The following is a 55,348-nucleotide window of genomic DNA, read 5'->3' as shown; positions in this document are numbered from 1 at the left end:
GGCGGAGGCCGGAAACGTGCTGCGTATAAAAGGCTTCGTGGAAGTCGCGAACAAGCCGATGCGCCTGCAGGTTCAGGCGGTAGGATCGCGCGTGAACCATTATTTCGACCGCGCCTGGGCACCCGGCGAAGCGCGGACAAGCCGCCTTGTCGTGATCGGCGAAAAAGGCATCGACCGCGCCGCGATCGAAAGGATGCTGGCCGCGTAAGAAGGCCCCGAGGGAAGGATGCACATACTCGCCACCACATCGTCGTCGCTTGACGACCTCATCGAACCGGTCGACCTCAATCAGTCGCCGGCCGATGTGGTGGTGCTGTCCTTTTCCGGCAGCGACCTGAACGGCCTTTCCGCCGTCTGGGGTTCGAATCTGCCGAGCCTGCGGCTGACCAGCCTCTCCGATCTCCGCCATCCGATGTCCGTCGATCTCTGGATCGAGAAGACAGCGGCCCATGCCAAGATCATCCTGGTGCGCATTCTCGGCGGTTACGATCGCTGGGCTTATGGCGTCGAGGAACTTTCGCGCATGGCGAAGCGGAAAAAGATCGCGCTGGCGCTGCTGCCCGGCGAATGCAGCATCCGCGACGAACGACTGATCACGGCCTCGACCGTTTCGGAAGACCGGATCGCCGGCATCCTGAGCTGCTTCCGCGAAGGCGGGCCGGCCAACATGCGGCTTCTCGCGAGGTTGCTGACGACGCTGGCCGAGGGCAAAACGGAAACGCTGCCGCAGGCAGCCCCGGTGCCGAAGGCCGGCTATTACGCACCCGGAACAGGCATCGTCGAGGCCAACGACCTGCTGGCCCGTTTTGCGCCGGACGCGCCGCGCTTGCCGATCCTGTTCTATCGCTCCATGCTGCTTGCGAATGACGCGGCGCCGATCGACGCGCTGTTCGAAGCGCTGAAAAAGCGCGGTTTTGCACCTGTGCCGATCTTCGTCGGGGGTCTGAAGGAGCCAGATGCACTGGCCTTCGTCGAACAGGCGGTCTCGGACCTGAAATCCGCGGCCATCCTTTCCGCCACCGCCTTTGCCAGCGGTACGGATGGCAAAGGCGAAACGATTTTCGACCGCACCGGCGTGCCGGTCTTCCAGATCGTTGTCGCCACGACCCACCGCGATGGCTGGGCCGAGAACCGGCGCGGCCTCAACCCTGCCGACCTCGCCATGCACGTCGTCCTGCCGGAGCTCGACGGACGCATCCTGGCCGGCGCGATCTCCTTCAAGGCAGGCGAAAGCTCCGCCAACCTCGTCAACCAGCCGGAACCGGACCGGATCGAACAGGTCGTCGAGCGTATCGCCGCCTTCCTCCGGCTGAAAACCACGCCACGGCCCGAGCGCAAGATCGTCATCCTTATGCCGGACTACCCGAGCGCACCGGGCCGTACCGGTTATGCCGTGGGTCTGGACGTGCCGCAGAGCGTGATCGGGATACTGCACGAACTATCGGTAGCCGGCTACGGTGTTTCAGACATCCCCGAGACTCCGCGTGATCTCCTGGACCGCCTAAGTGCCAAATCCGCCGGCCACGCACGCTCCGCCTACGATCCCCTACCCGTTGCAGAGGCGGCGTGGGGCGAGCCCGAAGCCGATGAAGACCTCAGGGACGGCGCTTTCCGTTTCCGCGCCGCGAGCTTCGGCAATATCACCGTCGCGCTCGCGCCCGATCGCGGCCGCAATGCCGATCGCCGCGCCGACTATCACAGCCCGGACCTCCCCCCGCGCCACGCGCTGATCGCCTTCGGCCAATGGATGCGCGAAACGCTCGGCGCGCATGCGATCGTCCATGTCGGCGCGCATGGGACACTCGAATGGCTGCCAGGCAAGACCGTGGCGCTGTCGAAGGATTGTTTTCCGGAGATCGTTACCCGCGGCCTGCCGGTCATCTATCCCTTCATCGTCTCCAATCCGGGCGAGGCGGCGGTCGCCAAACGGCGGATCGCTGCTGTCACCATCGGCCATCTGCCGCCGGTCCTGGCCGGCGCCGGTCTTTCCGACGAACAGAAGAAGCTGGAACTGCTGGTCGACGAATATGCGCAGGCCGACGGCCTCGATCGCCGCCGCCGCGACCGGCTGGCCAAGCTGATCGTCGAAACCGCCCGCGACACCGGACTGGCCGGCGAGGCCGGCGTTTCGAACAGTGACGATCCGGATGCGGCGCTGACCCGCATCGACGCATTTCTCTGCGATCTCAAGGATTTTTCGATCAAGGACGGCCAGCACGTTTTCGGGCAGGTGGCGCCCGGCGATGACGATACGCTGCGCGTCCAAAGCGCCGAGACCGAACGACAGGCACTTCTCGACGCTCTCGACGGCAAGCACATCCGCCCAGGCCCATCCGGTGCCCCGGCCCGCGGCCGCCGCGACGTGATGCCGACCGGCCGCAACCTGTTCGCCAGCGATCCGCGCACGCTGCCGACGCCGACCGCCTTCGAACTCGGCAAGCGTGCGGCCGACGAAATCCTGCGGCGTTATCTCCAGGATCACGGCGACTGGCCGAAAAGCCTCGTCTTCGACCTCTGGGGCAGCGCGTCCCTGCGCAGTGGCGGCGAGGAAGTCGCCCAGGTTCTGGCGCTGATGGGGGCGAGACCCGTGCAGGATATGGCGACAGGCCGTGTCACCGGTATCGAAGTCCTGCCGCCGGCAGCGCTCGGCCGCCCGCGCATCGACGTGACGCTCAGGATCTCCGGCCTGTTCCGCGACATGTTTCCCGCCCTGATCGCCCTGCTCGACGCCGCGATGCGCGCCATTGCCAGCCGCGAGGAAGCGCCGGGCGACAATCCTCTCGCCGAAGAGACACAAACGCTCGGGCACGTACCGTCCCGCATCTTCGGTTCGGCACCGGGCACCTACGGCTCCGGCATCGAGGAAAAGCTCGCAGGCGGAACCTGGGCGGAACGCGAGGAACTGGGCCGCCTCTATCTCGATGCGACAAGCCATTCCTTCGGCGGCGCAGAGGGCGATGCCAGCCACGTGCCCGGCAAGTTCGCGAACCGCATCGGCACAGCCGATCTGCTGGTCCATACGGGCGACGATCCGGGCCGCGACCTGCTGGACGGCTCGGCCGATGTCGCCTTCATCGGCGGCTTTGCGGCGGCTGTCGCGGCACTCGGCGGTAAGGCGGATGTGATCGCACTCGACACGACCGATCCGCAAAAACCCCGCGCCCGTTCGATTTCCGAAGCGGTAACCCGCGTGGTGCGCGCCCGCGCTGTCAATCCACGCTTCATCACCGGTCAGATGCGCCACGGTCCGCGCGGCGCAGCGGAACTGGTGGAGACGGTCGACCGCCTGATCGGTTTTGCCGAAACCACCCATGCCATTCCGCAATCGCTGATCGAAGCGACCTACGACGCCTATCTTGGCGATGAAAAGGTCCGCGACTTCCTGCTGAGCCAGAATCCCGAAGGCGCCCGCTTCATGGCCAAGCGTTTCCGCTCGGCCCTTCGCCGTGGCCTCTGGCATCCCCGCCGCAACGCGGTGGATGCCGAGCTCGAAATGCTCACCCGGGAGAAGGTCGCATGACGGCGCTCTCCCTCGACCGAAGCACGCTGGATATGCGCCGCGGCGCCTGCCCCGCCCTCTCCGCCCCGATGCAGACCGGCGACGGGCTCCTTGCCCGCGTCGCGTTGATCGATGTCATCACGCCGGGACAACTGGCGGAGCTCTGCCGGCTGGCGCGGCGCCATGGCAACGGCATTCTCGATATTTCCGCCCGCGGCAACCTGCAGGTCCGGGGACTGAGCGAGGCCTCGGCTCCCCTCCTCGATGCCGATGTGCGCGCGCTGAACCTGCCGCTTCGCGAGGGACTTGCTGTCGAAACTCCGCCGCTGGCGGGGATGGACGATACCGAGATCGCCGATCCGCGCGCCATAGCCGAGGCGATCCGGCAAGGTGCGCGCGACATCCTCGGCCTTGCTCCAAAGATGTCGGTGGTGGTTGACGGTAGCGGACGGCTCAGGCTTTCCGATCTCCTGGCCGATATCCGGCTCACCGCCGTTTCCGGCGATGAAGGCATCCACTGGACCCTGCTTTTGGGCGGGACCGAGACAACCGGCCGTGTTTTCAATGTTTTGCGTGAAACAGATGCCGTCTCCGCGACGCTGGCGCTGCTTCGAAAGCTCGGCGAAAAGGGACAGAAGGCGAGGGGACGCGATCTCGCCGCCGGCTTGCCCACGAACGATGTGCCCAGCCGGCCAGCCTCGCCTTTCGGCACCTTCCGCCTCTCCAAAGATCTTTTCGCGGCAGGCATCGGCCCGGCCTTCGGTCAGGCAAACGCCGAGGACCTGATCGCTCTTTGCGACGAATCCGAGCGACTGGGAATACAGTCCCTGAAACCGGCCCTCGACCATTCGCTCCTGTTCTTTGGCCCTCAAACTGCCTGCGAAGCGCTCACCGCTTTTGCCGGCAGCAATGGCTTCGTCACCTCGCCGAGCGATCCGCGTTCGGCGATTGCCGCTTGTCCCGGAGGCCCCGCCTGCAATTCCGCAACCGTCGCCACCCATGAACTCGGCGCCAAAGCGGCGGAAGAGTGCCGCGATCTGCTGGACGGCTCGTTCAAGCTGCACGTGACCGGCTGCCCGAAGGGCTGCGCCCATCCGCAGCCGTCAGCGCTTGCACTCTGCGGGACGGCTGACGGCCTTTCGCTCATCGCCGGAGGAAAAGCGGCTGACGAGCCCTTTGCCTCGGTCGCTTTTGCCGATACCAACAACTCCCTTCGCCGCATCGCCGATCTTGTCCGAGACGAAAGGCGCGCCGGCGAAAATTCCGCCGCCTGCCTCGCCCGTCTGGGACCGCGCCGGCTTGCTGCGGCCGTTACGTCAGGAAGACCATGAACAGTTACGATTACATTCGCGAAGGCGACGCGATCTACGAAAAGTCCTTCGCGATCATCCGCGAGGAAGCGGATCTCTCGCCTTTTTCGTCGGAACAGGCCGAGATCGCGGTGCGCATGATCCATGCCTGCGGGCTGGTCGAGGCGGCTCAGTATTTCCGGTTTTCCAAGGATTTCATCGCCCAGGCACGCGGCGCGCTGCATGCCGGCAAGCCGATCTACTGCGACGCCGAGATGGTGGCGCACGGCATTACCCGCGCCCGCCTGCCGGCCCACAACCAGGTGATCTGCACGCTGCGCGACAGCCGCACGATCGAGCTCGCCAAAACGCTTGGCAATACCCGCTCGGCGGCAGCACTCGACCTGTGGGACGAGATGGAAGGCGCAGTCGTTGCGATCGGCAATGCGCCGACCGCGCTCTTCCGCCTGCTCGAAATGCTCGACGCCGGCGCGCCGCGCCCGGCTGCCATCATCGGCATGCCGGTCGGTTTCGTCGGCGCGGCGGAATCCAAGGAGGCGCTGATGGAAGCGACGCTCGGTATTCCCTATGCGATCGTGCGCGGCCGCATGGGCGGCTCGGCGATGACGGCTGCCTGCATCAACGCACTGGCGAGGGCCGGACTGTGAACGCCGCGCTCATCAAGGGCAGGCTTATCGGCGTCGGCACCGGACCCGGCGACCCCGAACTGCTGACGCTGAAGGCGGTGCGCGCCATCCAGGAAGCGGATGTGATCGCCTTCTTCTGCAAGAAAGGCTCGAGCGGCAACGGCCGCGCCATCGTGGAGGCACATATCCGGCCGGGTACGCTCGAATTGCCGCTCGTCTATCCGGTCACCGTCGAGACCCACAAGGGCGAGGCCGATTATCGCGGCCCGATCGCCGATTTCTTCGACCGCTCCGCGGACGACATCGCCGCGCATCTCGATGCGGGCAGACACGTCGCCGTGCTGAGCGAAGGGGACCCGCTGTTCTACGGATCCTACATGCACCTGCATGTGCGGCTGGCCGGCCGCTACCACGCGGAAGTGATAGCCGGCGTCACCGCCATGTCCGGCTGCTGGTCGATGACCGGCATGCCGCTCGTCCAGGGCGACGATATTCTAAGCGTGCTGCCCGGAACCCTGTCCGAAGAGAAGCTTGCGGAGCGGCTTGAAAACACCGACGGCGCAGTGATCATGAAGGTTGGCCGCAACCTGCCAAAAATCCGCCGGGCGCTGGCCTCCGTCGGCAAGCTGTCTGGAGCGCTCTATGTCGAGCGCGGCACGATGGCCAACGGCGCAGCGCAACGCCTGGAAGAGCGCGACGAGAGCCCCGCCCCCTATTTCTCGATCGTCCTCGTGCCCGGCTGGAAGACACGGCCATGACAACCGGTTCGCTGACCGTCGTCGGCCTTGGCCCCGGCAATCCCGACCAGATGACGCCGGAGGCGGCGGCCGCTGTGACGTCTGCGGAGGATTTTTTCGGCTATTTTCCGTATATCGACCGTTTGAACCTCCGCCCCGACCAGCGCCGTCACGCATCCGATAACCGGGAGGAACTGGCGCGCGCCCGCGCCGCGCTCGAAATGGCAGCGGGCGGAGGCAAGGTCTGCATCGTCTCGGGCGGCGACCCCGGCGTGTTCGCCATGGCCGCCGCAGTCTGCGAGGCGATCGACGAAGGTCCGGCCTTATGGCGCGAGATCGATTTTTCGGTCGTTCCGGGCATCACCGCCATGCTGGCCGTCGCGGCCAAGGCCGGTGCGCCGCTCGGTCATGATTTCTGCGCCATCTCGCTTTCGAACAATCTGAAGCCCTGGGATGTGATCGAGAAACGCCTGGTCGCAGCGGCGACGGCCGGGTTCGTGATGGCTTTCTACAACCCGATCAGCAAGGCGCGCCCGCATCAGCTCGGCGAAGCCTTCGATATCCTGCGCGCCCATCTGCCCGGCACCGTGCCGGTGATCTTCGGCAGAGCAGCCGGCCGGCCGGATGAAGCTATCCGCATCGTGCCGCTCGCCGAGGCGGCAAGCGATATGGCCGACATGGCGACCTGCGTGATCGTCGGCACGGCCGAGACCCGGCTGATCGAGCGCGAGAACCTGCGGCCCATCGTCTATTCGCCGCGTTATTTCAAAGGCGCCGGCGCATGATCGAGCCAGGCGAGCATTTCATCGACAGTTTCGACGGACGGTACATCCGGCAGATCCGGACGGCGGATCAGCACGACGTCGATGCCGAGTTCGCGCGCAGCGGCGATCTTGCCGTAGCTCGCCGGCCCGCCGCTGTTCTTGGCGACGATCGCCTCGATGCCGTGGTCTTGGAGAAGCTGGGCCTCGTCCGCCTGTTCGAAGGGGCCGCGCGCGGTCAGATAGACGGCATTCGGGACGGAAAGCGGCGGCTCGACCGGATCGACGCTGCGGACCAGGTAGTGGTGCTGAGGCGCGGCCTCGAAGGGCAGAAGCTCCTGCCGGCCGAGCGTCAGGAATGCTTTTCGCGGGACCTCTCCCAGGGCATCGACCGCATCGGCGACACCGTCGACTTCGATCCAGCGGTCACCGGGCTGCCTCACCCAGGCCGGCCGTCGCAGGGCCACAAGCGGAACGCCGGAAATCTCGGCGGCTTCGGCTGCATTGCGGGAAATCTGCGCCGCGTAAGGATGCGTCGCCTCGATCAGGATCGAGATGCCTTTTTGCCGGAGATAGGCGGCAAGCCCTTCGGCACCGCCAAAACCGCCGACACGCACCGGCACGGGCTGCGCGGCCGGCGCGCGCGTGCGCCCGGCAAGCGACAGCTCGACGGTAAACCGTGGATCACCAGCGAGCTTTCCGGCCAGCACGCGAGCTTCTGCCGTGCCGCCGAGAATGAGGATGGAGTGTTGCAAGATGCCTCCTGAATCAGCGCAGAAACCTTTAAACCAAAGCCGCTGGCTGTCCATCGTCGGCATTGGCGAGGATGGCGTCCCGGGCCTCGGCGACAATGCCCGCTCGGCAATTGCATCCGCCGTCGTTGTCTTCGGCGGCAGGCGGCATCTGGAACTGGCAGCCTCCGTTATCACCGGCGAAGCCCGCCCATGGCCGACACCGTTTGATGCAACGATGCGCGACGTCGTGGCGCTGCGTGGCCAAAAGGTCTGCGTTCTGGCTTCCGGAGACCCCTTCTTCTTCGGCGTCGGCGCAACGCTGTCCCGCCATGTCGCGCCTGAGGAATATACCACCTATCCTGCCCCCTCAGCCTTTTCTCTGGCCGCCTCAAGACTCGGCTGGCCGCTGCAGGACATCGAAACGGTGTCCTTGCATGGCCGTCCGCTCGAACACATCCGACCGCTGCTGCATCCTGGCCGGCGGATCATCGCGCTGACATCCGATGAGAACGGTCCGGCGGCGTTGGCGGAGCTTTTGTCCCGCACCGGTTTCGGGCCGTCTCGAATGACCGTCCTTGAGTCTCTGGGCGGCGCGGCGGAACGTATCCGTTCGCAGCAGGCGGATGAGTTTGCGCTACCGGATATCCACGTGCTGAATGTCGTCGCCATCGACGTGAAGGCCGATGCTGGAGCCTTTATTCTTCCGCGCGCTTTCGGGTTGGACGATACGCTGTTCGAACATGACGGGCAGATCACCAAGCGTGAAATCCGGGCGCTGACGCTCTCGGCACTGGCTCCGCACCGCGGCGAACTGTTGTGGGATATCGGCGCCGGCTCGGGCTCGATCGGCATCGAGTGGATGCTCGCCGACCCATCCCTGAAGGCGATTGCGATCGAAGCCAACGCCAATCGGTCAGCACGGATCGGGCGGAATGCTTTGGCATTCGGCGTGCCTGGCCTGCGCATCGTCGAAGGTGAGGCGCCGGCGGCTCTGGCCGGCCTGCCGCAGCCCGATGCGATCTTCATCGGCGGCGGCGGCAGCGAGCCCGGCGTTTTCGACCAGGCCCTGGAGGCGTTGAAGCCCGGCGGACGGCTGGTCGCCAATGCCGTGACACTGGAAATGGAAGCGGTTCTCCTGGCAGCGCATGCGAAACTCGGCGGCGAACTGATCCGCATGGAGGTTTCGCGCGCAGCGCCGATCGGCGGCATGTCGGGCTGGAAGCCGGCCATGCCGGTCACCCAATGGAGTTGGACGAAACCCGGAGTGAAGCCATGATTGCCGCGGGTCTCGGTTGTCGCAAGGGGACGTCCGCGGAAGCGCTGCTTTCGGCGCTTTCTGCCGCCTGCGCCGAAGCGGATATTTCACGTGAATCCGTATCCGTTCTGGCGACCGGCGAGATCAAGCGGCATGAGCCGGGGATGATCGCGCTTGCGGAGCGGCTGCGCCTGCCCTTGCAGATTGTCGACGAGGTGGCGCTAAAACAGGCGGAAACCCGCACCAGAACCGTTTCGAAACACAGTCTTGCGCAAACGGCCACGCCAAGCCTTTCCGAAGCCGCGGCACTGGCTGCCGCCGGCGAGGCTTCCGAACTGATTGTCGCGCGGCTGATTGCCGATGGCGCCACCTGTGCGCTGGCACGCTCGAAGGACCATTCATGACCGTGCATTTCATCGGCGCCGGACCGGGCGCCGCCGACCTCATCACCGTGCGCGGCCGCGATATTCTCGCCCGCTCGCCGGTCTGCCTTTATGCCGGCTCGATCATGCCGAAGGAACTGCTCGACTATTGCCCGAAGTATGCGCGGATCGTCGATACCGGGTCGCTGTCGCTGGACGATATCGAGGCGGAATATGTGGCGGCACATCAGGCCGGCCAGGATGTCGCGCGGCTGCATTCCGGCGATCTTTCCGTCTGGAGCGCGGTTGCCGAACAGATCCGCCGGCTGGAGAAGCACGGCATCGACTATACGCTGACGCCGGGCGTGCCCTCCTTTGCCGCCGCCGCCGCGGCTCTGAGGCGGGAGCTGACCATCCCGGAAGTGGCGCAGAGTCTTGTGCTCACCCGGGTTTCCGGCCGCGCTTCGAAAATGCCGGACGGCGAGACGCTCTCTGCCTTTGGTGCGACCGGCGCGACGCTGGCAATCCACCTCGCCATCCACGCGCTCGACCGTATCGTCGCGGAACTGACACCGCTTTATGGCGCCGATTGCCCGGTCGCAATCGTGGTTCGCGCCTCCTGGCCGGAAGAACGGATCATCCGCGGCACGCTTGCCGATATCGAAGCGAAGCTGGCGGCGGAGCCAGCTGAACGGACTGCGCTGATTTTCGTTGGCAAGGGCCTGGGCGCTGCCGATTTCGCCGAGAGCCAGCTTTACAATGCCGATTACGTGCGCCGCTTCCGTCCCGGCTGGCCTCAGGCCGGCGATAAGGATTCCGAATGATCGGACGGGGTAAACGCGGTCTGGCCGACCAACCGGCCCTCGCGATCGTAGACCAGGATTTCCAGCGCAATCTCGGGCTGTTTGAGCGCCTTGGCGGCCGTCTTCCAGGCGAGCGCGGCAATCCGGTCGCCCAGCGCCAGGCCGTTTTCGCCGGCGAGCGCGAACGCTTGGGATACGGTATTGGCGGCCGCTATCTGCGCCGCAAGTTCATCGCTCGCCCCGGCTTCACCGGCGAGTTTCGCCAGAGCTTCGAGATCGGCCAGTCCGCGCTTGGAGTGGACGTCGAGCATGCCCTGCGCGAGCTTGGTCATCTTGGCGACGCCGCCGGCGATCGTCACTTTCGGCACCGGATGATCGCGCAGATATTTCAGCATGCCGCCGACGAAATCGCCCATGTCGATCAGTGCGATCTCGTGCAATCCATGATGCGCCTGCACCGCCTTTTCGGACGTGTTGCCGGTGGCGCCTGCCACATGGTCGAGCCCGGCGGCGCGCGCCACGTCGATGCCGCGCCAGATGGAATGGATCCAGGCCGAACAGGAAAAGGGAATGACGATCCCCGTCGTGCCGAGGATGGATATGCCGCCCAGGATTCCGAGCCGGCCGTTGAGCGTCTTCTCGGCAATTTTTTCCCCATCGGCGACGGAAATCTCGACCTCGAAATCGGCCTCTTCGCCGGCGACCTCGGCGATCGCCTGGGCGATCATCTTGCGCGGCACCGGATTGATGGCGGGTTCGCCAACGGGCAGGGGCAGACCGGCGCGGGTGACGGTGCCGACGCCTTCGCCGGCCTTGAAGGTGATGCCGCTGCCGGTCGCGCCGCGCCGCACGGTGCTCTTGATCAGCGCCCCATGGGTGACGTCGGGGTCGTCGCCGGCATCCTTGATGATCCCGGCTCTCGCAAATCCCTCGCCGGTTTCTTCGGCGGCGAGCGCGAAGGACGGCGTCTGCCCGCCGGGCAAAGTCACCTCGACCAGGTCGGGAAATTTTCCGGAAAGGAGGGCAAGACAAGCCGCCTTGCTCGCCGCCGCCGCACAGGTTCCCGTGGTCCAGCCACGACGAAGGTTCTTGCCATCCACTTCCATGGCCGTTTCTATAGCCCGACCGGGGCCGAGCGTCACCGGTCAAAGGTCCGCATATGAATGAAAGCATCGAAACTATCGTCGCAGCACCCGTCTTCGAGCCTGGCCATGTCTGGCTCGCGGGCGCCGGCCCCGGCCACCCGCGTTACCTGACGCTGGAAGTAGCCGACGCAATCGGCAAGGCGGACGTGATCGTCCATGACGCGCTGGTCTCCGACGGCGTGCTGTCGCTCGCGCCGACCGCCGAGCTTGTCTTCGTCGGAAAACGCGGTGGCAAACCCTCCGTCGCCCAGGATGACATTACCGGCCTGCTGATCGAACTCGCCCGCAAGGGCCGGCGTGTTCTGCGGCTGAAGGGCGGCGATCCCTTCGTGTTCGGGCGCGGCGGCGAGGAGGCGGAAGCACTTGCCCGGGAACACATTCCGTTCCGCGTCCTGCCGGGCATGACCTCCGCGCTGGCGGCTCTCGCTTCCGCCAACATTCCCGCGACGATGCGGGGGATGAGCCGCGCGATCACGCTTGCGACCGGCCATGCGGCCGGCAGTCCCGGCGACCTGGACTGGAAGGCGCTGGCGAAAACCGGAGAGCCGATCGTCGTCTATATGGGCGTCAGCACGATCGGCACCATCGCCCGGCTGCTGATCGAAGGCGGGCTGTCGCCGGAAACGCCGGTCGCGGTGCTGATGGCGGCGACGACGCCGGACGAACGTTCGCTGACCGCAACGCTTGCGACGGTCGAGGCCGAGGTGGCGCGGCAGAAATTCGCCGCTCCTGCCCTGATCGTCATCGGCCGGATCGTCTCCATGCAGGCCGTCCTGTCGGGGGGCAGGCCATGACCGCCCGCGCGCTTATCATCGGTGCGCCGCGTTCCGGCTCCGGCAAGACCAGCGTCACTATCGGCCTGCTGCGCGCCTTTGCCCGCCGCGGCGTCAAGGTCCGCGGCATCAAGACAGGCCCGGATTATATCGATCCGGGTTTCCACGAGGCCGCGACGCATCGGCCGGGCCTCAACCTCGACAGCTGGGCGATGGCGCCGGACCTGCTGCGGCATCTGGCGCGCGGACAGGCGGAAGATGCCGAACTGCTTCTGATCGAAAGCGCCATGGGCCTTTTCGACGGTATCGTCAGCGAAGAGAACCGTTCCGGCGCGGCCTCCGATCTCGCCCGGCTGTTCCGCCTGCCCGTGCTACTGGTGCTGGACGTTTCCGGCCAGTCCCAGACCGCCGGCGTGATCGCCTACGGCTTTGCTCATTACGATCCGACCGTGAAGATTGCAGCCTGCGTGCTCAACCGGGCCGGCAGCGAACGACACAAGAAACTCTGCGGCGATGCCATCCAGGCGGCCGGAATTCCTGTCGTCGGCACCGTCCTGCGTGATCCCTCGCTGGTTCTGCCCGAACGGCATCTCGGCCTCGTGCAGGCGAGCGAACATCCGGAAATGGACGCCCATATCGAGCGGCTGGCCGACGCCATGGAAGCCTCGCTCGACCTCGATGCGATCTATGCCGCCGCAAAACCCTTCAATATTCCCGGCGGTTCGACGGAAAAATCACTACGTCCGCCCGGCCAGCGGATCGCGCTGGCGCAGGATGCCGCCTTTACCTTCCTCTACCCGCATCTGATTCGCGAATGGCGCTCCGCGGGCGCGGAGGTTGTTCCCTTCTCGCCCCTGGCCGATGAAGCGCCGGCTGCTGGCTGCGACGTCTGCTGGTTGCCGGGCGGATATCCCGAACTGCACGCCGGACGGCTTGCGGCAGCCGAGAATTTCAAGACCGGCCTAACGCGATTTGCGGAAACAAAACCCGTTCACGGCGAGTGCGGCGGCTACATGGTACTCGGAGAAACGCTGGAGGATGCCGATGGCGAAACGCACGCCATGACGGGTCTCCTGTCCCATCGCACCAGTTTCGCCAAACGGCGGATGAACCTCGGTTACCGCCAGGCGGAGATCGCCGAGAACAGCCCGCTCGGCGGCAAGGGCGATACGATCCGCGGCCATGAGTTCCACTATGCCAGTGTTGTTTCGCCGGGGACCGACCAGCCGTTTGCAACGATCGCCGATGGTGGCGGCAAGCTGATAGGTCCGACAGGCGGCCGCCGAGGCCTGGTCAGCGGCGCCTTTTTCCACGCGATTGCACGCGGCTAACCGGCAGCGGCTGAAAGCGCCCGAAGCGCCGCAACCGCACGTTCGGCGTCCGCCGCCGGCACGAAGATATGGTCGTGGTAATAGGCCGCGACGACATTCGCGCTGACGCCCTCTTTGGTGAGTGCCGCCGCCATCGCCGCGGTCATGCCGACCGCTTCCAGCGAGGAATGCACCATCATGGTGATGCAGCGAAGCGGCGCGCTCGAGGCAAGCCCCGCGTCGTCGGCAACGCCTTTCGGCAGTATCAGCGTCAAACCTTCCTTCTCGAAAAACAATCCGATCGGCTTCAGCGCCAGATAATCGTGCATTTTCTCGGGCGGCACGGTCGCATAGACGAATTCACCGTCGACAAGAACCGGCTCAAGGCTCGCAAGCAAGGTGGAAAGGTGGGTGATTCCGCTCATGAGGCCTCCAAAGATCGCTCCATAACCGAGGTTAAGACGGCGATTCACGACCCGCAAGACCCGATATCGCTTCCAAAATAATCGCCCGCGCGGCAAATCCTGTCTTGCGCGTCCCTCGCCAGCTTTTAGTCTGCGCTGCTACGAGGCTAAGCCCCTCGAACGATTGGTTTCGAACAGCAAGGTGTTCCGGTGACGGATTTTGAAAAGACCCGCTCGCTCTTCTATCTGCCGGAAGGCGTGATCTATCTCGACGGCAATTCGCTCGGACCGCTGCCGCTTGCAGCCAGGGAACGCGTCGCCCGGCTGATGACCGACGAATGGGGCGAGTTGCTGATCAAAGGCTGGAACAAGGCGGGCTGGATGGCGATGCCGCGGCGGATCGGCGACCGGGTGGCCAAGCTGGTCGGGGCGGCGGAAGGCACGGTCGTCATGGGCGACACCCTGTCGATCAAGGTCTACCAGGCGCTCGCTTCGGCATTGGAGCTGGTGCCGGAACGCAAGGTCGTGTTGTCCGACAGCGGCAATTTTCCGTCCGACCTTTATATGGCGCAGGGCCTGATCGGCTCGCTCGGCAAAGGTCTTGAGCTGAAGATCGTCGAGCCAGAAGAGGTCGAGACCGCGATCGACGAAACCGTCGCCGTGGTCATGCTGACGGAAGTGGACTACCGCACCGGGCGGTTGCACGACATGAAGGCGCTGACCGAAAAGGCGCATGCCGCCGGCGCGATCACCGTCTGGGATCTTGCCCATACGGCCGGTGCCCTGCCGGTCGATCTTTCCGGTGCGGACGCGGATTTCGCGGTCGGCTGCACCTACAAGTACCTGAACGGCGGGCCTGGCGCGCCGGCATTCATCTATGTCGCGCCGCGCCATGCGGACAAGGTGCGGCCGGCGCTGTCCGGCTGGCTGGGGCACGAACAGCCCTTCGCCTTCGATCTCGGTTATCGTCCGGGCGGCGGCATCGACCGCATGCGGGTCGGCACGCCGCCGATCATCGGGCTTGCGGCGCTCGACGCAGCGCTCGACGCCTGGGACGGCGTCGACATGGCGGACCTGCGGCGGCAATCGATAAAACTCTGCGATCTGTTCGTCGCGGAAGTCGAAAGGCGCTGCCCGATGCTGAAGCTTGGCTCCCCCCGCGACGGGACGAAGCGCGGCAGCCAGATTTCCTTCCTGCACGAGGAAGGCTATGCGATCATGCAGGCCCTGATCGCACGCGGCGTGATCGGCGATTTCCGCGCTCCGAACGCCATTCGTTTCGGCTTCACACCGCTCTATATCGGCGAGGCCGAGGTGTTGGGAGCAGTGGACATTCTCGAAGACATCATGACCAACCGCCTCTGGGATGCCGCAGAATATAAACAGCGGGCGCTGGTGACCTGAGCGGATGACGGAAGAACGGCCCACATCCCCCCGAAAGCTCTCCAAGGTCGTGCCCTACCGGCTCGCGCGCAGCAACGCGGAAATGATGAAGCTCGTCAGCCTGCTTTGCGAGGCCAACGGTTTCAAGCTGAACATCTGGCGGGTCATGTCGGCGATCGGCACCTATCAATCGATCTCGCCGATGGAGATCGGCAAGCTCACGACGATCGACAAGGCGATGGTGTCGCGCGCGATCCGCGAACTGGTCGACCGCGACCTGATCGACCGGCGCGCCGACGCACGTGATGCGCGATGGGCCCAGATCCAGCTGACGGCGGCAGGAACGGCCGTCTACGAAAAGATGGTTGCCGGCATCGATGCCCTTGAGAAACACATGTTCGGCGATCTGCCGCCGGAAAAGACCGCAGCATTCATGGACATGCTCGAACTGATCGAACGTCGCGCCAGGCTGGCCCGGGATATGGTGGAATTGAACGGCAAAGCTGGTTTGGCCCGGCTGTTGGGGCACGATGCCGAGTAGGGCTTGCGGACGCCGGCCGCATCCGAACCGGCCTTCGTAAGCTTTACATAACCATTATCAGAATTGTTTACAAAGAAACAATCTCCCTGTAAACAAATGGCAGGGCGGGAGGAGATCGCCCGCTTTTATCCTGGGAGGATCCTATGAAGAACCGGTTTTTTGCTGGAATGGCGCCTGTTGCCGTCCTGTCCTTGTCCTTGTTTGCGAGCTCTGCGCTCGCCGACATCACGATCGGCGTGACCATATCGTCGACCGGCCCGGGTGCGGCGCTCGGTATTCCGCTGAAGAACTCCGTCGAATTGTGGCCGGCCGAAGTGGGCGGCGAAAAGCTGAAAGTCATCGTTCTCGATGATGCCGGCGACCCCTCGGTTGCCACCACCAATGCCCGCCGCTTCGTCAACGACGACAAGGTCGATGTCATCGTCGGTTCCGCGCTGACCCCCGCCTCGATCGCTGTTGCCGGTGTTGCCGGCGAAACCAGCACGCCGCATCTCTCCTGCTCGCCGGTTCCGCCGACCATTTCCAAAGGCAAGTGGACCTTCGTGATGCCGCAGGATGCCGGCCTGATCGCCAGGAACCTGTTTGCCAAGATGAAGGCCGACGGCGTCAAGACGGTCGGTTATATCGGCTTCTCGGATAGCTATGGCGACCTGTGGATGGGCCAGTTCAAGGCGATCGGCGAACAGTTCGGCCTGAAGGTCGTCGCCGACGAGCGTTATGCCCGTCCCGACACCTCCGTTTCCGGCCAGGTGCTGAAACTCGTGGCCGCGCGTCCGGATGCCGTCTTCGTCGGCGCCTCCGGCACCGGTGCCGCGCTGCCGCAGATCGGCCTGCGCGAACGTGGCTTCGCCGGCAAGATCTACCAGACCCATGGCGCCGTGACCTTCGACTTCCTGCGCATCGCCGGCAAGGCTGCCGACAACACGATCTTCGCCTCCGGCCCGGCCATGGCGCCGGAAGCCCTGCCGGATACCGCCGAGACCAAGGCCGAAGGCATGGCCTACGTGACGGCCTACGAAAAGAAGTTCGGTCCCGGCACCCGCACCCAGTTCGGCCCGCATATCAACGATGCCATGGCCATCCTGAAGAAGGCCATCCCGGTCGCGCTGAAGAAGGCAAAGCCCGGCACGCCGGAATTCCGCGCGGCTCTCCGTGACGCCATCGAAACCGGCGGCCCGTTCCCGGCAAGCCAGGGCGTCTTCAACTTCAAGGCCGACGATCACCTCGGCCTCGACGACCGCGCCGTCGTGTTGTTCACGGCCAAGAACGGCAAGTTCGAGATCACCAAGTAAGTCGGCGAATAAACGAGGCCCGGCGTCCGCGCCGGGCCTTTTCGCAGCGTCTTTTCTGTTATCGGGGGAAATTCTTTGGACGCGATGATTGCGACCTTCCTGATCCAGGATGGTGTCACCAATGGCGCGATCTATGCGCTCCTCGGTCTGGCGCTGGTCCTGCTCTTTTCGGTCACGCGGGTGATCTTCATTCCCCAGGGCGAGTTCGTCGCCTATGGCGCGCTGACGCTGGCGCTTCTCGACGGCGGGAAGGTGCCCGCCACCACCTCGCTTCTCGTCTGTTTCGGGGCGATTGCTTTCCTGTTCGACCTCTGGAGCATGCGCCGCGGCACCGATATGCGCTCCTTTCTGCGCAGCCTCGCGCTCAACCTGGTGCTCCCCTGCGTGATCTACGGCATCACCATCGTGCTTGCGCCGCTCGATCTTCCGTCTGTCGCGAAGGCCCTGCTCACCATTCTGATCATCACGCCCATGGGCGTCTACGTCTACCGGATCGCCTACCGGCCGCTTGCCGATGCGTCCGTGCTCGTCCTGCTGATTGCCTCGGTTGGCGTGCATCTGGCCATGATGGGGCTTGGCCTCGTCTTCTTCGGCGCCGAGGGCCTGCGCGCCGAGCCGCTCGCCGACGACAACTACACGATCGGAGCCTTGATGGTGAGCGCCCAGAGCCTCTGCATCTACGGCGCGACGATCGCGATCATCGTGGGCCTCTACATGTTCTTCGAGCGAACCCTGCTCGGCAAGGCGTTGCGTGCGACCGCCGTCAACCGGCTCGGCGCGCGGCTGGTCGGCGTCCGCACCCATCTGACCGGCGTCACAGCCTTCACGCTGGCCGCCGCCATCGGGGCCGTTTCCGGGGTACTGATCGGCCCGATCACCACGATCTATTACGACACCGGCTTCCTGATCGGCCTCAAGGGCTTCGTGGCGGCGATCATCGGCGGGTTGGCGAGCTTCCCGATTACCGCGATCGCCGCAATCGGCGTTGGCCTGGTCGAAGCTTTCTCTTCCTTCTTCGCCAGCAGCTACAAGGAGGTCATCGTCTTCGGTCTCATCATTCCCGTTCTGATCTGGCTGTCGCTGAGCGGCGGCTTCCATGAGGAGGAGTGAGCGATGAAGATCGAACGTTTGCTTCCCGGCCTCGCCGGCATCGTTTTCCTGGCGATCATTCCCCTCCTGCCGGTGCCGCCCTTCTGGCTGACGATCCTCAACAATATCGGCCTCGCCTCGCTGGTGACGATCGGCCTCGTGCTGCTGACCGGCGTCGGCGGTCTCACCTCGTTCGGCCAGGCTGCCTTCTGCGGTTTCGGCGCCTATACGACGGCCGTGCTGAGCACGAACTACGGCTTGTCGCCCTGGCTGACCCTGCCGTTGTCGCTGATCGTCGGCGCGGCGACCGCCCTGCCGCTCGGCCTCATCACCGTGCGCCTTTCCGGCCATTTCCTGCCGCTCGGCACCATCGCCTGGGGCCTGGCGCTTTATTATCTGTTCGGCAAGATCGACCTTCTCGGCCGTTACGACGGCATTTCCGGCATCCCGCCGATTGAATTCTCCGGCTATCGCTTCATGAGCGACGGGTCGATCTACTACCTCATCTGGTTTTTCGTGATTGCGGTCGCGATCGGCGCAAAAAACCTGCTCGACTCGCGGATCGGCCGTGGCATCCGGGCATTGCGTGGCGGCGGCCAGGCGGCGGAAGCGTTCGGCGTCAACATCGTCCGCGCCAAGCTCACCGTTTTCGTGTTTGCCGGCGTGGTCGCGGCCCTTTCCGGTTGGCTCTACGCCCATATGCAGCGCTCGGTGAACCCGACGCCGTTCGGGCTCAGCATGGGCATAGAATATCTGCTGATGGCCGTGGTCGGCGGCTCCGGCCATGTCTGGGGGGCAATCTTCGGTGCCAGCATCGTGCTGATCATGAAGGACGTGCTGCAGCGTTTCCTGCCGGATCTGATCGGCACGACCGCCAATCTGGAAATGGTCGTTTTCGGCATCCTGCTGGTGGTGATCCTGCAGCTCGCCCGGGACGGCCTCTGGCCATTCGTCTTGAAGCTCCTGCCGAAGCGGCCCGCGCGGTCTCTTCCGACTTCCGACGACAGGCTTGCCAAGCGAACGCTCGCGCCGGCCGGCTCGTCGCTGATCAAGGTGGAAAAGGCGCGAAAAGCCTTTGGTGGCCTGGTGGCGGTCAACGATGTCAGTTTCGAAGTGCGCGCCGGCCAGGTCGTCGGCCTGATCGGGCCGAACGGCGCCGGCAAGAGCACGACGTTCAACCTCATCACCGGCCTTGCTTCATTGACCAGCGGATCGGTTTTCTACGAAGGCCAGCCGATGACCGGCGATAGCCCGCGCGAAGTCGCCAAACACGGCATCGCCCGCACCTTCCAGCACGCAAAGATCCTGCCCGACATGTCGGTGCTGGAAAACGTCGCGCTCGGCGCACATCTGCGCGGCTCGGCCGGTGTCTTCAGGAGCTTTCTACGGCTGGAGCGCAGGCAGGAGGCGACGCTGCTGGCCGAAGCTGCCTTCCAGCTCGAACGCGTCGGGCTCGGCGCCTATCGCGACCGGCCGGCCGGCGATCTGGCGCTCGGCCAGATCCGCATCCTGGAGATCGCCCGCGCCCTGTCCGCCGACCCGGCCGTGCTGCTGCTCGACGAACCCGCGGCGGGCCTGCGTCACGGTGAAAAACAGGAGCTCGCCAACCTCTTGAAGAAACTGCGCGAGGAGGGCGTCAGCGTGCTCCTCGTCGAACACGACATGGGCTTTGTCATGGGCCTCGTCGACCATCTCGTGGTGCTCGATTTCGGTACCCTGATCGCCGAAGGCAAGCCGGCGGACGTGCGCAAACATCCGGCGGTCGTCGCCGCCTATCTGGGAGGTGTCGCATGAGCGGAAACCTGCTCGAACTCTCCGACCTTCACGTCTCCTACGGCCGAGCCGAGGTGCTGCACGGCATATCGATGAGCATGAAGCCCGGCAGCATCGTCACCGTGATCGGCGCAAACGGCGCCGGCAAATCGACGCTGCTCAACGCCATCATGGGCATCGTCCCCTCCTCCGGCACGATCGTCTACGACGGCGCGCCGGTGCCGCGCTCGGTCGAAGGCCGCGTTGCCGGCGGCCTCTGCCTGGTGCCGGAAAAGCGCGAACTGTTCGCCACCATGTCGGTCGAGGACAATGTCGAGCTCGGCGGCTTCCTGCGCAGCGCCGCTGAGCGCGCCGAGACGCGCGAGGACGTCTACGCGCGTTTCCCGCGCCTGGCCGAACGCCGCAAGCAGCTGGCCGGCACGCTTTCCGGCGGCGAGCGGCAGATGCTGGCGCTCGCCCGCGCCCTGATGAGCCGGCCGCGCCTGCTGCTGCTCGACGAACCGAGCCTCGGCCTCGCGCCGAAGATCGTCATCGACATCCTCAACATCGTCTCGGAACTGCGAAAGACCGGCGTATCGATCCTGCTCGTCGAGCAGAATGCCCGCGCCGCGCTCGAAATCGCCGACGAAGGTTACCTGGTCGAACTGGGCGAAGTCCGCCTTTCCGGCCCGGCAAGCGAAATGGCGGTCAATCCGGCGCTGATGGAAAGCTATCTCGGCACCCATTCCTGATGAGACAATTCGGCCGGGCCAAGGTCGATCAATCGAAGCTCTCGACCAGCTTCCGGCGGAATTCGTCCATGCGATAGACCGGCGTGGATGGCAGCGGGATCATGCCCTTCTGCCAGTTCCAGCCGTCGAGGCGTTTCAGGAGGTCCGGGTTGCCGCTGACGATATGCATCGGCACGTCGCGCGAGGCGCCTTCGCCGGTAACGATAGACGCCGGCTGGTGGTCGCCGAGCAGGATGAACAGCGTGTTCTTGCCGTAACGGGCCATGTAGGAGCCGAGCGTTTCGAGCGTGTAGTCGATCGAGGTGAGGTATTGCGCCCGAACGCGATCGGGATCGGCCCAGACGACCGAGGGCGGATCGCCGCTTTCCGCCTGTGCGTTGAAGACGGTGCCGTCGCCCACCTTATCCCAGAGGATCAGCGACGGGAGCGGTGTCCAGGGAGCGTGGCTGGAGATCAGCGCCATTTCCGCCATGACCGGTTTATGGCCGGGCTCGTCCCGGGCCTGCCGCTCCAATCTTTCGAAGGCCTCGAGCGTGAACTGGTCCGGCATCGTCACCCAGTTGAAGAGTTTTCCGCGATACCCGAGCCCTGCGGCGGCATGGATGCGGTCGTAGCCGAAATAACCGGCTTCCGGCCAGTCGAGCGTGATCCCCGGCATGACCGCCGCGGTACGCCAGCCGGAGGAACGGAAGAGGTTGTTGACGCTCGTCCGCTCGCTGGTGATCATCCGGTCGTAACGACCCTGATTGTCGACCCAGAGGCCGGAGAGCAGCGTGCCATGCGCCAGCCAGCTGATGCCGCCGACCGTCGGCGAAGTCAGCCAGCCGCTGCGCGCCTCCAGCCCCGCCGCCTTGATCTCCTCCTCCACCGATGTCAGCCGGCTGCCGATGCGCGCCGCATAACGCGGATCCTCGATCGCGCTGCGGCCATAGGATTCGATGAAGACCAGCACGACGTCGGCGCCGGCAAGCGCCGAGAAATGCGGCCCGGCGGAAACCGGATCCTGCTTCAGCTCATCCTCGAACCGGGCGAGATCGGCAATCGACCGCTTCACCATGGTGACGCGGTTGACGAAATAAGAGGCGGCATGCGCCTCGACGCCGAAGCTGCGGCGATCGGGGTCCTGAACCACCAGCGCCGTCAATCCGATCAACAGGGCTGCGCCGCTGACGCGAACGGACATGCGCCGGGCTACGCGCGAAAGCCCCCGGAAGCCGCCGAGCGACCAATAAAGGACGGCCACGACAATCAGCCAGGCCAGAAGGCCAGCGCAGATGATTCCGACCGCCTCGGTGACGCCGACCGCCCCGCTCAGGAGGTTCCAACCGTCGGTAAGGATCTTGAGGTCGAGATAGGGATTGAACGGCCGCTGGAAAGCGGTGCCGGTGCCGATGTCCGCAAGTTTCAGGAACAGCATCGCGGCCAGCAGCAAGGTGACCGCCCACCGCAGAAGGGAAAAGGCTGGACCGGCCAGCACCGAAGCCAGCAACGCAACCCCCGCCACCTCCAGCGGAAATCTGAGCTCGGAAACATCGGTGAAATGGGAAGGAACGGCGAGGATTGCCGCAACGATCGCCACCGCAATCGTGATCCTCAGAAATGCCGATCCATTTGCCTTGCGCTGCGCGATATGCCCTATTCTGGCGGCGTCACTCTGGCGAAAAGGCCGAAATTCGTTCATGCGCTGTTCCTGCAAAACCTTCGGCCTATGCGTTTTCTGAAGCTTATAGGCTTATCTGCGGCCTTCGCACTTCTCATTGCCGTGATCCTGCGCTTCGATCCGCAACGGATTGCCTCAAGCCTGGCGTCGGCCGATCCGACCTATATAAGCGCCGGCCTCATCCTCGTGCAGGTGCAGATCGTACTCTCGGCGCTCCGCTGGCGGTTCACGGCAGCCCGGCTTGGCCAGCGCCTGGATGTCGGGAAAGCGATAGGCGACTATTATCTCGGAACGCTGCTCAACCAGCTTCTGCCGGGCGGAGTGGCGGGCGATGCCGTTCGTGCCGTCCGCAACCGGGCCCATGGTGATGGTGGGTGGAAGGTGCCGGTGCAGGCTGTGCTGTTCGAGCGGGTCGCCGGGCAGGGGGTATTTTTCGTCATCGCGACCTTCGGCGTCATGCTCTGGCCGCTTCTGGGCGGGGCAGCGATCCCCGAAAACCTGCGCCATCTTCTCTCCGGTTTCGCGCTTTTCGCCGCCGGCCTCGCCATCGTGTTCCTGCTGCTCCGCCTGCCCCCGCGCCGCGTTCAGCCTCTGCTTGCAGCGCTGAAGACAGCGCTGGCGCAGGTCTTCCTGCGGGACCGGGCCTGGATCGCGCAGACGCTGTTCAGCCTCGTCATCGTCGCAAGCTATATCGCGATGTTCATGCTCGCCTCGGCAGCTGTCGGCGCACCCTTACCGGCACTCGCGGCTGTCACCGCTATTCCGCTCTGTCTGCTGATGATGCTGATCCCTGCCACGATTGCCGGCTGGGGCGCCAGAGAGGCGGCGGCAGCGGCCCTCTGGCCGCTCTTCGGTTATGCCGCTTCCGACGGCGTGGCCGCCAGCATCCTCTACGGCATTCTGGCGCTTGCCGGCGCAGGACCCGGCCTGGTGTTCATCCTGGCGGCGCTTTTCGGCAGACGGAACCGTTGAACCGTCAGGTCTCCAGCCGCGCGTAGATATCGCCGGAGGAGGCTTGACCGGCAAGGTCCGCAATCTCGGCCAGCATCGCATCGGCGGTTATCCATTCGTCATGGACGAACCGATGCCGCTCCCCCTCGACCCGGTTGAAGCGATAGGGGCCGAGTTTGCGCAGATGGCCGATCGCTTCCTCGGCGATTTCCATCGTCGCCGGGATATATTCGAAGGCGATCAGCGGGATCTGATGATGCAGCCCGGCGATGATATCGGCCTCGGCGCCCTCCACGTCGATCTTGCAGAAGGCCGGCAATCCGTATTCTTCGATCAGCGCATCGAGCGTCGTCATCTCCACGCGCTCGACCCTATCCCAGGTGACGTTGCGGAAACCGGAGGTCTTTTCGACTTTCGAGATCCAGGACGAGGATATGCTGGTCACGGTCGGGTGCCGGCTGGAAATATGCAGATCGACGCTGCCGGGCTCCTTGCCGACCGCCTTGCGCAGCAGCGTCAACTCTTCGCCGGCGAAGGAACGGGCAATGAAATCGGCAAACAACGGCTGCGGCTCCAACGCGACGATCCTGGCGCCGAGCGACAGAAGCGTCCGGCTGCGGCTGCCGGCATGCGCACCGATATCGAATACGAGATCGCCTTTTCGGACGAGGTCTGCATAAAACCGCTTGAGCGAAGAACGCCGCCAGGGCTGGCCGTAATAGATCAGCAGCGAGCGTGTCAGCCCCAGGGAAGCGGAAAAATCAGGCCGTGGCATGATGGCTCCTGCTCGCACTCACCAGGAAGATCACATCGACGGCGAAGGAATAGGTGAGCGAGGCGAGGGCCGCAGCCGCAAGCAGGGTGGAGACCGGCGAGGTAACGACCGGAAACAGCATCAGACAGAGCGCCACGCCCTGAACGACGCAGATCGCCTTGCGGCGCATCGAATGACGCAGTTCGCCCCTCAGCGCCGGAAAGACCGCCTGCGCGCCAACATAAGCATAGCGCATCAGGCCGATCAGCAGGACCCAAAGTCCGGCCTTGCCGAGCAATACGGCCGCGAGCGACAGGAAGAGGATCAGCAGCGCGTCGATCTCCATGTCGAATCGCGCACCGAACCGGGAAGACGTCCCCGCCTGCCGTGCGACGAAGCCGTCGACACCATCCAGGACAAGCGCGAAAGCGACTGCGAAGCCGAGCATCCATAAGGCCCCCTGGTCGAAGCCCACGCCGAATTGCGGCGACGCCAGCACCATCCCGCCTAAAACCGACGTAAGCGCGGCACGGATTGTCGTGACGATATTGGCCGCGCCGAAACGGCCATGCCCGTGCGCGCGCAGATTGCCGAGCGCGACGGCGGAAATCGCCGCATAGATGATGAAGGCGCAGCAGGCCGCGGCCGTATCGATGCCGAGCCAGTCGCCGAGAAAATGCATGGCCGCAACCAGCGCGGCTGCGACGGTCATGGTGACGGCATAGGCATCGAGGGAGAGCAACCGGTGAGCCCTGCGTGCCGCCTGGCGATCCAGCGGCCCGGCATTCATCCAGTCAGCCATCGGACGTGCCTTCCTCGTCCAAGGGATGATATGAATTATTCATGACGCTCTCCTCACAGGCACTACATGGAGAACAATACGGTGGGCAGCAAAGGCCGGATCCGCGAAACCGCCGTCAAATAAACGTGATGGCCATATCGCCCTCTCGCCGGACGGCTCCCTTGCCGTCATCGTCGAAGCCTCTAGGTCTGGATTGTTATGGCGTGAAAGGTGTGAGGCGTGACAAGGCGTGAGACAGCCCCGCGTGCGGCGGTGCAGAAGGAGGGACGAGCCCTCTGGATCGAGGAGACGGGCCGTTGCGCGCTTCGGCAGGAGAAGCTGCCGGCGGCCTGCGAGGGCGAGGTTGTCGTTCGAACGCTCTATAGCGGCATCAGCCGGGGTACCGAATCGCTCGTTTTTGCCGGACAGGTGCCGGAAAGCGAATACGAGCGCATGCGTGCCCCGCACCAGGCCGGCCAATTCCCCTTCCCGGTGAAATACGGTTATGCCGCCGTCGGCGTGGTCGAAGAAGGGCCTGAACATCTCGTCGGCAAAACGGTCTTCTGCCTGCATCCCCATCAGGACCGTTTTCGCATGCCGGTTTCCGCCGCCCACCCGCTCGTCGACGGCTTGTCCCCGCAGCGCGCCGTGCTGGCCGCCAATATGGAGACCGCCCTCAACATCACCTGGGACGCAGGCATTCAGCCAGGCGACCGGGTAACGGTGTTCGGGGCCGGCGTGATCGGGCTCCTGGTCGCCTACCTTGCCTCGCGGATCATCGGCACCGAAGTGGTGATTTCCGATATCGAGCCGGAGCGCGCCGGACCTGCCGAGGCTCTCGGCCTCCGTTTTTCATCTGCCGGTCATCTGCCCCATGATTGCGACGTGCTGATCAATGCCTCCGCCTCGGCGGACGCCCTGGCGACGGCGCTCGATCACGCCGGTCTCGAGGCGCGCATCGTCGAGGCCAGCTGGTATGGCGAAAAGCACGTGGAGATCCCCCTCGGCGGCGCTTTCCACGCCAAGCGGCTTTCCATCGTCAGCTCGCAGGTGGCCTCCCTGCCGCCGGGACGTCGCGCCCGCTGGGACACCAGGCGGCGCATGGGCAAGGCGCTCCAGCTTCTCGCCGACGACCGGCTCGACCACCTGATTTCGGGCGAAACGCCGTTCGAGACCATCGCTGCCGATTATGCCGAGATTATCGGTTCGGCCGCCACGCTCTGTCATCGCATCAAGTATTGAAGGAAATCCCGCATGTTCGCCGTCGAAGTCCGCGATCACATCATGATCGCGCATAGTCTTGCCCGCCCGGTTTTCGGCCCCGCTCAAGGCATGCATGGGGCAACCTTCGTGGTCGACGCCGCCTTCTTCACCAGCGATCTGGACGAGAACGGCCTTGCGGTGGATATCGGGCTAGCCACGGACGTGCTGAAGGAAGTGCTGGCCCCGCTCAACTACCAGAACCTCGATACGCTGGAGATTTTCGCCGGCAAGGTGACGACGACGGAATTCCTCGCCAAGCACATATTCGACCGCATCGCCGATGCTGTCCGGAACGGCCGGCTCGGTGCGGGTGGTAGCCGCATCCGCAAACTGCGGGTCATGCTGCACGAATCGTACACCGCCCGCGGCTGGTTCGAGGCCGAGCTGTGAGCCGCGATCTTGTCTTTGCCTATCCGGGCGAGCTGGAAACTCGTACGGGCGGTTACGGCTACGATCGCCGTGTCATCGCGGCCCTGCGTGACCTCGGCTGGAATGTCGAACTGATCTCCCTCGGCGACGGCTTTCCAAACCCGGACGCAAAACAGCTCGACGAAGCGGGGCGAAGGCTCTCCGGCATCGCTGACGACAGTCTCGTTCTGATCGATGGATTAGCCTTCGGCGCGATGGACGAATGGGCGGGCCGCGAAGCGAAGCGCCTGAAGATCATGGCGCTCGTGCATCACCCGCTGGCGCTGGAGACGGGGCTCGACAACAAGCAGCAACAGGTTGCGGCCGCCCGGGAGAAGGCGGCTCTGGCGCACACCCGCGGCGTTATCGTCACATCGCATGCCACCGCCGCCGAACTCGCCGCCAATTACGCCATTCCCGCGGACAAGATCACGGTCGCCATTCCGGGCATGGATCCGGCACCGCTGGCCGTCGGTGGCGGCGATCCGCCTCTGATCCTCAGCGTCGGCACGCTGACCCACCGCAAAGGCCACGACATACTGATTTCGTCGCTCGAAAAGCTGCGCGATCTGCGATGGACCTGCCGCATCGTCGGCAGCAAGATGCTCGATCCCGGCATCGCAGCAGAGCTCGAACGCCAGGTCGCCCAATCCGGGCTCGGCAACCGCATCGAACTCGCCGGCCAGATCGACGACACCCGCTCCGAATTCGCCAAGGCCGACATCTTTGCGCTGGCGAGCCGTTATGAAGGTTACGGCATGGTGTTTGCCGAGGCGCTCGCCCAAGGGCTGCCGGTCGTCGGCTGTGCGGCGGGAGCAGTGCCGGACGTCGTTCCTAAAAGCGCCGGCTTTCTCGTGCCGCCGGACGACCCGGACGCCTTTGCCGCAGCTTTGCGACGGCTGCTGGAAGAGCCCGAAACCCGCATTTCCATGGCCGACGCCGCGGCGATCGCCGGTGCCGGGCTTCCCTCCTGGCGGGACACCGCCGTCATCATCTCCGGTTTTCTGGAGACGGCTCCATGAGCGGCTTCGACAGGGACTGGCTGGCGCTGCGCGAGCCCGTGGATGTTCTCGCACGGGACGCGGGCTTGCTGGCAGCGGCTGTACAATCCCTCGAAAGCGTCTCGGCCCCAACCGTCCTCGATATCGGCTGCGGCACCGGCTCGACCTTCCGCGCGCTCTCTCCAAGACTTGGAAAGCCGGCTCACTTTCGGCTTTTCGACCACGACCACCGGCTTCTGGACGAAGCCCGCCGCTTGCATGGCGATACTGTCGACCTCATCCAGGGGGACCTTAACGACATCGGCGCGCTGCCGCTCGCCGAAGTCAGTCTCGTGACCGCGTCTGCGCTGTTCGATCTCTGTTCGGAGCAGTTCATTCGCCGTTTCGTCGCCCATGTCATGCAAAGGGGCGCCAGTCTCTACGCGGCGCTCAACTATGACGGCCGGATGCGCTGGTCGAAGCCGCATCCGCTGGACGAGGCCGTGCTTGCGAGCTTCAACGCCCATCAGTTGAGCGACAAGGGTTTTGGATTGTCGCTGGGGCCACAGGCGTGGGAGACGCTGGCCGATTGCCTCAGGGAGAACGGCTATACGGTAAGGACCGCCGAGAGCCCATGGACGATGGCTGCAGACGATCGCGAACTGCAGCGTCTGTTCCTCGACGGCGTGGTGCGCGCGGTCTATGAATACGGCCAGCTCGACGAGAGCGAAATCCGCGACTGGGCCGATTTCCGGCGGAAAATGGTCGATCGCGAAGGCAGCCTATGCCAGGTCGGCCATCAGGACATCCTCGCAATCCGCTGAGACGGTCGCCTGCTGCGCTTCAATGCGGAAATTGCAGTCGAATACGATGTCCGTGCCGATATTGTAGACTTGGACCTCCGGGCGGCGGGCTTCCGTCAAGCGGTCGATCGGCGAAAGGCGGATGCCGGCAGGACCCGAACCGATGATGATCGGCGCGACCGAGATATGCAGCCGGTCGATCATCTGGGCATCGACAAAGCGGGAAATGGTGGTGGCGCCTCCTTCGACGAGCACCGTGGTGAGGCCGCGTTCGGCGAGCGCCTCAAGAATATCCCGCGGCGCGAGCCCCCCGTCCGCCTGGCGCGGCAGCCGGATGATCGTGTGCCGGACGTTGCGGCGTGGAACGTCGTCGGCCTGCAGAACGAGCACGGGCGTGCCCCCGTCATGCAGCATCTTGGCCCGCTCCGGCATGCGGCCATTGCAATCCACCACGACGCGCACCGGGCTTCTGCCGCTGACGGCACGAACCGAAAGACTGGGGTTGTCGGCAACGACCGTCCCGACCCCGACGATCACTGCATCCACCAGCGCCCGGCACCGGTGCAGATGGGCAATCCCGTCGCAGCCCGACACATCCTGGGCATCGCCGGTCGGCGTTGCGACGCGGCCATCCAGAGACTGGCCGACCTGGGCCAGAACCAGAGGCTCGGCGCGGATCGCGATCGGCCTGTAGAGCGAGAGACCGGAACCATCGACATCGGCGGAGAGCGCAACCGGGCGCAAGGTTCCTTCGCGAAGCGAAAGCAGGTGCTGCCACAGCTCTTCGGTCATCCTCACTGATCGCATGTCCCGCCTCGTCTTCCGGCCGAAAAAGATGAATGCCGGCACCCGCAAAAGGTTCCTCGCCCGGTGCATTCTCCCATAGCTGTAATACGCGCGGAAAATTTCACCAGATCAACATTCCGTCAACCGCCAGACGGAGAAAGTTCCGGCGGCCGTGGTAAGGAAAAGGCAAGCTCGGTTGCCGACCCCCACCGCCGCCAGAAGCTCATGACGCGCGGCAATATCCAGCACTTGCTCACGAAAGCCATGCCCCCGACGGTTTCGGATAGTCGCGATGCGATCTCCATGGGTATCCTCAAGGCCAGGCAAATGTAATAGTTGAAGCCCGGCCAATCGAGTGCAGCTTGTTATGAGAGATACCCAGGAACAGAATATTATCGAAGGCCTCTCCCAGCGGCACGGGTTCAGCCCTGGTGTGGTCGAGCATCTTGCGATGGCCTTGATCGCCGGGCATGCGAGTCAGGCACAGTTCAACCACGTCGAGCTTGGCGGCATGGGGCAATGGTCGAGTGGTGGCATGATCATGATCGGTGACATGTTCAACAATGGGTTGAAGCACCGGGTGGATATGCTTTGCTCGGAGATCGCCGCTTATATCCGGTCTGGGGAACTCTCCGGCCCGAAGGTAGATCGGCACTATCAGTCTCAGAGCCAGGGAGACGGAAGCAGCTTCTTTTACCAGTCGAGTTCGCATAGCAGTTCTTGGCCGCAACATCTCGGCCAGCCCTCGTCGACGGGCGCGCAGAATAACCTTCGCTATGCCTTCTTCCCGGCAAGCCGCCGCCTGGCCATCGATGTAAACGGGCAGATCACGGTATACGACACAAAAGACCATAACATCGGCGGTTTTTCGCAGCAGCAGAGCGGCGACCAGTCGTTGACCTTCACCTCACAGCACGGGCTCGTGCGCGTATCGGAACTGGAGATCGTATCGTCCGCTGACAACACACCGGCGCCGACCGAAGAACAGGAAACGCCGTCAGGCCAGAGCCCGAGCCCGAGCGTCGATATTCCATCGATAGCGGTTATGACCCCAGATATTCGCTCCTCGCCGGCTGGCGTCGATGCAGACGATATCTTCAGCAAGATTGAACGACTGGCTGGCCTGCATTCGAAAGGGATACTTTCAGACGACGAATTCACGGCGAAAAAGACGGAGCTGCTTAAACGACTGTAACGCTGGCAGCCCCAGGATCGTCATGGCGGAGAGGGTGGGATTCGAACCCACGGTGCCCTCGCAGGCACGCCGCATTTCGAGTGCGGTGCTTTCGACCACTCAGCCACCTCTCCGGTTGCGTTACAGCGCGGGCCGTTCATATCCAAAGCCATGGTGCCATTCAACCGTTTGCCTCAAAGTGGCCTTCGTGCGCCGGTCTATAGTCTCGCTCACAGCGAGCGGCGAAGGATCTGGGCCAACGGAAGCGATGCCAAATCTGACCACGACAGGAATTACGGCCGAAGCCTCGACCGCTGCTTTAGAGATGAGCGGGCGCCAAGTGGGAAGCAGCACCATTTAGTTTCCTGAGTATCTCTACGCTCCCCTCTTAGCCTTACGTTCCACGGTCTTTGCCTTTCTCTTGTTTACACCTTTCCGCGCCTTCTTCTTTGTTCGCACAGGTGCCGGAGTTTCCTCTTTCCGAGATCGCAACTTTGCTGCGAGGACAAGAGATTTTCCGCTGTTGATGATTTCGGTAATTACTTGCTCCAGAAAGCTTCGCGCAACAGAAGAGGTTCCAACCCACCCACTTTGCATGATGGAGATGAACTGCGTATTATCAAAATATCGGGGGCAATTATCAAAGCTAAGTATTCCACCTCCGGCTGGTCCTAGAAACTTATTCGTTGTATCAGCTGTGACGGCCTTCCACATATCTATGGGGATAATCATTCCTTTAACTTGCTCGTTTTCGTCCGGTTCGAAAGCATCACGCGGGCAAATCTTTAGAAAAAAGGGACTGGCGGTAAGTCTGAAATCAAAGGCTGCGCTTTGGTTCGTGGCTGCAGCTACCTCGTTAGCAAGGACCTCCATTGTTCGGTCCATGCGATCGATTTCTTTTTCGAGCTGTTTGTCCGGGAAGCGAAATACGTGGGTGTTGCCTTGAGGCTCAGCCATCTTGTATTGCACGAGAACAAAACTCTCATGCTGCTCATTAAAATATATAAGGTCGACCCCCAGAGTATGCTCCAAGGCATTCTTGTTTGCATGGAACGTGTGCAAGATTGTCCCGCCGTCTTCCAGCACGTAGTGCCCGAAGACAGTTTCACGAAGTAAGTCATATCCCGGTATTCTTGCGACGTCCCAACGGACGACGTCGTCCTCCATATGTGAGGCAGGTTCTAAACCTGTAAAGAACGAAGTAATGGCTGTTTTGCCTTGTTGGCTAGGTGACCACCGATACGACTTTCTAGGCGTCATGTTGGCTATACGCAGTGCCATTTCGACGGCGTCGTGCTCTTGACGGACAATTTGAATCTCATCTTGGCTGAGCTCGTCGATGAGGCCGTAATCGGTCTCCGCCGCTTTGATGAACAAATCTACATCCTGAGACTCCGCTCGCATCTTTGCGATAAATTCGCGGGAATCGTCAGCGGAGTGAAAGACATCTCGCCCGTCGAAGAAGCGGATGAATTCGCTCCATCCCTCTCTAGACCGAAGTTCTGATACGTTGATCGGCGAAATTTCTTTTGGACTATCTAAATTCAACCGCCGGAGCTGCGTGGCCGCCTTATGTCCTCGGCGACCCCAGCAGACATGTGAGATGACATCCCGATTGCGAAGGCATAAGAATCCTAGAAGACGCTCCCCAGGACGGAGACTTATCTCTCGAACGGCCTCTGAGATTTCCTCTGCTGCGCCGATTGTCTTTCTAAGTGTATTTGCTCGGCTCTGAGAAGGGTTCAAATAATGGACGGCAATATCGAACATCTAGCTTAGTCTCTAACCTGAACGCTTAAACGGCGCTTGAGTCTTACGACGACATTTCCTGCCAACGCTGTTGCGGGAGGCAACTACAGGTCATATAACGAGATAGTTAAAAATTTTGGTTGCAAGACATGCTAAGTGTATCGACTCAGACGAGTCGCTACTTCGCAGCGTTCGACGTGGCAAGCGCATCCGAGAGTCTCTCTTATCGATTTCGACATGCTACTCGATGCGGGCGCTGCGTAGAACCCGAGCCAGCGTTTTCGGATGAACCTGATATCTCGCAGCGACCTTAGAGATCGGCTCTAGGTCGATCTCGACAGCGTGCTTTGCAGCTTCGGTCTGTTCCGGCGTCATCGAACGGCGGCGTCCAATGCGAGATCCTCGCGCTCTGGCAGCTTCCATCCCCGCCTTGGTGCGCTCGCTGATCATCGCTCGTTCGAACTCGGCCATCGCGGCCATCATGTGAAAGACCAACCTTCCGCCCGAGGACGACGTATCGATGCTCTCGGTCAGCGATCGGAAATCACAGCCCCGCTTCGATAGCCCGTTCACCGTTTGAATTAGGTCGACAAGGGATCGTCCAAGCCGGTCGAGTCGCCAAACGACGAGCATGTCACCCGCTTGATTTGCCTGAGAGCCTTGAGAAGGCCAGGACGCTGGAAGTCGGCACCGGACAATCCGTGATCGGTGAATGTCTCCGTGCAGCCAGCCGCCTTCAACGCGGCGATCTGCATATCGAGGTTCTGCTCGACTGTTGATACACGGGCATAACCGACCAGCTTCATCTCCAATATCCTTACGCTCCGATGGCTGCTAAGCAATTGACATAAAGGAAGGATTTCGCTCTGTCGGTCATTAAATGGCGCTTCTTCGGAAGCCCTTGAAACCATAGGATGCGTCCGGATCAGCAGTTACAGCTGACCTCTATCGGACAAAGGTTCCCTTTCGCTCTCGGTCGCTGTTGACGGACCTGAAAACCATGGACCTTACGTTGATCATCTTTGCGACGGGACTCATCTTCGGTGGCGCGTGCGCGATCTTAGCTGCCAACAAGAACCGCGATCCTCTCGGCTGGTTCGCCCTCGGATTTTTCTTCAGTTTGGTATCTCTGATTGTCATTGCAGCGTTGTCGCCGGCAGAACAACAGCGACGACCAGGGTCACAAGGAGAGAAGGATTTCGCTGCCAACCCAGAGGATCCGGAGCGACCCTGGCTTGGTTAGGCCGCTCCAGCTTCTTTTACTCTCACCGAGCAGGCTTATCGCAAGACTCCCTCAGCAAGGCATGCACCCATCGCGCTCCTACAGGCGGCATGCGACCATCTTCTCCCGCCAACTTTCTATTCACCAAGAGGGCAACGTCGCCGTAGCTACGCTCATGACGGAACCAAGTGAGGTATTCATGGCCGCAGAGCTTCCGCATTTCAGCATCGTAACGGCACGGGAAGGGTTCCGGATCACATTCAAGAACTTCGCAGAGCCGCTGGAGTGAGATTTCGGCTTCATCGCGCACGCCGGCGCCAGAGCCGTCCTTCGTGGCTACATAGTATTCAAAGCGGTTGCGGAAGAACCGGCGCGTATCAATAATTTCCATTTTAGTTCTCTTGGCTGCGTATGATTAGAAACGAGGAACCGGAACAAATCCAGTTCTCTAATATGTCCTCCAGAAAATCTCTGATCTGGAAGAGTTTCGTCGTAATCGCTCTCTATGTTAATTCTATTCTCTAAAGAGAAGTTCATATAGAGAGCGGTTACACTTCCGGTTATTCAGTCACTTTCAGAGACTGATGACCCGGCCGGGAGAGGCTTCGTCTTACTGCGGCACTTCTGAGTATTTAACCGCTTGCGCGCGCGGTCAGCACTCAATACGGGTGAGCCCGACCCGGTCGTGCGAATAGTGATCTCGATCGCTTCGGCAGCCGCCGTCTTGCAATGATCTACCAGTGCGCAGGTGTCGCAGGGAGCGCGGGTCTCATTGATGGTTTCAGCAACAGCAAAGCAGCTGGGGAGCAAATCCGCCTTGTCGAGCTTGATGACCGGCCGAACTTCCCAAGCACGGTCTTCTGCTTCAGCCCGCGCCCGACGCTCAATTTCAGAGCGGTCTGCGTCCACCGGCGCCAAAGAAAGCACCTGTTCCAACGTCAGATGGCGCTTGACGAAAACCCAATCTGCAATCTGCTCATTCAGCATACGATATTGATGCCGCATCTCCGACAAGATCAGATCACGGAAATGCCTCTGAGCCGGGAGACCGAGATCATTCTCAATCCGGTAATGCGGCATGTCGGCCACGGTGCGCATGCGACGCGGAAGCAGATCCTCGACGGCGTCGTCAAAGACCGCCCACCATGCTTCGCCATTCTTAGGCGACGCATGTAACTGATGCGGAAGCATCGTCCAGTAGCGCTTCCGACGAGAAGAAAAATCAAAGCTGAAGTCGATCAGCAGATCGTAAGGGACAAAAATCGCGTCAGTGCGCGCCCGTGCCCGCCACAAGGCGGTGAACCAAGCAACGCGCGCAGTGGGCACGCCGCTCCTGATGCCGGACACCGTTTCAGAAAGCTCCCGGTCGACATGCCTCCGCACGTAGCTACGAAGTCCTGCAATATAATAGCGGGCGAAGGCCATAGTTGCCTCGATAGGCGACATGAAGCGGTAGTCGAACCACCGCGTCATCATAAGCTGGCTCTCGTCCTGCCAGTCCTTGGGATGCAGGATCGTCCTCATCCGCACGACATCTTCAATGCGCTTAGCAAGCTTTGCCTGGTCCATAAGCATAGGTTCTCCTTCGGGCGACGGTTGTCGTCCGGCAATTGGTTGTTGAATGTTGGCGAGCGCTTGCCTATTTGCGGTTATAGCGAGATCGGCGTCGGGCCGCACAAATCGCAGAAGAAATTTCTCAAGCCATATCCCATGCGTTGACTCGAGGATTCGCCATGGCGCAATCCGTCGCTCGAAACGACGGATTACGAGGCATTGTCTTCGGCGCCTGCCAGCGAGCTCCTATGTCGGTTTTGGCTGAGGAGGATAGGTCGGTCGGTTCGTCGCCACCACGGAAAGCATCCCCATCGAGCAGCTTGCTTATTTCTAGGACTTCGATGTGCGGCTGCATGCGGGAGTAGCCCGGCAACAGTCACCACTTCGTCTAGGCACGGGAGGCTAGTCGGCACCGAATTGATGTGGAGAGAAAGACAGCGCGCTTCCGCTCACCGTCCGTTTGTTGCACGGGCGAGGGAGATCTGAATACAGTGCGGTCGAGCAGAGCTAAGATCGTTGGCGCAAACGGACCAGGCGCTGTGCCATCGATCAATCTTCCAGCACGAGGCCCAGGCATGCGCGGAAATGTTTTCGGCGCTGGCAATCAAGGTGTCCCGGTAGGTGCCGAAGCGAACCTTGGAGGTATGGAAAACCTATCATTTAAGCTATCGGCTGAAATGATTCTCAGTGCGCCAAGAAATAAGCTCGACACAACCGAGGCGAGTTAGGGGACCTTTACATCACGGACAAAAACGCCGATTTCGGTTGCTTTTGTAAAGATTATGTAAACATTCGGTAAAGGTCCGGGTCATTTCCGCAATGATTTCGGGATTTATGACAAGGTCGCCTTGCAACCAAGAATTGGCGTTATGTAAAGGTCTGCTGCTTCGACCTTTACATAACACGTCTTCAAGCTCGAAAATGTAAAGGTCGGGTGGCTAGCGATAGGCAAATTAGCCGAGGCGTGACACTAGGTCGTCAGCGCTCAAATGCGTATAGCGCTTCAGCATCCGCAGCTCCTTGTGACCGGAAATGCTACTGACCTCGATCACGTTCAGCCCTCGCTCGAACAAGCGGCTCACGCCTTCGTGTCGCAGATCGTGGAAGCGCAGTCCCTTGATATCGACACGTATCAGAAGGCGGCGCCAGACTTGCTCGAGGGATCCTGCGTTCATCGGGAAAACGAGAAGCTGATCAACATCCGCTTGAGCCCGCCATTCTGTCAGCGCGTCAAATGTTCGTTGAGACATGGGCACATCACGGCTAGTGCCATTCTTAGTCTGCGAGAGCGAGATCACCCGGCGATTGTGCGAGATGTCACTCCAACGCAGCCCCAGGATTTCACCGCGACGCATCCCGGTCTCGATGGCGACGATAAGCAATGTCCGGAAAAATGAGATTTTCCCGCCAGCACAACCATCGAGAAGCCGTTGCTCCTCGTCACCTGTCAGGCGTCGGCTGCGTTCATTCCGTATGACCGGACGACGAACCAGCTTAACGACGTTCTTCGCCAGCGGCATTCCCCAATCGCGGGTAGCGACCTCGAGAACATGGCTCAATATCGCCATCTCTCGAACAGTCGTAGAGGGAGCTACCGATTGAAGCCGCTCGTCGCGAAACGATGCGATGTCTTGCTGGCTGAGGCCTATCAACGTTCGGTGTGAGAGATCATGGCGACGAAGCACGTCGATCCGCTGATCCTCCTGAACAGCGCCGCGTTTTGTAGGCGTGATCTCACGTTGATACCGCTCCAAGAGCTGACCGAGCGTTGTGCTCTCAAGGATCTTTGTATCAGGCGCGGCACCGAAACGGTCGACCTGGCTCTCCAGCTCACGCGCCCATTTTTCAGCGTCAGCCTTGCTATCAAAGCTCTTCGCTCGCGGCTTCATTCCACGACGACGCACCTGTGCTTGCCAGCGTCCTCTGAGTTTTCTGATCGTTGCCATCTCAATCTCCGTTTGTGATCGAGATGATGCGTAGGATGCCCCGTTGAGGGGGCCAAGGATAATTCCGGCCCGCCAGCTACAAAGACCGGATAGCCAACTGATACAGCCCTCAGCTCGATAAGCCGCGAGGCACCCTTTTACGAGCTTGGCAAGACGGGACAAGCGAGAGCTTGCGCCGGGAATGGAAGAGGTGGCTCCAACTTCTCAGCCCGCGACTTATTGGTTTTCGATCACTCCTACCATCTCAACCGCACGCAGACGATTTTCTTCCTTTTTGGTTGATTTTTATTCGCGGATGGTTTCTTCTGCCTTGGAAGAACGATTGTAAGGAGATTCGCCATGGCAAAACTTACGCCATTCGGCGTCGAGCTTCGAAAGCTACGCTTGGATAAAGACATGCGCCTCTTGGACCTTGCTGCGAAGCTCGACCAGAGCACGGCATTTGTTTCCGCAATTGAGACTGGGCGCAAACAGATCCCGGACGGCTATCTTCACAAGATCTCACAGGCGATGAATTTGTCGGCCGAGGAGATCCGCCGGCTACGTGGCGCTGCCGAGAAGACTCGGAAAGAAGTCAGGGTCGACAATTTGCGCGGAGAGCAACGCGAGCTAGTCGCGGCATTTGCTCGCAAACTTGACGACGTTCCTAATGATCTCATGGAGGCCTTGAAGAAAATCGTCTTGAAGTCGATCGACGAGGAATTGCCATTCTTTAGAAAACGTCGCGGGATCGTGGTGCCCCCCATGTCCACCGACAAGCTTCGAAGATTTGCGGAGAAGATTCGGGAAGTTTTCGTCTCTGACGACCGGGTCGAGTTTCCAATCATGGAGGTCCTGGAATTCAAGCTGAACAAGATTCTCCCGGACTTCTTCATCGACGTCGAAACGGCGGCGGTGATGGGCGACGACGAGGGTCGGGTTTTAGCCGGCTCAAATTCAATAATCTTTCGTGAAGATGTCTATGAGGGCGCATGTAGAGGCAACCGGCGTGATCGATTTACCGCGTGCCATGAGTTTGCACATTTCCTTATGCATCGCGATGTTAAGTTTGCGAGATCACGAGAGGATACGGACAAGATTTACACCGACAGCGAATGGCAAGCAGATGAGTTCGCTGGAACGTTGATGCTATCGTCGCGCCACGTCCACCTGTTTGCTAATTCTGACGCTGCGGCCGAGGGGTGCAAAATGAACCCTGCCGCTGCTCGCGTAATGTGGTCAAAATACGTGAAAGAAGGAAAAATCAAATGAGGTGATTTCGGAGAACTGATAACCGAAAGACCGGTTCAGCAGTCCTCCGAAAACGTCAGTTCCCATGTAAAAACCGCTTCCTGATCTAACGGGGTCTGATCACCCGGTTATTTCGGCAGTCGCCACAAGGGCGGCGGAGCCTCGGCGCATGCGCCTCGGTTCAACACTGATCCGAAAATGGTTTCGGATCATAACAATGACCGCGTAACGGACATCTTAGCAACTCGACCATGATTCATTTCTAGAATCTCGTCAACCGTTATTCGGTCACAGCCTTTCTGGAAAGGAAAGGATATGCACGACCGTAGGGTAACTCCGGACATGGTTCCGGTCATCAAGTTGGCCCGCATCAAAAAGATCCCGTATTCCTGGATCTCGGGTTACTATGCAGGATTGAACTTCGGCCGCATTGCCGATGTGATGAAGGGACGGATGTTTCCTGATATCCCGCCTGCCAAACAGCTTCCTCCAGACTTTCCGTCAACTTAGCCAGAGAGACGGGGATCGTTCCGTCTCACTTGGAAAACAACGGATAGTCAAGGGAAGGAGGTGAATTCAGAATGGCTAAGTCGACGAAAATCGGCCGCAGCGCGGTCACCGGACGCTTTACTAAGGTCTCTACGGCCAAAGCTAAGCCCCGCACGCATACTGTCGAGACGATGAAGAAGAAATAATATCGCGTTGGGCCGCCGTTTACCTGAGCGGCGGCCCAAGGTCTTTGAGGCCAAGGCAAGAGTTCTTGCAGATACGTAGGACAGCGCTGGACTATTCGCCAACCTGCAAAGTCGAGATCGCGTTTTATCATGCTTAGGCAGCGAATTCACCGCACTCGATTTGCAACAATGGAACAACCTGCAATTTTTCGGCATCCAGCGATAGAGCGGAACGGCGCAATGAAGTCGTAACTCTATCTGAATGTCAGTTGTTTGGGTGGATCATAAAGCGTGGAGCGCTTTATCTCTGAATTAAATCCAAGAGCTTTGACTGCCTCAGTATACGACTTCCTCAAATCCTCGCTCATCCGCGGATCGAAAAGAATTCTGTCAAACGTATCCGAAATATCGAGAGAGAACTCAAATATGTCGCTTGTGCATTTTCCATCCTCGCCGGAGTAGATTATGCGAACTTCTTTCTCATGCGAAAACTCGGTTCTCTTATACAGCAGCGACTCAGCAATTCCGGATCCATCCGTTCTGAAAATATCAATACTTTTAAATGTTCTTTCCATTTTTCTTTTTGCTATGTATTCAACGGCACCGATGAAGCACTTGACATCAGAGTGTTCCCCGCACTCTTTCTTCAAAGCAGTGAGAAGCTTTCGAGGTGTTGATCTTAACCTAACGCCGTCTTTGTTGGGAGAGTAAATTCTCCACATAGCGTCCGTTTCGCGGTGCCAGGTCCAGCATTGACCGTAAACTGAATCCCTTACAGACATCTCAGCGATTTCTCCACCAATCGCAAATCTTGATGAAAGCAAGAGGTTTTCGAAAGGATCGTCCCATTTTTTAGGCTTTACAAGTGTTAACCTTTTAGTTGTCAACAATTGAATAAACCGAGCGATAGGAAAGATCCTATAGATCGGCTTGTCTTTTTCTATGTCGCTCAGATTAATGTAGTTTCTATAAGCCATGGGCCACGCTTACCGATCTTCGGACTACGATAAAATCAGAAGTAGTATGAGTAGCACAGCGATGTAGCTTGTCGAGGGTCGCGGAACCGCAATTCAAACTTTTGCTAGCCCGCATTGAGACTAGAGTGTGGCTCCGTCGAATTCCGGCGTCAGTATACGAGAACAATGAGAATCGTCAGAACGCGGGAAAACCTTACAGCCTAAGGTTCAAAGGTTGGGCTATACCGGCTTGGTCGGAACAGGGCCCGAGCTCTTCCATTTGCCAGCGATTTTGAGCTCCCGCTGAGCGACCTCGGACAGATGCTGATCTCCAAGACGCCCGAAGAGGTGCAAAGAACTATTTCGGCACGATGATGGCTCGAGCCTCGGCAAGCCCTACCCATCTCAGCTTCGACACCATGGCCCGATGAACAAGACGATGACAGCAGGCACACAGCAAAGCCAAGTCAGCCAACTTCGTCTTGCGCTCGCCGGCCTCAGCAAGCGGCACCAGGTGATGCGCCTCAAACATCGCTTCCTGGAGAGGCTCCTCCAGATCGGGCCGGGTCAAATTGCAAATCTCACAACGGAAACCCGCGAGGCGACGATCGTCCAGTAGCATCTTGCGCACCTTAGGATTTCGCTCTCGCCGAATATGGAGAGCAGTGAGGAGACGACCCTCGGGAAGTTCTTGCTCCACATCAGGCAATTTCTCAGACCCGACGATCGTGATCCCGGACTTTATCGCAGCGGCAATCCGGTGAACCTCGTCCGGTCGCTGCCCGAATTCAGCCCATATCTGGCGGTCCATACTGGACACATTCCCAAGCCCCTTACCGGTGGCCACCTGCCGCAGGTTCATGAGTTTGAAACCTACCCCATCCGGATTGCGAAAGGTCGGCTGCTTGGCTGCCTCTGCATGATAAGGCAAGGATCGCAGCAGCGTCGACAGATCCAGGATCTCAGAGGCCTTGGGTGATGGGATTTGCCCTTTGAGGGCGAAATACAAGTCCAATGCGAGAAGCGTCTCGTCCCGAGTCCAATGGGGATTTCCATGCCCTTGCGTGACTGCCATAGACAAACCCTGGTTGGTAATCCAGCTTTTTCAGTTGGTGATCTCAGCGAACCGTGCATCAAGAAGTTTGTCGATCTCGCCTCTTTTTCCATCAGCCACGAAATGGAGCATGGTAACGAGATCGGCATCTTCGAGAACTAGCATATATCCCCGCTGGTCGTTCGCGGTGTCACGGCAACGCTTGATGATCGCTGCTCTGTCATCCATCGATCGGCAAAGCAACATACCGAAGAAACCACGTTGATGACCGAAACGGCCAGCAAGCTGATCCAACTCTGGGTTTGCGATCTTTTTCTGATAGTTCTTACATTCAACCGGGATGCTCATAGCACGCGTTTGGTTGCCGACGATCATCTTGTGGAAGAACCCTGTCTCGGCAGAGTTAGAGAACCTTATATCGAGACGCTTACGGCCCTCGTGCAGCTCCGCCTCTTTTACCGGGGTGATGAGGTGTGGATAGAACAAGAATGTGCAGACGGCGAGCGAGTGACTATGGTAGTTGCCCGCATCCTGGTTTCCACCGGGGATTCCCGCCAGAGCATTGGCGAGCAGCAATGCATATTCACGCTCATTGAAAAACTTATCGATGTCTTCCGATGCAAGCGGCCCCGCAGCCCCCTTCAATGACTTGTATAGCTCAAGAACGTCTGGGTGCTGAGCAGCAAAAGCAGCAAGGTCATCTTTGACTAGCGGATGCTTTTCCTCGACCTTGTATTTATAAACGACTTTCTTCTTGTTCTTGAGTGTCTCAACTAGCGCTCCTCCAGCCTGGAGGTATTCGGACCTAAGATACTCGATCATGTGCTTATTGTAGAATTCTTGGCTATCGAGACTTAACCGAAAGCGCACGGAAAACTTTGGAACCAGGAGTATGGGTCGTTGTGCGTGCCGCGGGAGCATAAGTTCCCGAGCTTCCCAATCTTGCCTTTGTGGGCTCCAGACTGGTCCAAGTGCATTTGCGGGGCGAAGGGGCACGCCATGTAGCTCGCATTGCTGAGCTGTATAGTCAGCCAGGAGTCCGCGTAGCACGTTTGTGGTCAGATCAGAGATCATGTCCGGGCCGACGCCGCGGATGAACATCTCCGCTTCAGAAATGTCGCTAATCAAGCCCGTATTGAAGGCCCGGCTGTTGCGAAGAGCCTGAGCCAGCAACGCTGCTTTGTCGTTACCCCACCCACGTCCGCTAGGCTTCCCCCTGGACTCCCCCAAATATGTCTCATTGGGCTCGTGAAGCTGACTAAGCAAGTGGATCACACGATGATCGTTTTCATCCCTTAGCGCTCCCAGCACCTCAACAAAGAACGACCGAATATGATCGCCACACCTGGCGGACCATTCATCGTCACGGATCTGGATAGCATACGGATCGAGGTAGAGACGGGTGTCTTTATTTAGATCTATATCCACAAAATCTAATGTAGACTGATTCCCAGAGATCTTGAATACTTTGCTGAAGCGAGCCATAATTTCCCCCTAAGCCAATCCTCCTGGTGGCTTGAGAAATGGCAAGGCCTAAAGATTGCAACGCTTCGTCTGTCCACAACCTTTGGAATTCATTCGCCGCCGCTGCGCTGCGGTCGGTTCATTGTTGGACATAGTTGACGTAGGCTGTGCCGAGAGCGTGGCTCTCGCCAAGTTAGGCCCTGCATAGATGATTGAGAGAAATTAGCTGATCGCTAGAAACCCTTGCACCGCAAGGGACCACAATGGCGGAGAGGGTGGGATTCGAACCCACGGTGCCCTCGCAGGCACGCCGCATTTCGAGTGCGGTGCTTTCGACCACTCAGCCACCTCTCCGCTTAAGACGTGATGACGCGTTGGTCAGCGCGGGCGTTCTCATAGCGGGCAAACATGGGGCTGGCAAGGGGGCGAATATCAAGTCTTTACATCCTTTCGTCTTGACAGTTTTTTGTTGCTCGCGTATGTCCGCTCGCGATCAGGCGTGGAAAAGTATCCATGCCTCTTTGTTTGTGTGGAGGTTGTTGGAACAGCCACGCGAATTCCACCGGCAGCAAGTTCCAGAAGATCGTCTCTTTCGAAACCCTGCTAGAGCCCGACTGATAAAAAGACGGCCGCCTTTTAGTAAGGCAGAGCCGGAACGAACATGAAAGGATAAAAAATGTTCGCAGTCATCAAGACCGGCGGTAAGCAGTACCGCGTGGCAGCCAACGACGTGCTCACCATCGAAAAGCTGGAAGCCGAAGCTGGTTCTGTCGTAGAATTCAACGAAATCCTGGTTGTCGGCGTTGGTGCCGATGCCAAGTTCGGCGCTCCCTTTGTTGCGGGTGCGACGGTCAAGGCCGAAGTGGTCGAGCATAATCGCGGCAAGAAGGTTCTTTCCTTCAAGAAGCGTCGCCGTCAGAATTCCAAGCGGATTCGCGGCCATCGCCAGCATCACACGGTCGTCCGCATCACGGACATCTTGGCTTAACAACGGGTTTCGAAGGGTAAAGGAGAACTCCAATGGCACATAAAAAAGCTGGCGGTTCGTCGCGCAACGGTCGCGATTCGAATTCCAAGCGCCTTGGCGTGAAGAAGTTCGGCGGCGAAGCCGTCATTCCGGGCAACATTATCGTACGTCAGCGCGGCACGCAGTGGCATCCGGGCGCCAATGTCGGCCTCGGCAAGGACCACACCATTTTTGCGCTTACCGAAGGCAATGTGAATTACCGAACCAAGGCCAATGGCCGTGTGTTCGTGTCCGTAATGCCGAAAGCCGAAGCAGCAGAATAAAGCCGGCAAGCGTTTTAAGCAGCCGGTGTCACATCGACCCGGCTGAACGCCCAAAGGTTCAGTCAGAAAAAAGGGAAGATGGGACACCACCATCTTCCCTTTTTCTTTGCCCCCAACAGGAGGACTGAACATGCAAGGCGAATTACTAAGGGCGAGCCAATCCCGGCCGCCAGAGGATCGGTTAAGACCCGACCGGTCGAGAAGCGATTGCCCCGTCTTACTGTCGCAGAGGTTAGTTCTGCGCACGCCCCACGAAGAAGACATCGACGCACTTGCCCATCTCGCCAACAATGCGAATATCGCGACCATGGTGTCGCGTATGCCGCATCCCTATACGGCTAAAGACGCAGCCGATTTCGTGCGACGCACGAAGGCCGGCGAGATTGGCAAATGCGTCTACGCCATCACGCGAGGAGACAACGGCGCCTTTCTCGGTTGCTGCGCGCTCGAACCGCAACAGGACGAAAGAACGCTCGAACTCGGCTATTGGCTAGGCGAACCCCATTGGAACAGGGGTTATGCCACGGAAGCCGCCCATGCCCTGATCGACATGGCCTTCCGCACCCGCAACAACATCGACCATATCGATGCCCGCTGCCGGGTGACCAACATCGCCTCCCGGCGGGTAATCCAGAAATGCGGTTTCCAGTTCCAGGGCACCGGCATGATCGATTGCCTGGCGCTTGGCGGCATGGTCGCCGTCGAGTGGTTCCGGCTCGACCGCAAGACCTGGATGTCCTTGAGAAGCTGGGGAGAGCTGCGATGAACGCCGCCGTCCTCCAGAAGACGAGTTCGACTGTCACGATGCCCGGCCCCTGCCCGATCATCACCACGGAAAGGCTGGTTCTTCGCCCGCACAAGATCACCGATGCGACGGCGATTGCCGAATCGCTCGGCGATTTCAAGGTCGCCCGGATGCTGGCGCGGGTGCCGCAGCCCTATGACCGCCAGGACGCGCTGGATTGGCTCGTCCCGCATGCATCCGGCATCCTGCCGGACTGGACGCTGGCGATCACCACCGGTGACGACACCCATATCGGCGCCGTCTGCCTGGAACCGAGACGTGGTCAATGGCGTCTAGGCTACTGGCTGAACCGGCTTTACTGGGATCGGGGTTACATGACGGAAGCGGTGGCCGCGACGCTGGAACGTTTCTTCCGGCGGATGCCGGAAGCGCAGGTCTTTTCCGGCGCCTTTGCGGACAATCTGGCCTCGCTGAACGTCCAGAAGAAGCTCGGCTTCACCATCGTCGATGCGAACCAGCTCTTCAGCCTGTCCCGCAACCGCCTGGTCCCGCATATCGAGACCATGCTCTTGCCCGAGGATTTCCGGCGGCCGGCCCGACCGTGACGCTCAGGTAACAAAGGTCCGGCGGAGGAAACTCCGCCGGATCAATCACTCGACCTCGACCCAGACCGGGAAATGGTCGGAACCAGGCGCCTCATTGTCGATCCAGGCGTTTTTCAGCCGCGGCACCAGCCCGGCATTCACGAAGCAATGATCGAGATGCATCTTTATCGGCCCGTCGCCCGGCGGCTTTGCCCAGGTATAGGTCTCCGGCGTCAGCGATCCAAGGCGGTCCAGCACGTCGACGGGTCCGTTGGCGCGCAGGATGCGACCGTAATAACGGTCCCGCTGGCCGGCCAGGGCAATATATTCCGTCGATTCCGGCTCCATGTTGAAATCCCCCATCAGCAGGAAATCCTCCGGCAGCGGCAGATCGGGGAAACCCTCTTCGGCGGCGCCGGTGAGCGAACCACCCTCGGAGGTGAAGTTGACTACCCGCTCCTTGAGATAACGGATCTGGCCGAGCCGTTCATCGGGAGAAACATGATCGAGATGGACGGAATAGACCCGAAGCGGCCCGCCGGGCGCGACGATGACCGCTTCCAGCGCGCCGCGCTGCAGGTTCAGCATATCGACGGTGCGGCTGCGGGGCAGCAGAAGATGGCGGGTGGAAAGGATCGGCCAGCGCGACAGGATCATGTTGCCGAACTGGAAACGGCGCTCGATGCGGCGGCCATTCTCGACCGAAACGTCGAGCAGCAGGTCGCAAGGTGCGCCATAGACATGAAAATGGTCCGGAAACAGATCCGAGAATCGGGCGACAAGATCCACATGGCCGTTCCTGGGGAAACCACGGGTCACTTCCTGAAGCGCGATCACATCCGCTCCCTCGATACTCGCGGCGATGCGTTCGGGATCGAAAACACCATCCATGCCGATCCCGTATTGAATGTTATAGCTGACGAACTTCATGATATTCTTTGACCTCCGCCCCAACCGACGATATCGAAACCCCTATCGACATGCACTGAGCGCCCTACCTGAAGCGACAGGCATCCCGACTAACACAAGACTGACGGCGACAAGATGAAATTTCTCGACGAGGCAAAAGTCTATATCCGCTCCGGCGACGGCGGCGCGGGCGCGGTCTCGTTCCGGCGGGAAAAGTTCGTCGAGTTCGGCGGACCCGATGGCGGTGACGGCGGACGCGGCGGCGACGTCTGGGTGGAGGCCGTCAACGGCCTCAACACCCTGATCGATTTCCGCTTCCAGCAGCATTTCAAGGGCCAGACAGGCACCCACGGCATGGGCCGCAACCGCACCGGCGCCAATGGCAGCGAAGTGACGTTGAAAGTGCCCGTCGGCACCCAGATTTTCGAGGAAGACAACGAGACGCTGATCATCGATCTGACCCGCGAAGGCCAGAGGTTCCGGCTCGCCAAGGGTGGCAATGGCGGCTTCGGCAACACCCATTTCAAGAGCGCGACCAACCAGGCGCCGAATTGGGCCAATCCCGGCCTTGAGGGCGAGGAAAAGACCATCTGGCTGCGGCTGAAGCTGATCGCCGATGCCGGCCTCGTCGGAATGCCGAATGCCGGCAAGTCGACATTCCTTGCCAGCGTCACCCGCGCGCGTCCGAAGATCGCCAACTACCCGTTCACGACGCTGCATCCCAATCTCGGCGTCGCCACCATCGACGGCCGCGAATTCGTGCTTGCCGATATTCCGGGCCTGATCGAAGGCGCCCATGAAGGCGTCGGCATCGGGGACCGGTTCCTGGGCCATGTCGAGCGCACCCGCGTGCTCCTGCATCTGGTCTCCTCCGTCGAGGAAAAGGTCGGCAAGGCGTACAAGACGGTAAAGCATGAACTTGAAGCCTATGGCGGCGGCCTGATCGACAAGCCGGTCATCGTGGCGCTGTCGCAGATCGACGTGCTCGACGACAAGGAACTGAAGAAGAAGGCGAAGGAACTGGAAAAGGCCTGCGGCCAGACGCCATTCCTGATCTCCGCCGTCACCGGCAAGGGCATGACCGAGGTGCTGCGCGCCCTGCGCGACGTGATCGTCGCGGCGAGCGGCGTCAACGACACCGCACTGCCCGATCGCTCGACCCCCATCCAGGATTTCGATGAGGATGAGGACGAATGACGGCAGTCCGCAAGCCTCTCGCCGGCCATCGCCGTATTGTCATCAAGATCGGCTCGGCACTGCTCGTCGATCGCAAGACGGGCCTGAAATCGCAATGGCTCGACGCCATCTGCGCCGATATCGCCGCGTTGAAGGCGAGGGGCATCGACGTTCTGGTCGTCTCTTCGGGTGCGATCGCCATGGGCCGCACCGTGCTCGACCTGCCCTCCGGCGCGCTGAAGCTCGAAGAGAGCCAGGCAGCGGCGGCCGTCGGCCAGATCGCGCTTGCCCGCGCCTGGTCGGAGAGTCTTTCGCGCGACGGCATCGTGGCGGGCCAGATCCTGCTGACGCTGGGCGACACGGAGGAGCGCCGTCGTTACCTCAACGCCCGTGCCACCATCAACCAGCTTCTGAAGATCGGCGCCGTGCCGATCATCAACGAGAACGATACGGTCGCCACGACCGAAATCCGCTACGGCGACAACGATCGCCTCGCCGCCCGCGTCGCCACCATGACCAGCGCCGACCTGCTCGTGCTCCTGTCTGATATTGACGGCCTCTATACTGCCCCGCCGCATCTCGACCCCGACGCGAAATTCCTGGAACTCGTGCCCGCGATCACGCCGGAGATCGAAGCCATGGCCGGCGGCGCTGCGTCCGAACTGTCGCGCGGCGGCATGCGCACCAAGATCGACGCCGGCAAGATCGCCACCGGCGCCGGCTGCGCCATGATCATCGCATCCGGCAAGACGGAACATCCGCTGCGCGCCATTGAACAGGGCGCCCGCTCCTCCTGGTTCGCCCCCTCCGGGACCCCGGTGACTGCGCGAAAGACCTGGATCGCGGGCCAGCTTCAGCCGGCCGGCGAACTTTTCGTCGACGAAGGCGCCGAAACTGCGCTCGGCACCGGCAAGAGCCTGCTGCCCGCCGGCGTGCGCCGCATCGACGGCCATTTCCATCGCGGCGACACGGTCGCGATCATCGGGGTCGACGGTCGCGAGATCGCCCGGGGGCTTGTGAGCTACGACGCCGAAGAGGCCCGCCAGATCACCGGGCGCAAATCCGGCGAGATCGGGGCGATCCTCGGTTATGCCGGCCGCGCCGCCATGGTCCATCGCGACGATCTGGTGATGACGGGGCCTGCCAAGCGCAAAGCAAAAAAAGAAGATCGCAAGGAGGATGCCGCCCATGCTTGATATGGTAGCGAAGACCGGCGACGTCGCCGCTGTGATGGGCGAGATCGGCCGCAATGCGAAGGCTGCGGCCCGCGAGCTCGCAACGGCCTCGACCGAAGCGAAGAACAAGGCGCTCCAGGCGATGGCGGACGCGATCCTTGCCGACAGAGACAAGATCCTCGCCGCCAATGTTGCGGACCTGAAGCAGGTCGAAGGCAAGGATTTTCTGCCGTCGTTCATCGATCGGCTGACGCTCACCGAAAAGTCGATCTCCGGCATGGCGCAGGCGCTTCGCGAGATTGCCGAGTTCAAGGATCCGGTCGGTGAAGTCATCGCCGCCTGGGATCGCCCGAACGGGCTCCATATCGAACGTGTCCGCACGCCGCTCGGCGTCATCGGCGTGATCTATGAAAGCCGACCGAACGTCACCGCCGATGCCGGCGCGCTCTGCCTCAAGGCCGGCAATGCCGTGATCCTGCGCGGCGGTTCCGATTCGGCCCGGTCCTCCGAGGCGATCCATGATTGCCTCGTCGCCGGCCTGAAGGCGGCGGGCCTTCCGGAACACGCGATCCAGATCGTGCCGACCACCGACCGGGCCGCCGTCGGCGCCATGCTGTCGGGCCTCGATGGCGCGATCGACGTCATCGTGCCGCGCGGCGGCAAGAGCCTCGTCGCCCGCGTCCAGAACGAGGCGCGTGTGCCGGTTTTCGCCCATCTCGAAGGCCTCTGCCATATCTACGTGGATGCCTCCGCCGACCTTGAGATGGCGAAGAAGATCGTCGTCAACGCCAAGATGCGCCGCACCGGCGTTTGCGGCGCCGCCGAAACCCTGCTGATCGACAGCGCCGGGATCGGCACACATCTGATGCCGATCATGGAAGCGCTGACGGAAGCCGGCTGCGAAATCCGCGCCTCGGCCACCGTTCTCAAGGTGTTTCCGGGCTTCAAGCCAGCGACGGACGAAGACTGGCGCACCGAATATCTCGACGCGGTCATCTCGGTTGCGATCGTCGACGGCATTTCCGGCGCTATCCGCCACATCAACACCTATTCCTCGAACCATACGGAGGCGGTGATCGCCGAGGATCCTGAGGTCGTCTCCCGTTTCTTCAACGAACTCGACTCAGCGATCCTGCTGCACAATGCCTCCACCCAGTTCGCCGATGGCGGAGAGTTCGGCATGGGCGGCGAGATCGGTATTTCGACCGGCAAGATGCATGCGCGCGGCCCCGTCGGCGTCGAACAGCTGACCTCGTTCAAATACCGGGTGCACGGCACCGGCCAGATCCGGCCCTGATCGCGCGTGACGGAAGAGACCATCGATCGCCGATATCTGGTCATGCCGCATGCCGAACGAGGCATGGCCGTCGGCCTGTTCGGCGGTTCGTTCAATCCGCCGCATGAGGGTCACCTCCTGGTCGCCGAGATCGCGCTTCGCCGGCTCGGCCTAGACCAGCTCTGGTGGATGGTGACGCCGGGCAACCCGCTGAAAAGCCGCTCCGGGCTGGCCTTGCTCGGCGACCGGCTGGCGATGAGCGAAAAGCTGATCGACGACCCGCGCATCAAGATCACCGCCTTTGAGAAGACGCTCGGCGGATCCTATACCGCCGATACGCTCTCCTTCGTGAAGGCCAGGAACCCGCTCGTGCATTTTGTCTGGGTGATGGGCGCCGACAGCCTGAAGACCTTTCATTTGTGGCAGAAGTGGCAGTCGATCGCCTCGACCTTCCCGATCGCCGTTATCGACCGCCCCGGAGCGACTTTGTCGTTCCTGTCGTCGAAAATGGCCCGCACCTTCGATTACGCCCGGGTGGACGAGGATGACGCGGGCACGCTCTGGAAGCGGCGCGCACCGGCCTGGACCTTCATCCACGGCCCGCGTTCGGCCCTGAGCTCCACGGCGATCCGCGCCGCAAACGACCAGAAATCGGACTAGCATCGGCCGATGCTGCTGCGACGAAAAGGGTCTACATCTTTCTATCACCTTTTCGGACGCTCTCTTGAAAGATTAAGAATTCGATGCCACCTTAAATACAGCGGCCGAGCGTGAATCGGATTCGCTTCAAGTGCCTGTTGCTGTTACCCGGATGAAAGGACAAACCCTGACAACAGTACACGCCAAGGGCAGGACGGCCTCCGTTCTCCCGCAGAGCCTGGAACGTGGCGCCGATGCTGCCGCCCGCGCTCTCGAACTGGTCCTCGCAAGTCTCGAGGACTCCAAAGCTGAAGAGATTGTCACCATCAACATTGCTGGAAAATCAGCGCTCGGGGACTACATGGTCGTTGTCTCCGGACGATCGAACCGGCATGTCATGGCCATCAGCGATCACCTGATTTCCGACCTGAAGGACGAGGGGCTGGGAACCGCCCGCGTCGAAGGACAGGAGACCGGTGACTGGGTGCTCATTGACACCGGTGACATCATCGTCCACGTGTTCCGGCCTGAAATCCGCGCGTTCTACAACATCGAAAAGATGTGGGCGACGCCGGATATCCAGGAAGGCACGCTGCTGCACTGACGGGTTCGGGCATGTCCTGAACCGGTCGGACTGAGGTCGAAACCATGCGGCTGGGTGCGAACTCGCCGCAAGGTGGAATTTTCGGCCCCAAAATCAACGGATCAGGACATGCGAATAAGCCTTTTCGCCGCGGGACGGCTCAAGACCGGACCGGAGAAGGAACTTGCGTCCCGATATCTCGACCGCTTCGCCAAGGCTGGCCCGGCGGTGGGTTTGGAATTGTCGAAACAGATCGAGATCCAGGAAAGCCGTGCATCGAATGCCGATACCCGCAAGCGCGAGGAAGCCGGCGCGCTCGAAAAGGTGCTTCCCGAAGGCGCGGTTCTCATTCTTCTCGACGAACGCGGCAAGGCACTCGACAGCGAGGCTTTTGCGGCCACGATCGGCCGATATCGCGACAGCGGCAAACGCGATCTGATGCTGGCGATCGGCGGCGCCGACGGGCTCGATCCGGACTTGCGCGAACGGGCCGACATGGTGCTCAACCTCGGCTCGATGACCTGGCCGCATCAGCTGGTGCGCATTCTGATTGCCGAACAGCTTTACCGCGCCGTCACCATTCTTTCGGGCCATCCCTATCACAGGGCTTAAACGATCGTTTACCTTCAAACACGATGTTGTTTGTGGCCTCGCCGGGCAAATCAGCTTAGGCTTTCTCGATCCGGCGAATAGCGGAGCGGGAATGCGGACAATCAGGATCACATCGTACCGGCGCGCGCTGCTTCTGGCGGCGGGTCTCGGTTTCGCGCTGGTCCCGCCCCTTCATGTATCCGATATCGCACGCGCCCAGAACGCGCCGGCTTCCCCCCAAGCAGCCCCCGCCCCAGTCGATCCGACTGCCGACTTGCAGCGCCGACGCAACGAGACCCGCGGCGAGCTCGAAGTCCTGACCAAGAGCATGAAGATTTCGGGCGACAGGGCTGCCGCGATCGAAAAGACCATCGCCGATATCAGGAAGAACACCGCCGATGTCCGCCAGGCGCTGATTGATTCTGCAGCACGCCGCAAGAGCCTGGAAACCAAGATCCTCGACAGCGGAAAGAAGATCACCGAACTGAAGCTCAAGGAGGACGGTATCCGCACCTCCCTGCGCGGCCGCCGCGCGGTACTCGCCGAAGTGCTCGCAGCCCTCCAGCGCATGGGCCGCAATCCTCCTCCGGCACTTCTGGTAACGCCGGATGATGCGCTCGCCTCCGTTCGCAGCGCAATCCTGCTCGGCGCCGTCGTTCCCGGCATGCGCCACGAGGCGGACAAGCTCGTTGCCGACCTTCAATCCCTGGCCTCTCTCCAGGCCTTGGCGATGACCGAGAAGACCACCGTTTCCACCACCATCGCCGCGAGCCTCGAAGAGGACCGGCGCATGGCCCTGCTGCTTGCAGAAAACGAAAAGTTGAACAAGCGCAACACGGCCGATCTCGACGCCGAGCGCCGCCGCTCCGAGGAACTCACTGGCCGCGCCACAACGCTCGAGAACCTCATCCAGTCGTTCGAAGGCGAGATCGCCTCGGTGCGCGAGGCAATCGACCAGGCACGCGCCGAGGAAGAGCGCCAGCGGATGATGTCGGAGGCCGAGCGCGAAAGGGCAAAGCAGCTTGCCCAAAGCGGCGTGCCTGACAAAAACCGCATTGCGCCCGCATACGCGTTTTCGAGCCTCAAGCAGAAGCTGGAGCTTCCGGTCGCCGGAGATGTATTGCGGTGGTTCGGCGACGCCGACGGGACAGGGCACACGGCGAGAGGCATGACTGTTGCTTCGAATGCGGGTGCCGTGGTGACGGCGCCGGCTGATGGCCTGGTGGTTTTCGCCGGAGCCTTCCGGAGTTACGGACAGATGATCATCCTCAATGCCGGAGATGGATACCATCTGGTTCTGACCGGCATGGACGTCGTGAATGCCCGGCAGGGCAAGTTCGTTTTCGCAGGTGAACCCATTGCCGTGATGGGTGAGAAAAGAGTGGCAAGCGCAACCGCATTGGCGCTGGAAACAGATCGTCCAACGCTTTACATTGAATTCCGAAAAGATGGCACACCGGTCGATTCCAAGCCGTGGTGGACCTCGAAAGAAACTGGAAGGGCACGAAATGATTCGTAGGGCTTCTCTTGTCATCGTCGGTGCACTCTTGGGTGCGACCGCGATGAGCGTGATTTATTCGGCCGGTGTGCCGGCGCAGGCCGCCGGCCCTTCGACCTACCGGGAATTGTCGATCTTCGGCGATGTGTTCGAACGGGTCCGTGCCCAGTATGTGACGCCGCCGGATGAGGAAAAGCTGGTCGAGAACGCCATCAACGGCATGCTGACCTCGCTCGACCCCCATTCGAGCTTCATGAATGCCAAGGATGCCGAAGACATGCGCACGCAGACGCGTGGCGAGTTCGGCGGCCTCGGCATCGAGGTGACGATGGAGAACGAACTCGTCAAGGTCATCGCGCCGATCGACGATACGCCCGCTTCCAAGGCCGGCATTCTGGCAGGCGACTTCATCTCCGAGATCGATGGCGCGCCGGTGCGCGGCCTGAAGCTCGAAGAAGCCGTCGAAAAGATGCGCGGCGGCATCAACACCCCCATCAAGCTGACGATCATCCGTCAGGGCGCCGACAAGCCGCTCGACATCACCGTGGTACGCGACATCATCGCGGTCCGCGCCGTGAAGTCCCGTGTCGAAGGCGGCGATGTCGGTTATGTCCGCGTCATCTCCTTCACCGAAAAAACCTATGACGACCTCGAAAAGGCGATCAAGAAGATCAAGGCGGATGTCCCGGCCGACAAGCTGAAGGGCTACGTGCTCGATCTGCGCCTCAACCCGGGCGGTCTGCTCGATCAGGCGATCAACGTTTCCGACGCCTTCCTGGAACGTGGCGAAGTGGTTTCGACCCGCGGCCGCAATGCCGACGAGACCCGCCGCTTCAACGCCGGCCCCGGCGATCTGACCGACGGCAAGCCGGTCATCGTGCTTGTCAACGGCGGCTCGGCTTCCGCTTCGGAAATCGTCGCCGGTGCGCTCCAGGATCTGCGCCGTGCCACGGTTCTCGGTACGCGTTCCTTCGGCAAGGGTTCGGTTCAGACGATCATCCCGCTCGGCGATGCCGGCGCGCTGCGTCTGACCACCGCGCTCTATTACACGCCGTCGGGCAAGTCGATCCAGGGCACCGGCATCCAGCCCGACATCAAGGTCGATCAGCCGCTGCCAGCGGAACTGCAGGGCAAGATCCGGGCTGAAGGCGAATCCAGCCTGCGCGGCCACATCCAGGGTGCAGCCGAGACCGACGAGGGTTCCGGTTCCGCAGCCTACGTGCCGCCGGAAGCCAAGGACGACATCCAGCTCAACTATGCACTCGACCTCTTCCGCGGCGCCAAGAAGGATCCGTCCTTCCCGCCAAGCCCGGATAAGGCGGCGGCAGCCACGATCAAGAAGTAAAGACATCATCGGGCCGGCCAGCGTGACGCGTCGAAAACGTCTCGCTGGCCGGTTCTTCGTATCTGCAGAAGAAACGCGGAACAGACCTTGGGCACCGATCTCCATGCACCGCTCGGACAGAACCGGCCGGCCGCTCGGCGACGGAACCGAAGGTTTTCTCTCGCAATCGTTTTCGCAACGCTCGCAGTTGCCGGCGTCCTGGGGCTTTCGCTCTACGCCATGCGCGGCGATGATGCCCTGAAGCAGACCGCTTCCAACCTTCCGGCCGCTTCCAAGCCGGAACCGACCCAGCTTTCCGCCAAACCCGATCCGAACGCGGCGCCGCAGCCATCCGCCGATATGCCTCGTTCCGATCCCGGTTCCGGCGCCAATATCGAGCGGACGCTCACCGATGACGGGTCGGTGGTCACCAAGTATACCCCCCGCCCGCGCGACGGCAGCGGAGCGGTGATGATCGGCACCCAGCGGATTGGTCAGGATCCCCGCGTGGCTGCCCAGCCCAACGACGCACTTCTGGAAGATTCGCCCCATGGCCGGCTGCCTGTTGTCGGACCTGGCGGGCAGCGGCCGATGGATCAATATGCGCGCCCCTGGTCGGGCGCGCGCGGAACCCGCATCGCGATCGTCGTCGGCGGTCTTGGCCTCAGCCAGACAGGCACCCAGCGGGCGATCCGCGACCTGCCGCCGACGGTGACGCTCGCCTTTGCCGTCAGCGGCAACAGCCTGCAGCGCTGGATGCAGGAAGCCCGCCGCGCCGGCCACGAAATCCTGATTCAGGTGCCGTTTGAACCGTTCGATTACCCGGCGAACGATCCAGGCCCCGGGACGCTGCTGACCAAGATGTCGGCCAAGGATAATCTCGGTCGCCTTCACCGGGCCATGGGCGAAATTACCAACTATACCGGCGTCATGAACTATCTCGGCGGCCGCTATCTCTCGGATGCCGGCGCGCTGGAGCCGGTCCTGCGCGATATTTCCAAGCGGGGACTGCTTTTCCTCGACGACGGGACATCCGCGCAGTCGAAGACGGCGATCGTTGCCAGGACGATCGAACTGCCCCATGCCTTTGGCGATCTGACTCTTGACGGGCAGCTGCAGAAGGACGCCATCCTCAAGAAGCTCGACGAACTGGAGCGCATTGCCGGCCGCAAGGGCACGGCGATTGGCATCGCCTCGGCTTTCGACGAGAGCATCGATGCGATAAGGCAATGGAGCGAGGAAGCCTCGCAGCGCGGTATCGAGATTGTCGGCGTCTCGTCGCTCGCGAGCGAAAGCGTCGGACCGTAATCGATCGGAGTTATCCATGAGCAAGAAAGACAAACGTTCGGTCGTCGCCGAGGAGCTTCCCTATCGCCCCTGCGTCGGCATCATGGTTCTGAACCACGCAGGCCTCGTCTGGGCCGGCCGGCGCATCAGCCAGGGCAACAGTGAATATGATGGCTCGCCGCAGCTCTGGCAGATGCCGCAGGGCGGCATCGACAAGGGGGAGGAGCCGCTTCCCGCCGCCTATCGCGAGCTTTACGAGGAAACGGGGATGCGCTCCGTAACCTTGCTTGCCGAGGCGCAGGATTGGATCAATTACGATCTGCCCGCGCATCTG

At 61.5% G+C, this 55,348-nt stretch carries 55 protein-coding genes, 2 tRNA genes and 1 pseudogene (2 of these 58 only partly in view); 40 read left to right on the top strand and 18 right to left on the bottom strand.

What is annotated here, in order from left to right; translation table 11 throughout:
- The 6 genes in view from cobW to C5L10_RS16210 are tightly spaced (at most 18 nt apart) and all read left to right on the top strand, a layout consistent with a single transcriptional unit that may run on beyond the window.
- Positions 1–208, top strand: the final stretch of a protein-coding gene (gene cobW, locus C5L10_RS16235) for a cobalamin biosynthesis protein CobW (protein ID WP_105430523.1). It extends 830 nt beyond the left edge of the window; the window shows 208 of its 1,038 coding nt (coding positions 831–1,038); the start codon falls outside the window, past its left edge; its stop codon occupies positions 206–208.
- A gap of 18 nt (positions 209–226) precedes the next feature.
- Positions 227–3,520, top strand: coding sequence for a cobaltochelatase subunit CobN (cobN, locus tag C5L10_RS16230; RefSeq protein WP_105430522.1), 3,294 nt, complete (start codon positions 227–229; stop codon positions 3,518–3,520).
- Entirely contained in the window at positions 3,517–4,830 is a 1,314-nt protein-coding gene (gene cobG, locus C5L10_RS16225) for a precorrin-3B synthase (protein WP_105430521.1), read from the top strand. Before cobN ends, cobG begins: the two co-directional genes overlap by 4 nt.
- The gene (locus tag C5L10_RS16220) at positions 4,827–5,456 is read left to right on the top strand and encodes a precorrin-8X methylmutase (protein ID WP_105430520.1); all 630 of its coding nucleotides are present in this window, start codon (positions 4,827–4,829) and stop codon (positions 5,454–5,456) included. The genes cobG and C5L10_RS16220 overlap by 4 nt, the downstream gene beginning before the upstream one ends.
- A complete protein-coding gene (locus tag C5L10_RS16215) occupies positions 5,453–6,193 on the top strand; it encodes a precorrin-2 C(20)-methyltransferase (protein ID WP_105430519.1) in 741 nt (246 codons plus the stop codon). The genes C5L10_RS16220 and C5L10_RS16215 overlap by 4 nt, the downstream gene beginning before the upstream one ends.
- Positions 6,190–6,957 carry a precorrin-3B C(17)-methyltransferase gene (locus tag C5L10_RS16210; protein WP_105430518.1) on the top strand — a complete coding sequence of 256 codons (768 nt, stop codon included), beginning with the start codon at positions 6,190–6,192 and terminating at the stop codon, positions 6,955–6,957. The genes C5L10_RS16215 and C5L10_RS16210 overlap by 4 nt, the downstream gene beginning before the upstream one ends.
- On the opposite strand, the gene C5L10_RS16205 is transcribed toward C5L10_RS16210, so the two are convergent.
- Positions 6,933–7,688: a cobalt-precorrin-6A reductase gene (locus C5L10_RS16205; RefSeq protein ID WP_105430517.1), complete on the bottom strand. Its 756-nt coding sequence runs from the start codon at positions 7,686–7,688 to the stop codon at positions 6,933–6,935. The genes C5L10_RS16210 and C5L10_RS16205 overlap by 25 nt on opposite strands.
- Before the next feature lies 1 nt (position 7,689).
- Between C5L10_RS16205 and cbiE the strand changes: the two genes are divergently transcribed.
- From cbiE to cobM, 3 genes are read left to right on the top strand one after another with little or no spacing between them, the layout of a single operon-like run.
- Entirely contained in the window at positions 7,690–8,943 is a 1,254-nt protein-coding gene (gene cbiE / locus C5L10_RS16200; RefSeq protein WP_105430516.1) for a precorrin-6y C5,15-methyltransferase (decarboxylating) subunit CbiE, read from the top strand.
- A complete protein-coding gene (locus tag C5L10_RS16195) occupies positions 8,940–9,326 on the top strand; it encodes a cobalamin biosynthesis protein (protein WP_105430515.1) in 387 nt (128 codons plus the stop codon). Before cbiE ends, C5L10_RS16195 begins: the two co-directional genes overlap by 4 nt.
- Positions 9,323–10,108, top strand: coding sequence for a precorrin-4 C(11)-methyltransferase (gene cobM / locus C5L10_RS16190; protein WP_105430514.1), 786 nt, complete (start codon positions 9,323–9,325; stop codon positions 10,106–10,108). The genes C5L10_RS16195 and cobM overlap by 4 nt, the downstream gene beginning before the upstream one ends.
- On the opposite strand, the gene C5L10_RS16185 is transcribed toward cobM, so the two are convergent.
- On the bottom strand, positions 10,081–11,193 hold the full coding sequence (locus C5L10_RS16185; RefSeq protein ID WP_105430513.1) for a cobalt-precorrin-5B (C(1))-methyltransferase: 1,113 nt from the start codon (positions 11,191–11,193) through the stop codon (positions 10,081–10,083). The two genes, cobM and C5L10_RS16185, sit on opposite strands and share 28 nt — an antisense overlap.
- A 53-nt stretch (positions 11,194–11,246) precedes the next feature.
- Between C5L10_RS16185 and cobA the strand changes: the two genes are divergently transcribed.
- Together cobA and C5L10_RS16175 are read left to right on the top strand one after the other, a co-directional pair.
- Positions 11,247–12,026, top strand: coding sequence for a uroporphyrinogen-III C-methyltransferase (cobA, locus tag C5L10_RS16180; RefSeq protein ID WP_105430512.1), 780 nt, complete (start codon positions 11,247–11,249; stop codon positions 12,024–12,026).
- Positions 12,023–13,336, top strand: coding sequence for a cobyrinate a,c-diamide synthase (locus C5L10_RS16175; RefSeq protein ID WP_105430511.1), 1,314 nt, complete (start codon positions 12,023–12,025; stop codon positions 13,334–13,336). The genes cobA and C5L10_RS16175 overlap by 4 nt, the downstream gene beginning before the upstream one ends.
- Here C5L10_RS16175 and C5L10_RS16170 read toward each other — a convergent pair.
- Positions 13,333–13,740, bottom strand: coding sequence for an ACT domain-containing protein (locus C5L10_RS16170; protein ID WP_105430510.1), 408 nt, complete (start codon positions 13,738–13,740; stop codon positions 13,333–13,335). The two genes, C5L10_RS16175 and C5L10_RS16170, sit on opposite strands and share 4 nt — an antisense overlap.
- Positions 13,741–13,929: 189 nt before the next feature.
- On the opposite strand from C5L10_RS16170, the gene kynU reads away from it, so the two are divergent.
- From kynU to C5L10_RS16140, 6 genes are all read left to right on the top strand, one after another.
- Complete coding sequence (gene kynU, locus C5L10_RS16165) at positions 13,930–15,123, top strand: kynureninase (RefSeq protein ID WP_105430509.1); 1,194 nt, start codon at positions 13,930–13,932, stop codon at positions 15,121–15,123.
- 4 nt (positions 15,124–15,127) lie between these two features.
- Positions 15,128–15,643, top strand: a complete 516-nt coding sequence (locus C5L10_RS16160) for a MarR family winged helix-turn-helix transcriptional regulator (protein ID WP_105404395.1) — start codon at positions 15,128–15,130, stop codon at positions 15,641–15,643.
- A 143-nt stretch (positions 15,644–15,786) separates the two neighbouring features.
- Entirely contained in the window at positions 15,787–16,935 is a 1,149-nt protein-coding gene (locus C5L10_RS16155; RefSeq protein WP_105430508.1) for an ABC transporter substrate-binding protein, read from the top strand.
- 75 nt (positions 16,936–17,010) lie between these two features.
- Positions 17,011–18,045, top strand: a complete 1,035-nt coding sequence (locus tag C5L10_RS16150; protein WP_105430507.1) for a branched-chain amino acid ABC transporter permease — start codon at positions 17,011–17,013, stop codon at positions 18,043–18,045.
- A gap of 3 nt (positions 18,046–18,048) precedes the next feature.
- The gene (locus C5L10_RS16145; RefSeq protein WP_105430506.1) at positions 18,049–19,818 is read left to right on the top strand and encodes an ATP-binding cassette domain-containing protein; all 1,770 of its coding nucleotides are present in this window, start codon (positions 18,049–18,051) and stop codon (positions 19,816–19,818) included.
- Positions 19,815–20,528 (top strand): ABC transporter ATP-binding protein, encoded by a 714-nt coding sequence (locus C5L10_RS16140; protein WP_105422241.1) that lies wholly within the window; start codon positions 19,815–19,817, stop codon positions 20,526–20,528. Before C5L10_RS16145 ends, C5L10_RS16140 begins: the two co-directional genes overlap by 4 nt.
- Positions 20,529–20,556: 28 nt before the next feature.
- Here C5L10_RS16140 and C5L10_RS16135 read toward each other — a convergent pair whose 3' ends face one another.
- Positions 20,557–22,209 (bottom strand): sulfatase-like hydrolase/transferase, encoded by a 1,653-nt coding sequence (locus tag C5L10_RS16135; protein ID WP_105430505.1) that lies wholly within the window; start codon positions 22,207–22,209, stop codon positions 20,557–20,559.
- A gap of 27 nt (positions 22,210–22,236) precedes the next feature.
- On the opposite strand from C5L10_RS16135, the gene C5L10_RS16130 reads away from it, so the two are divergent.
- Complete coding sequence (locus tag C5L10_RS16130; RefSeq protein WP_105430504.1) at positions 22,237–23,160, top strand: lysylphosphatidylglycerol synthase transmembrane domain-containing protein; 924 nt, start codon at positions 22,237–22,239, stop codon at positions 23,158–23,160.
- 4 nt (positions 23,161–23,164) lie between these two features.
- Here C5L10_RS16130 and C5L10_RS16125 read toward each other — a convergent pair whose 3' ends face one another.
- Positions 23,165–23,914, bottom strand: a complete 750-nt coding sequence (locus C5L10_RS16125; RefSeq protein WP_105430503.1) for an FkbM family methyltransferase — start codon at positions 23,912–23,914, stop codon at positions 23,165–23,167.
- Positions 23,901–24,695 carry a CDP-alcohol phosphatidyltransferase family protein gene (locus tag C5L10_RS16120; RefSeq protein WP_105430502.1) on the bottom strand — a complete coding sequence of 265 codons (795 nt, stop codon included), beginning with the start codon at positions 24,693–24,695 and terminating at the stop codon, positions 23,901–23,903. The genes C5L10_RS16125 and C5L10_RS16120 overlap by 14 nt, the downstream gene beginning before the upstream one ends.
- Before the next feature lie 219 nt (positions 24,696–24,914).
- Between C5L10_RS16120 and C5L10_RS16115 the strand changes: the two genes are divergently transcribed.
- From C5L10_RS16115 to C5L10_RS16100, 4 genes are read left to right on the top strand one after another with little or no spacing between them, the layout of a single operon-like run.
- Complete coding sequence (locus tag C5L10_RS16115) at positions 24,915–25,916, top strand: zinc-binding alcohol dehydrogenase (protein ID WP_245448017.1); 1,002 nt, start codon at positions 24,915–24,917, stop codon at positions 25,914–25,916.
- A 12-nt stretch (positions 25,917–25,928) separates the two neighbouring features.
- Complete coding sequence (locus tag C5L10_RS16110; protein WP_105430501.1) at positions 25,929–26,327, top strand: 6-carboxytetrahydropterin synthase; 399 nt, start codon at positions 25,929–25,931, stop codon at positions 26,325–26,327.
- A complete protein-coding gene (locus C5L10_RS16105) occupies positions 26,324–27,367 on the top strand; it encodes a glycosyltransferase family 4 protein (RefSeq protein WP_105430500.1) in 1,044 nt (347 codons plus the stop codon). The genes C5L10_RS16110 and C5L10_RS16105 overlap by 4 nt, the downstream gene beginning before the upstream one ends.
- Positions 27,364–28,149 (top strand): class I SAM-dependent methyltransferase, encoded by a 786-nt coding sequence (locus tag C5L10_RS16100; protein ID WP_105430499.1) that lies wholly within the window; start codon positions 27,364–27,366, stop codon positions 28,147–28,149. Before C5L10_RS16105 ends, C5L10_RS16100 begins: the two co-directional genes overlap by 4 nt.
- Here the strand turns inward: C5L10_RS16100 and C5L10_RS16095 are convergent.
- Entirely contained in the window at positions 28,108–28,935 is an 828-nt protein-coding gene (locus C5L10_RS16095; RefSeq protein ID WP_105430549.1) for a RibD family protein, read from the bottom strand. The genes C5L10_RS16100 and C5L10_RS16095 overlap by 42 nt on opposite strands.
- A gap of 346 nt (positions 28,936–29,281) precedes the next feature.
- On the opposite strand from C5L10_RS16095, the gene C5L10_RS16090 reads away from it, so the two are divergent.
- On the top strand, positions 29,282–30,109 hold the full coding sequence (locus C5L10_RS16090) for an SHOCT domain-containing protein (RefSeq protein WP_105430498.1): 828 nt from the start codon (positions 29,282–29,284) through the stop codon (positions 30,107–30,109).
- 23 nt (positions 30,110–30,132) lie between these two features.
- Here the strand turns inward: C5L10_RS16090 and C5L10_RS16085 are convergent.
- From C5L10_RS16085 to C5L10_RS16075, 3 genes and pseudogenes are all read right to left on the bottom strand, one after another.
- Positions 30,133–30,222: transfer RNA gene (locus C5L10_RS16085), tRNA-Ser, on the bottom strand.
- Positions 30,223–30,463: 241 nt separating this feature from the next.
- Positions 30,464–31,858 (bottom strand): hypothetical protein, encoded by a 1,395-nt coding sequence (locus C5L10_RS16080; RefSeq protein WP_172717055.1) that lies wholly within the window; start codon positions 31,856–31,858, stop codon positions 30,464–30,466.
- Between the two features lie 219 nt (positions 31,859–32,077).
- A pseudogene (locus tag C5L10_RS16075) lies at positions 32,078–32,643 on the bottom strand (recombinase family protein).
- Between the two features lie 194 nt (positions 32,644–32,837).
- Between C5L10_RS16075 and C5L10_RS16070 the strand changes: the two are divergent.
- Positions 32,838–33,080 carry a hypothetical protein gene (locus C5L10_RS16070; protein ID WP_105430496.1) on the top strand — a complete coding sequence of 81 codons (243 nt, stop codon included), beginning with the start codon at positions 32,838–32,840 and terminating at the stop codon, positions 33,078–33,080.
- A 22-nt stretch (positions 33,081–33,102) separates the two neighbouring features.
- Here the strand turns inward: C5L10_RS16070 and C5L10_RS33700 are convergent, their stop codons facing one another.
- The 3 genes from C5L10_RS33700 to C5L10_RS16055 form a co-directional block, all read right to left on the bottom strand.
- A complete protein-coding gene (locus tag C5L10_RS33700; protein WP_172717054.1) occupies positions 33,103–33,450 on the bottom strand; it encodes a hypothetical protein in 348 nt (115 codons plus the stop codon).
- Positions 33,451–33,623: 173 nt separating this feature from the next.
- Positions 33,624–34,634, bottom strand: a complete 1,011-nt coding sequence (locus C5L10_RS16060) for a hypothetical protein (RefSeq protein WP_105430494.1) — start codon at positions 34,632–34,634, stop codon at positions 33,624–33,626.
- 932 nt (positions 34,635–35,566) lie between these two features.
- A complete protein-coding gene (locus tag C5L10_RS16055; protein WP_105430493.1) occupies positions 35,567–36,559 on the bottom strand; it encodes a site-specific integrase in 993 nt (330 codons plus the stop codon).
- A gap of 339 nt (positions 36,560–36,898) precedes the next feature.
- Here C5L10_RS16055 and C5L10_RS16050 point away from each other — a divergent pair, with 339 nt between their 5' ends.
- Positions 36,899–37,810, top strand: coding sequence for an ImmA/IrrE family metallo-endopeptidase (locus C5L10_RS16050; protein ID WP_105430492.1), 912 nt, complete (start codon positions 36,899–36,901; stop codon positions 37,808–37,810).
- A gap of 321 nt (positions 37,811–38,131) precedes the next feature.
- Positions 38,132–38,299, top strand: coding sequence for a hypothetical protein (locus C5L10_RS16045; protein WP_245448016.1), 168 nt, complete (start codon positions 38,132–38,134; stop codon positions 38,297–38,299).
- 418 nt (positions 38,300–38,717) lie between these two features.
- Here C5L10_RS16045 and C5L10_RS16040 read toward each other — a convergent pair whose 3' ends face one another.
- The 4 genes from C5L10_RS16040 to C5L10_RS16025 form a co-directional block, all read right to left on the bottom strand.
- Positions 38,718–39,440 (bottom strand): DUF2971 domain-containing protein, encoded by a 723-nt coding sequence (locus C5L10_RS16040; protein WP_105430490.1) that lies wholly within the window; start codon positions 39,438–39,440, stop codon positions 38,718–38,720.
- A gap of 337 nt (positions 39,441–39,777) precedes the next feature.
- Positions 39,778–40,494 carry an HNH endonuclease gene (locus tag C5L10_RS16035; protein WP_105430489.1) on the bottom strand — a complete coding sequence of 239 codons (717 nt, stop codon included), beginning with the start codon at positions 40,492–40,494 and terminating at the stop codon, positions 39,778–39,780.
- Between the two features lie 30 nt (positions 40,495–40,524).
- A complete protein-coding gene (locus C5L10_RS16030; RefSeq protein ID WP_105430488.1) occupies positions 40,525–41,958 on the bottom strand; it encodes a hypothetical protein in 1,434 nt (477 codons plus the stop codon).
- A 243-nt stretch (positions 41,959–42,201) separates the two neighbouring features.
- Positions 42,202–42,291: transfer RNA gene (locus tag C5L10_RS16025), tRNA-Ser, on the bottom strand.
- A 322-nt stretch (positions 42,292–42,613) separates the two neighbouring features.
- Between C5L10_RS16025 and rplU the strand changes: the two genes are divergently transcribed.
- The 4 genes from rplU to C5L10_RS16005 all read left to right on the top strand — a co-directional run bounded on the left by rplU (position 42,614) and on the right by C5L10_RS16005 (position 44,577).
- Positions 42,614–42,925 carry a 50S ribosomal protein L21 gene (gene rplU / locus C5L10_RS16020; protein WP_007757413.1) on the top strand — a complete coding sequence of 104 codons (312 nt, stop codon included), beginning with the start codon at positions 42,614–42,616 and terminating at the stop codon, positions 42,923–42,925.
- 32 nt (positions 42,926–42,957) lie between these two features.
- On the top strand, positions 42,958–43,227 hold the full coding sequence (rpmA, locus tag C5L10_RS16015; RefSeq protein ID WP_105430487.1) for a 50S ribosomal protein L27: 270 nt from the start codon (positions 42,958–42,960) through the stop codon (positions 43,225–43,227).
- 130 nt (positions 43,228–43,357) lie between these two features.
- Positions 43,358–43,993 (top strand): GNAT family N-acetyltransferase, encoded by a 636-nt coding sequence (locus C5L10_RS16010; protein ID WP_046606681.1) that lies wholly within the window; start codon positions 43,358–43,360, stop codon positions 43,991–43,993.
- Entirely contained in the window at positions 43,990–44,577 is a 588-nt protein-coding gene (locus C5L10_RS16005; RefSeq protein ID WP_105430486.1) for a GNAT family N-acetyltransferase, read from the top strand. Before C5L10_RS16010 ends, C5L10_RS16005 begins: the two co-directional genes overlap by 4 nt.
- Before the next feature lie 45 nt (positions 44,578–44,622).
- Here C5L10_RS16005 and C5L10_RS16000 read toward each other — a convergent pair whose 3' ends face one another.
- Entirely contained in the window at positions 44,623–45,486 is an 864-nt protein-coding gene (locus tag C5L10_RS16000; protein ID WP_105430485.1) for an endonuclease/exonuclease/phosphatase family protein, read from the bottom strand.
- Positions 45,487–45,600: 114 nt separating this feature from the next.
- Between C5L10_RS16000 and obgE the strand changes: the two genes are divergently transcribed.
- The 10 genes from obgE to C5L10_RS15950 form a co-directional block, all read left to right on the top strand.
- The gene (gene obgE, locus C5L10_RS15995) at positions 45,601–46,662 is read left to right on the top strand and encodes a GTPase ObgE (RefSeq protein ID WP_105430484.1); all 1,062 of its coding nucleotides are present in this window, start codon (positions 45,601–45,603) and stop codon (positions 46,660–46,662) included.
- Complete coding sequence (proB, locus tag C5L10_RS15990; protein WP_105430483.1) at positions 46,659–47,837, top strand: glutamate 5-kinase; 1,179 nt, start codon at positions 46,659–46,661, stop codon at positions 47,835–47,837. Before obgE ends, proB begins: the two co-directional genes overlap by 4 nt.
- Entirely contained in the window at positions 47,830–49,113 is a 1,284-nt protein-coding gene (locus C5L10_RS15985) for a glutamate-5-semialdehyde dehydrogenase (RefSeq protein ID WP_105430482.1), read from the top strand. Before proB ends, C5L10_RS15985 begins: the two co-directional genes overlap by 8 nt.
- A gap of 42 nt (positions 49,114–49,155) precedes the next feature.
- Positions 49,156–49,752 carry a nicotinate-nucleotide adenylyltransferase gene (locus C5L10_RS15980; protein WP_284707036.1) on the top strand — a complete coding sequence of 199 codons (597 nt, stop codon included), beginning with the start codon at positions 49,156–49,158 and terminating at the stop codon, positions 49,750–49,752.
- A 151-nt stretch (positions 49,753–49,903) separates the two neighbouring features.
- Positions 49,904–50,335, top strand: a complete 432-nt coding sequence (gene rsfS / locus C5L10_RS15975; RefSeq protein ID WP_046636738.1) for a ribosome silencing factor — start codon at positions 49,904–49,906, stop codon at positions 50,333–50,335.
- Positions 50,336–50,443: 108 nt separating this feature from the next.
- Positions 50,444–50,926, top strand: coding sequence for a 23S rRNA (pseudouridine(1915)-N(3))-methyltransferase RlmH (gene rlmH / locus C5L10_RS15970; protein ID WP_105430481.1), 483 nt, complete (start codon positions 50,444–50,446; stop codon positions 50,924–50,926).
- A gap of 91 nt (positions 50,927–51,017) precedes the next feature.
- Positions 51,018–52,424 (top strand): murein hydrolase activator EnvC, encoded by a 1,407-nt coding sequence (locus C5L10_RS15965; RefSeq protein ID WP_105430480.1) that lies wholly within the window; start codon positions 51,018–51,020, stop codon positions 52,422–52,424.
- Positions 52,414–53,748, top strand: coding sequence for a S41 family peptidase (locus tag C5L10_RS15960; RefSeq protein ID WP_046636735.1), 1,335 nt, complete (start codon positions 52,414–52,416; stop codon positions 53,746–53,748). The genes C5L10_RS15965 and C5L10_RS15960 overlap by 11 nt, the downstream gene beginning before the upstream one ends.
- A gap of 87 nt (positions 53,749–53,835) precedes the next feature.
- Complete coding sequence (locus tag C5L10_RS15955) at positions 53,836–55,035, top strand: divergent polysaccharide deacetylase family protein (protein WP_105430479.1); 1,200 nt, start codon at positions 53,836–53,838, stop codon at positions 55,033–55,035.
- Between the two features lie 16 nt (positions 55,036–55,051).
- Positions 55,052–55,348, top strand: the 5' portion of a protein-coding gene (locus C5L10_RS15950; protein ID WP_105430478.1) for an RNA pyrophosphohydrolase. Its footprint extends 249 nt past the window's final position; 297 of the gene's 546 nt are visible here — the first part of the coding sequence; it begins with the start codon at positions 55,052–55,054; its stop codon lies beyond the right edge, outside the window.

Source organism: Neorhizobium sp. T6_25 (assembly GCF_002968555.1).
Classification (GTDB): Bacteria; Pseudomonadota; Alphaproteobacteria; order Rhizobiales; family Rhizobiaceae; genus Neorhizobium.
This window is presented reverse-complemented; position numbering and strand designations above follow the sequence as displayed.

What these genes read in the sequence shown, in the direction of transcription:
- cobN (WP_105430522.1), top strand. Translation starts at nt 227, where the DNA reads ATGCACATACTCGCCACCACATCGTCGTCGCTTGACGACCTCATCGAA.
- C5L10_RS16130 (WP_105430504.1), top strand. Translation starts at nt 22,237, where the DNA reads ATGCGTTTTCTGAAGCTTATAGGCTTATCTGCGGCCTTCGCACTTCTC.
- rsfS (WP_046636738.1), top strand. Translation starts at nt 49,904, where the DNA reads ATGAAAGGACAAACCCTGACAACAGTACACGCCAAGGGCAGGACGGCC.
- C5L10_RS16055 (WP_105430493.1), bottom strand. Translation starts at nt 36,559, where the DNA reads ATGGCAACGATCAGAAAACTCAGAGGACGCTGGCAAGCACAGGTGCGT.
- C5L10_RS16010 (WP_046606681.1), top strand. Translation starts at nt 43,358, where the DNA reads ATGCAAGGCGAATTACTAAGGGCGAGCCAATCCCGGCCGCCAGAGGAT.
- C5L10_RS16030 (WP_105430488.1), bottom strand. Translation starts at nt 41,958, where the DNA reads ATGGCTCGCTTCAGCAAAGTATTCAAGATCTCTGGGAATCAGTCTACA.
- C5L10_RS16050 (WP_105430492.1), top strand. Translation starts at nt 36,899, where the DNA reads ATGGCAAAACTTACGCCATTCGGCGTCGAGCTTCGAAAGCTACGCTTG.
- C5L10_RS16090 (WP_105430498.1), top strand. Translation starts at nt 29,282, where the DNA reads ATGAGAGATACCCAGGAACAGAATATTATCGAAGGCCTCTCCCAGCGG.
- C5L10_RS33700 (WP_172717054.1), bottom strand. Translation starts at nt 33,450, where the DNA reads ATGGAAATTATTGATACGCGCCGGTTCTTCCGCAACCGCTTTGAATAC.
- C5L10_RS16125 (WP_105430503.1), bottom strand. Translation starts at nt 23,914, where the DNA reads ATGCCACGGCCTGATTTTTCCGCTTCCCTGGGGCTGACACGCTCGCTG.
- C5L10_RS16095 (WP_105430549.1), bottom strand. Translation starts at nt 28,935, where the DNA reads ATGCGATCAGTGAGGATGACCGAAGAGCTGTGGCAGCACCTGCTTTCG.
- C5L10_RS16045 (WP_245448016.1), top strand. Translation starts at nt 38,132, where the DNA reads ATGGTTCCGGTCATCAAGTTGGCCCGCATCAAAAAGATCCCGTATTCC.
- C5L10_RS16210 (WP_105430518.1), top strand. Translation starts at nt 6,190, where the DNA reads ATGACAACCGGTTCGCTGACCGTCGTCGGCCTTGGCCCCGGCAATCCC.
- C5L10_RS16145 (WP_105430506.1), top strand. Translation starts at nt 18,049, where the DNA reads ATGAAGATCGAACGTTTGCTTCCCGGCCTCGCCGGCATCGTTTTCCTG.
- C5L10_RS16185 (WP_105430513.1), bottom strand. Translation starts at nt 11,193, where the DNA reads ATGGAAGTGGATGGCAAGAACCTTCGTCGTGGCTGGACCACGGGAACC.
- C5L10_RS16120 (WP_105430502.1), bottom strand. Translation starts at nt 24,695, where the DNA reads ATGGCTGACTGGATGAATGCCGGGCCGCTGGATCGCCAGGCGGCACGC.
- C5L10_RS16170 (WP_105430510.1), bottom strand. Translation starts at nt 13,740, where the DNA reads ATGAGCGGAATCACCCACCTTTCCACCTTGCTTGCGAGCCTTGAGCCG.
- C5L10_RS16005 (WP_105430486.1), top strand. Translation starts at nt 43,990, where the DNA reads ATGAACGCCGCCGTCCTCCAGAAGACGAGTTCGACTGTCACGATGCCC.
- C5L10_RS16040 (WP_105430490.1), bottom strand. Translation starts at nt 39,440, where the DNA reads ATGGCTTATAGAAACTACATTAATCTGAGCGACATAGAAAAAGACAAG.
- C5L10_RS16110 (WP_105430501.1), top strand. Translation starts at nt 25,929, where the DNA reads ATGTTCGCCGTCGAAGTCCGCGATCACATCATGATCGCGCATAGTCTT.
- rplU (WP_007757413.1), top strand. Translation starts at nt 42,614, where the DNA reads ATGTTCGCAGTCATCAAGACCGGCGGTAAGCAGTACCGCGTGGCAGCC.
- C5L10_RS16135 (WP_105430505.1), bottom strand. Translation starts at nt 22,209, where the DNA reads ATGAACGAATTTCGGCCTTTTCGCCAGAGTGACGCCGCCAGAATAGGG.
- obgE (WP_105430484.1), top strand. Translation starts at nt 45,601, where the DNA reads ATGAAATTTCTCGACGAGGCAAAAGTCTATATCCGCTCCGGCGACGGC.
- C5L10_RS16000 (WP_105430485.1), bottom strand. Translation starts at nt 45,486, where the DNA reads ATGAAGTTCGTCAGCTATAACATTCAATACGGGATCGGCATGGATGGT.
- C5L10_RS16160 (WP_105404395.1), top strand. Translation starts at nt 15,128, where the DNA reads ATGACGGAAGAACGGCCCACATCCCCCCGAAAGCTCTCCAAGGTCGTG.
- cobM (WP_105430514.1), top strand. Translation starts at nt 9,323, where the DNA reads ATGACCGTGCATTTCATCGGCGCCGGACCGGGCGCCGCCGACCTCATC.
- rpmA (WP_105430487.1), top strand. Translation starts at nt 42,958, where the DNA reads ATGGCACATAAAAAAGCTGGCGGTTCGTCGCGCAACGGTCGCGATTCG.
- C5L10_RS15985 (WP_105430482.1), top strand. Translation starts at nt 47,830, where the DNA reads ATGCTTGATATGGTAGCGAAGACCGGCGACGTCGCCGCTGTGATGGGC.
- C5L10_RS16155 (WP_105430508.1), top strand. Translation starts at nt 15,787, where the DNA reads ATGAAGAACCGGTTTTTTGCTGGAATGGCGCCTGTTGCCGTCCTGTCC.
- proB (WP_105430483.1), top strand. Translation starts at nt 46,659, where the DNA reads ATGACGGCAGTCCGCAAGCCTCTCGCCGGCCATCGCCGTATTGTCATC.
- C5L10_RS16060 (WP_105430494.1), bottom strand. Translation starts at nt 34,634, where the DNA reads ATGCTTATGGACCAGGCAAAGCTTGCTAAGCGCATTGAAGATGTCGTG.
- C5L10_RS16140 (WP_105422241.1), top strand. Translation starts at nt 19,815, where the DNA reads ATGAGCGGAAACCTGCTCGAACTCTCCGACCTTCACGTCTCCTACGGC.
- rlmH (WP_105430481.1), top strand. Translation starts at nt 50,444, where the DNA reads ATGCGAATAAGCCTTTTCGCCGCGGGACGGCTCAAGACCGGACCGGAG.
- C5L10_RS15980 (WP_284707036.1), top strand. Translation starts at nt 49,156, where the DNA reads ATGCCGCATGCCGAACGAGGCATGGCCGTCGGCCTGTTCGGCGGTTCG.
- C5L10_RS16100 (WP_105430499.1), top strand. Translation starts at nt 27,364, where the DNA reads ATGAGCGGCTTCGACAGGGACTGGCTGGCGCTGCGCGAGCCCGTGGAT.
- C5L10_RS16220 (WP_105430520.1), top strand. Translation starts at nt 4,827, where the DNA reads ATGAACAGTTACGATTACATTCGCGAAGGCGACGCGATCTACGAAAAG.
- cbiE (WP_105430516.1), top strand. Translation starts at nt 7,690, where the DNA reads ATGCCTCCTGAATCAGCGCAGAAACCTTTAAACCAAAGCCGCTGGCTG.
- C5L10_RS16175 (WP_105430511.1), top strand. Translation starts at nt 12,023, where the DNA reads ATGACCGCCCGCGCGCTTATCATCGGTGCGCCGCGTTCCGGCTCCGGC.
- C5L10_RS16070 (WP_105430496.1), top strand. Translation starts at nt 32,838, where the DNA reads ATGGACCTTACGTTGATCATCTTTGCGACGGGACTCATCTTCGGTGGC.
- C5L10_RS15960 (WP_046636735.1), top strand. Translation starts at nt 52,414, where the DNA reads ATGATTCGTAGGGCTTCTCTTGTCATCGTCGGTGCACTCTTGGGTGCG.
- cobG (WP_105430521.1), top strand. Translation starts at nt 3,517, where the DNA reads ATGACGGCGCTCTCCCTCGACCGAAGCACGCTGGATATGCGCCGCGGC.
- C5L10_RS15965 (WP_105430480.1), top strand. Translation starts at nt 51,018, where the DNA reads ATGCGGACAATCAGGATCACATCGTACCGGCGCGCGCTGCTTCTGGCG.
- C5L10_RS16195 (WP_105430515.1), top strand. Translation starts at nt 8,940, where the DNA reads ATGATTGCCGCGGGTCTCGGTTGTCGCAAGGGGACGTCCGCGGAAGCG.
- C5L10_RS16080 (WP_172717055.1), bottom strand. Translation starts at nt 31,858, where the DNA reads ATGTTCGATATTGCCGTCCATTATTTGAACCCTTCTCAGAGCCGAGCA.
- cobA (WP_105430512.1), top strand. Translation starts at nt 11,247, where the DNA reads ATGAATGAAAGCATCGAAACTATCGTCGCAGCACCCGTCTTCGAGCCT.
- C5L10_RS16035 (WP_105430489.1), bottom strand. Translation starts at nt 40,494, where the DNA reads ATGGCAGTCACGCAAGGGCATGGAAATCCCCATTGGACTCGGGACGAG.